General features: G+C 67.9%; 46 protein-coding genes and 4 tRNA genes. 44 read left to right on the forward strand and 6 right to left on the reverse strand.

Annotated features, from left to right (window positions below; all coding sequences use genetic code 11):
* Window positions 1–274 precede the first annotated feature (274 nt).
* On the forward strand, window positions 275–1,456 hold the full coding sequence (locus ACWFRB_RS16610; protein ID WP_452642226.1) for a GDSL-type esterase/lipase family protein: 1,182 nt from the start codon (window positions 275–277) through the stop codon (window positions 1,454–1,456).
* 68 nt (window positions 1,457–1,524) lie between these two features.
* Here ACWFRB_RS16610 and ACWFRB_RS16615 read toward each other — a convergent pair whose 3' ends face one another.
* A complete protein-coding gene (locus ACWFRB_RS16615; RefSeq protein ID WP_452642227.1) occupies window positions 1,525–2,355 on the reverse strand; it encodes a siderophore-interacting protein in 831 nt (276 codons plus the stop codon).
* A gap of 99 nt (window positions 2,356–2,454) precedes the next feature.
* On the opposite strand from ACWFRB_RS16615, the gene menD reads away from it, so the two are divergent.
* From menD to ACWFRB_RS16660, 9 genes are all read left to right on the forward strand, one after another.
* The gene (gene menD / locus ACWFRB_RS16620) at window positions 2,455–4,077 is read left to right on the forward strand and encodes a 2-succinyl-5-enolpyruvyl-6-hydroxy-3-cyclohexene-1-carboxylic-acid synthase (protein WP_452642228.1); all 1,623 of its coding nucleotides are present in this window, start codon (window positions 2,455–2,457) and stop codon (window positions 4,075–4,077) included.
* Window positions 4,074–4,520, forward strand: coding sequence for a DUF3592 domain-containing protein (locus ACWFRB_RS16625; protein WP_452642229.1), 447 nt, complete (start codon window positions 4,074–4,076; stop codon window positions 4,518–4,520). The genes menD and ACWFRB_RS16625 overlap by 4 nt, the downstream gene beginning before the upstream one ends.
* Window positions 4,521–4,606: 86 nt before the next feature.
* The gene (locus ACWFRB_RS16630; protein WP_452642230.1) at window positions 4,607–5,749 is read left to right on the forward strand and encodes a glycosyltransferase family 4 protein; all 1,143 of its coding nucleotides are present in this window, start codon (window positions 4,607–4,609) and stop codon (window positions 5,747–5,749) included.
* A gap of 58 nt (window positions 5,750–5,807) precedes the next feature.
* The gene (locus ACWFRB_RS16635; RefSeq protein WP_452642231.1) at window positions 5,808–6,506 is read left to right on the forward strand and encodes a demethylmenaquinone methyltransferase; all 699 of its coding nucleotides are present in this window, start codon (window positions 5,808–5,810) and stop codon (window positions 6,504–6,506) included.
* 86 nt (window positions 6,507–6,592) lie between these two features.
* Window positions 6,593–8,947 (forward strand): ATP-binding protein, encoded by a 2,355-nt coding sequence (locus tag ACWFRB_RS16640; protein ID WP_452642232.1) that lies wholly within the window; start codon window positions 6,593–6,595, stop codon window positions 8,945–8,947.
* A gap of 103 nt (window positions 8,948–9,050) precedes the next feature.
* Window positions 9,051–9,929, forward strand: a complete 879-nt coding sequence (locus ACWFRB_RS16645; protein ID WP_452642233.1) for an alpha/beta fold hydrolase — start codon at window positions 9,051–9,053, stop codon at window positions 9,927–9,929.
* Window positions 9,930–9,933: 4 nt separating this feature from the next.
* Window positions 9,934–10,335 carry a Zn-ribbon domain-containing OB-fold protein gene (locus ACWFRB_RS16650; protein WP_452642234.1) on the forward strand — a complete coding sequence of 134 codons (402 nt, stop codon included), beginning with the start codon at window positions 9,934–9,936 and terminating at the stop codon, window positions 10,333–10,335.
* A gap of 37 nt (window positions 10,336–10,372) precedes the next feature.
* A complete protein-coding gene (locus ACWFRB_RS16655) occupies window positions 10,373–12,733 on the forward strand; it encodes an ATP-binding protein (RefSeq protein ID WP_452642235.1) in 2,361 nt (786 codons plus the stop codon).
* Window positions 12,734–12,925: 192 nt separating this feature from the next.
* Window positions 12,926–13,276, forward strand: coding sequence for a Zn-ribbon domain-containing OB-fold protein (locus tag ACWFRB_RS16660; RefSeq protein ID WP_452642236.1), 351 nt, complete (start codon window positions 12,926–12,928; stop codon window positions 13,274–13,276).
* Here ACWFRB_RS16660 and ACWFRB_RS16665 read toward each other — a convergent pair.
* Window positions 13,269–14,477: a geranylgeranyl reductase family protein gene (locus ACWFRB_RS16665; protein ID WP_452642262.1), complete on the reverse strand. Its 1,209-nt coding sequence runs from the start codon at window positions 14,475–14,477 to the stop codon at window positions 13,269–13,271. The genes ACWFRB_RS16660 and ACWFRB_RS16665 overlap by 8 nt on opposite strands.
* Window positions 14,478–14,672: 195 nt before the next feature.
* Here ACWFRB_RS16665 and ACWFRB_RS16670 point away from each other — a divergent pair, with 195 nt between their 5' ends.
* The 3 genes from ACWFRB_RS16670 to ACWFRB_RS16680 all read left to right on the forward strand — a co-directional run bounded on the left by ACWFRB_RS16670 (window position 14,673) and on the right by ACWFRB_RS16680 (window position 18,645).
* A complete protein-coding gene (locus ACWFRB_RS16670; RefSeq protein ID WP_452642237.1) occupies window positions 14,673–15,704 on the forward strand; it encodes a polyprenyl synthetase family protein in 1,032 nt (343 codons plus the stop codon).
* Between the two features lie 114 nt (window positions 15,705–15,818).
* Window positions 15,819–16,691 carry a zinc metalloprotease HtpX gene (htpX, locus tag ACWFRB_RS16675; protein ID WP_077040728.1) on the forward strand — a complete coding sequence of 291 codons (873 nt, stop codon included), beginning with the start codon at window positions 15,819–15,821 and terminating at the stop codon, window positions 16,689–16,691.
* A gap of 181 nt (window positions 16,692–16,872) precedes the next feature.
* Window positions 16,873–18,645 (forward strand): CocE/NonD family hydrolase, encoded by a 1,773-nt coding sequence (locus ACWFRB_RS16680; RefSeq protein WP_452642263.1) that lies wholly within the window; start codon window positions 16,873–16,875, stop codon window positions 18,643–18,645.
* A 78-nt stretch (window positions 18,646–18,723) separates the two neighbouring features.
* On the opposite strand, the gene ACWFRB_RS16685 is transcribed toward ACWFRB_RS16680, so the two are convergent.
* Complete coding sequence (locus ACWFRB_RS16685) at window positions 18,724–19,215, reverse strand: YajQ family cyclic di-GMP-binding protein (protein ID WP_452642238.1); 492 nt, start codon at window positions 19,213–19,215, stop codon at window positions 18,724–18,726.
* Between the two features lie 152 nt (window positions 19,216–19,367).
* On the opposite strand from ACWFRB_RS16685, the gene ACWFRB_RS16690 reads away from it, so the two are divergent.
* The 11 genes from ACWFRB_RS16690 to rplA all read left to right on the forward strand — a co-directional run bounded on the left by ACWFRB_RS16690 (window position 19,368) and on the right by rplA (window position 23,794).
* Window positions 19,368–19,450 (forward strand) — tRNA-Tyr (locus ACWFRB_RS16690).
* A gap of 146 nt (window positions 19,451–19,596) precedes the next feature.
* Window positions 19,597–19,669, forward strand: a tRNA-Thr gene (locus ACWFRB_RS16695).
* A gap of 40 nt (window positions 19,670–19,709) precedes the next feature.
* Window positions 19,710–19,782, forward strand: a tRNA-Met gene (locus tag ACWFRB_RS16700).
* A gap of 66 nt (window positions 19,783–19,848) precedes the next feature.
* Window positions 19,849–20,013: a 50S ribosomal protein L33 gene (rpmG, locus tag ACWFRB_RS16705; protein ID WP_027500669.1), complete on the forward strand. Its 165-nt coding sequence runs from the start codon at window positions 19,849–19,851 to the stop codon at window positions 20,011–20,013.
* 85 nt (window positions 20,014–20,098) lie between these two features.
* Window positions 20,099–20,554, forward strand: a complete 456-nt coding sequence (gene hadA / locus ACWFRB_RS16710; RefSeq protein WP_452642239.1) for a (3R)-hydroxyacyl-ACP dehydratase subunit HadA — start codon at window positions 20,099–20,101, stop codon at window positions 20,552–20,554.
* Complete coding sequence (gene hadB / locus ACWFRB_RS16715; RefSeq protein ID WP_452642240.1) at window positions 20,554–20,982, forward strand: (3R)-hydroxyacyl-ACP dehydratase subunit HadB; 429 nt, start codon at window positions 20,554–20,556, stop codon at window positions 20,980–20,982. The genes hadA and hadB overlap by 1 nt, the downstream gene beginning before the upstream one ends.
* A 181-nt stretch (window positions 20,983–21,163) precedes the next feature.
* Window positions 21,164–21,236 (forward strand) — tRNA-Trp (locus tag ACWFRB_RS16720).
* Window positions 21,237–21,267: 31 nt separating this feature from the next.
* Window positions 21,268–21,672: a preprotein translocase subunit SecE gene (secE, locus tag ACWFRB_RS16725; RefSeq protein WP_452642241.1), complete on the forward strand. Its 405-nt coding sequence runs from the start codon at window positions 21,268–21,270 to the stop codon at window positions 21,670–21,672.
* Window positions 21,673–21,712: 40 nt separating this feature from the next.
* Window positions 21,713–22,516, forward strand: coding sequence for a transcription termination/antitermination protein NusG (gene nusG / locus ACWFRB_RS16730; RefSeq protein ID WP_452642242.1), 804 nt, complete (start codon window positions 21,713–21,715; stop codon window positions 22,514–22,516).
* 54 nt (window positions 22,517–22,570) lie between these two features.
* Window positions 22,571–23,005, forward strand: a complete 435-nt coding sequence (gene rplK / locus ACWFRB_RS16735; RefSeq protein WP_027500664.1) for a 50S ribosomal protein L11 — start codon at window positions 22,571–22,573, stop codon at window positions 23,003–23,005.
* Between the two features lie 72 nt (window positions 23,006–23,077).
* Window positions 23,078–23,794 (forward strand): 50S ribosomal protein L1, encoded by a 717-nt coding sequence (gene rplA / locus ACWFRB_RS16740; protein ID WP_077040733.1) that lies wholly within the window; start codon window positions 23,078–23,080, stop codon window positions 23,792–23,794.
* 61 nt (window positions 23,795–23,855) lie between these two features.
* Here the strand turns inward: rplA and ACWFRB_RS16745 are convergent, their stop codons facing one another.
* The gene (locus ACWFRB_RS16745) at window positions 23,856–25,484 is read right to left on the reverse strand and encodes an MFS transporter (RefSeq protein WP_452642243.1); all 1,629 of its coding nucleotides are present in this window, start codon (window positions 25,482–25,484) and stop codon (window positions 23,856–23,858) included.
* 416 nt (window positions 25,485–25,900) lie between these two features.
* On the opposite strand from ACWFRB_RS16745, the gene rplJ reads away from it, so the two are divergent.
* From rplJ to ACWFRB_RS16830, 17 genes are all read left to right on the forward strand, one after another.
* Window positions 25,901–26,437 (forward strand): 50S ribosomal protein L10, encoded by a 537-nt coding sequence (rplJ, locus tag ACWFRB_RS16750; RefSeq protein WP_452642244.1) that lies wholly within the window; start codon window positions 25,901–25,903, stop codon window positions 26,435–26,437.
* 120 nt (window positions 26,438–26,557) lie between these two features.
* Complete coding sequence (gene rplL / locus ACWFRB_RS16755; protein ID WP_077040734.1) at window positions 26,558–26,944, forward strand: 50S ribosomal protein L7/L12; 387 nt, start codon at window positions 26,558–26,560, stop codon at window positions 26,942–26,944.
* A 294-nt stretch (window positions 26,945–27,238) separates the two neighbouring features.
* Complete coding sequence (locus ACWFRB_RS16760; RefSeq protein ID WP_452642245.1) at window positions 27,239–28,285, forward strand: ABC transporter ATP-binding protein; 1,047 nt, start codon at window positions 27,239–27,241, stop codon at window positions 28,283–28,285.
* 9 nt (window positions 28,286–28,294) lie between these two features.
* Window positions 28,295–29,089, forward strand: a complete 795-nt coding sequence (locus tag ACWFRB_RS16765) for an MlaE family ABC transporter permease (protein WP_452642246.1) — start codon at window positions 28,295–28,297, stop codon at window positions 29,087–29,089.
* 3 nt (window positions 29,090–29,092) lie between these two features.
* Window positions 29,093–29,953, forward strand: a complete 861-nt coding sequence (locus tag ACWFRB_RS16770) for an MlaE family ABC transporter permease (protein ID WP_452642247.1) — start codon at window positions 29,093–29,095, stop codon at window positions 29,951–29,953.
* Complete coding sequence (locus ACWFRB_RS16775) at window positions 29,950–31,314, forward strand: MCE family protein (protein ID WP_452642248.1); 1,365 nt, start codon at window positions 29,950–29,952, stop codon at window positions 31,312–31,314. Before ACWFRB_RS16770 ends, ACWFRB_RS16775 begins: the two co-directional genes overlap by 4 nt.
* Window positions 31,311–32,378: an MCE family protein gene (locus ACWFRB_RS16780; protein ID WP_452642249.1), complete on the forward strand. Its 1,068-nt coding sequence runs from the start codon at window positions 31,311–31,313 to the stop codon at window positions 32,376–32,378. The genes ACWFRB_RS16775 and ACWFRB_RS16780 overlap by 4 nt, the downstream gene beginning before the upstream one ends.
* Window positions 32,375–33,370 (forward strand): MCE family protein, encoded by a 996-nt coding sequence (locus tag ACWFRB_RS16785; RefSeq protein WP_452642250.1) that lies wholly within the window; start codon window positions 32,375–32,377, stop codon window positions 33,368–33,370. Before ACWFRB_RS16780 ends, ACWFRB_RS16785 begins: the two co-directional genes overlap by 4 nt.
* The gene (locus tag ACWFRB_RS16790; RefSeq protein WP_452642251.1) at window positions 33,370–34,656 is read left to right on the forward strand and encodes an MCE family protein; all 1,287 of its coding nucleotides are present in this window, start codon (window positions 33,370–33,372) and stop codon (window positions 34,654–34,656) included. The genes ACWFRB_RS16785 and ACWFRB_RS16790 overlap by 1 nt, the downstream gene beginning before the upstream one ends.
* A 14-nt stretch (window positions 34,657–34,670) precedes the next feature.
* The gene (locus ACWFRB_RS16795; RefSeq protein WP_452642252.1) at window positions 34,671–35,951 is read left to right on the forward strand and encodes an MCE family protein; all 1,281 of its coding nucleotides are present in this window, start codon (window positions 34,671–34,673) and stop codon (window positions 35,949–35,951) included.
* Window positions 35,948–37,195 (forward strand): MCE family protein, encoded by a 1,248-nt coding sequence (locus tag ACWFRB_RS16800; protein WP_452642253.1) that lies wholly within the window; start codon window positions 35,948–35,950, stop codon window positions 37,193–37,195. The genes ACWFRB_RS16795 and ACWFRB_RS16800 overlap by 4 nt, the downstream gene beginning before the upstream one ends.
* A gap of 54 nt (window positions 37,196–37,249) precedes the next feature.
* A complete protein-coding gene (locus ACWFRB_RS16805; RefSeq protein WP_452642264.1) occupies window positions 37,250–37,852 on the forward strand; it encodes a hypothetical protein in 603 nt (200 codons plus the stop codon).
* A 61-nt stretch (window positions 37,853–37,913) separates the two neighbouring features.
* Window positions 37,914–38,825, forward strand: coding sequence for a hypothetical protein (locus tag ACWFRB_RS16810; protein WP_452642254.1), 912 nt, complete (start codon window positions 37,914–37,916; stop codon window positions 38,823–38,825).
* A 418-nt stretch (window positions 38,826–39,243) separates the two neighbouring features.
* Window positions 39,244–42,750: a DNA-directed RNA polymerase subunit beta gene (rpoB, locus tag ACWFRB_RS16815; RefSeq protein WP_452642265.1), complete on the forward strand. Its 3,507-nt coding sequence runs from the start codon at window positions 39,244–39,246 to the stop codon at window positions 42,748–42,750.
* A gap of 119 nt (window positions 42,751–42,869) precedes the next feature.
* Entirely contained in the window at window positions 42,870–46,829 is a 3,960-nt protein-coding gene (locus ACWFRB_RS16820) for a DNA-directed RNA polymerase subunit beta' (protein WP_452642255.1), read from the forward strand.
* Between the two features lie 120 nt (window positions 46,830–46,949).
* Window positions 46,950–47,153, forward strand: coding sequence for a hypothetical protein (locus tag ACWFRB_RS16825; protein ID WP_452642256.1), 204 nt, complete (start codon window positions 46,950–46,952; stop codon window positions 47,151–47,153).
* Between the two features lie 217 nt (window positions 47,154–47,370).
* Window positions 47,371–49,041, forward strand: a complete 1,671-nt coding sequence (locus ACWFRB_RS16830) for a 4Fe-4S binding protein (protein ID WP_452642257.1) — start codon at window positions 47,371–47,373, stop codon at window positions 49,039–49,041.
* Window positions 49,042–49,061: 20 nt separating this feature from the next.
* On the opposite strand, the gene ACWFRB_RS16835 is transcribed toward ACWFRB_RS16830, so the two are convergent.
* Complete coding sequence (locus tag ACWFRB_RS16835; RefSeq protein ID WP_452642258.1) at window positions 49,062–49,820, reverse strand: acyl-[acyl-carrier-protein] thioesterase; 759 nt, start codon at window positions 49,818–49,820, stop codon at window positions 49,062–49,064.
* Window positions 49,821–49,956: 136 nt separating this feature from the next.
* Here ACWFRB_RS16835 and ACWFRB_RS16840 point away from each other — a divergent pair, with 136 nt between their 5' ends.
* Window positions 49,957–50,922, forward strand: coding sequence for an NADPH:quinone oxidoreductase family protein (locus ACWFRB_RS16840; RefSeq protein WP_452642259.1), 966 nt, complete (start codon window positions 49,957–49,959; stop codon window positions 50,920–50,922).
* A 9-nt stretch (window positions 50,923–50,931) separates the two neighbouring features.
* On the opposite strand, the gene ACWFRB_RS16845 is transcribed toward ACWFRB_RS16840, so the two are convergent.
* Entirely contained in the window at window positions 50,932–51,420 is a 489-nt protein-coding gene (locus ACWFRB_RS16845) for a SixA phosphatase family protein (RefSeq protein WP_452642260.1), read from the reverse strand.
* Window positions 51,421–51,631: 211 nt separating this feature from the next.
* Between ACWFRB_RS16845 and ACWFRB_RS16850 the strand changes: the two genes are divergently transcribed.
* Together ACWFRB_RS16850 and ACWFRB_RS16855 are read left to right on the forward strand one after the other, a co-directional pair.
* Window positions 51,632–52,048 (forward strand): MarR family winged helix-turn-helix transcriptional regulator, encoded by a 417-nt coding sequence (locus ACWFRB_RS16850; RefSeq protein WP_077043522.1) that lies wholly within the window; start codon window positions 51,632–51,634, stop codon window positions 52,046–52,048.
* A complete protein-coding gene (locus ACWFRB_RS16855; protein WP_452642261.1) occupies window positions 52,045–53,568 on the forward strand; it encodes a DHA2 family efflux MFS transporter permease subunit in 1,524 nt (507 codons plus the stop codon). Before ACWFRB_RS16850 ends, ACWFRB_RS16855 begins: the two co-directional genes overlap by 4 nt.
* The last annotated feature ends 41 nt before the right edge of the window (window positions 53,569–53,609 follow it).

Below are 53,609 nucleotides of genomic sequence, written 5' to 3' on the forward strand. Positions count from 1 at the left end.
CGAGGGGCTGCGGCGACTGGGTGCGCTCGTCGAGTAGCACGCGTGCTGAGAGCGTCGTTGGCGGTGGCCCGGTTCCCTGGGGGTTCCGGCCCACCGTCGTATGTGGGGTCGGTGCCACCGTGCCGGAGCCGAAGTGTTTAACGCAAAAACTGCGATTACCCGGCGGTAGCCAACGGGCCCGTGCCAGACTCCCTGGCGTCACCGGCCGGCGACCAACCCATTCACGAATGCGTGCCTGTCCTCGTACGACAGGTGTGCCCATCCCCAGGAGCCCGTGTTGGTCGAAACCTGCCACAAATCTGCCGCCGGCCGCAGCGCCAGGAGTCTGCTCGCCGCCCTGCTGGCGGTACCCCTGGCCGCCGCCGGTCTGTCGGTGCTCGCCGCGCCGGCCGCGGCCGTTCCCGCCGGGCCGACGGCGAGCGTGTCGATGGGCGACAGCTACATGTCCGGCGAGGCGGGACGGTGGAAGGGCAACAGCCTCACCACCTCCGGCAGCCGCGACGGCACCGATCGGGCCTGGACGGGCAGCGGTTACGACCCCGCCCGCGTGTACGGCAGCACCTTCGCCAACGGCTGCGACCGCTCCGATTCGGCCGAGGTGAACAGTGCCACGTCCGTCGCGCAGACCAGGATCAACCTGGCCTGCTCCGGCGCCGTCACCGCCAACGTCTTCCGCGCAGTCAACGGCGGCCAGGCCTTCAAGGGTGAGGCGCCGCAGGCCGACCAGTTGGCCGCGGTCGCGGCGGCCAACAAGGTCAAGCTGATCACCCTCTCGATCGGCGGGAACGACCTCGGGTTCGCCGACGTCATCTCGACCTGCGTCCAGAACTACCTGGTCTGGTACTCCTACTGCAACGATGACCAGCAGGCGGCGGTGGACGGCAAGATGAACGCCGCGATGGACGGCGTCGCCAAGTCCATCGACGAGATCCGTGCGGTGATGTCCGGCGCAGGCTACGCGGCCGGGGACTACCGCGTGGTGCTGCAGTCCGCGCCCTCGCCGACCCCTCGCGCGGCGGACATCCGGTACCCGGAAAGCGGGTGGACGCGGGCGAACACCGGCGGCTGCCCGCTCTGGGACGGCGACGCCAACTGGGCCCGGGATTCCTTGGTGCCACAGATTTCCGACCGCCTCGCCGGTGTCGCGGCGGCGAAGGGAGTGCAGTTCCTCGACCTCCGCGATGCCTTCGACGGGCATGAGGTCTGTGCCAAGGCGGCCAAGCAGGCGAGCGCCTCGTCGGCGCCGTCAGGGGCGACCAGCGAGTGGATGCGCTGGCTGGACATGGGGTGGACCACGCAGGGCACCCGTCAGGAGTCGATGCACCCGAACTATTTCGGCCAGCTCGCGCTGGGGCGTTGCATCGACCTGCTGAACGCCAAGCCGAGCGGAAACTACGCCTGCCGCAACACGGCGGGGCAGGACCACAACGGGATGTTCCTGACCGCGCGTCCGTAGGCGGCTCCGCCGCCCGTGCGCGGTTGACGAGTCCAGGGACTCCTCAACCGCGCACGGGCGCGCAGCGCCTAGGGTGCGGACTTGCCGTGGCGCCAGAAGCCGGTGAAGGCGATATCGGACTTGGGCACCTTGCGGTCGTTGACCAGATGTCGTCGCAGGCCCGTCGACAGGTCGCTCTCGCCCGCGACGAACGTGTACGACGGCCCCGTCGGCAGCTCCGCCTGCCGCACCGTCTCCAGCGCGAGGACCCCGGGCCTGTCGTGCGGGTCGGAGCGGACCAGCCAGTGCAGGTTCACTCCCTCGGGCGTCGTCACCTGCTGGGCGTCCTCGGCGTGCGGGATCTCCACGAAGACCTCGGCGCGCAGATCGGCAGGGGCCGAACCCAGGATGCCCATGATGGCGGGTAGCGCGCTCTCGTCGCCGACGAGCAGCTGCCACTGCGCTTCCTGGGTCGGGTTGTAGATCAGGCCCTCGTCCAGCAGCGCGACCTCGTCCCCCGGCGTCGCCGAGCCGGCCCACGCCGACGCCGGTCCGGTGTCGCCGTGCGAGACGAAATCGATGTCCAGCTCGGGGATGGCCTCACCGAACACCGCCTCGTCCGCGCCGCGGAATCCGCGGACCGTGTAGTTCCTGACCACCGGCCGGGTGCTCTTCGACATCGCCAGGTACTGGGCGTACCAGAGGTTGCTGGTCGCGCTCGGCACCCGCAGTGTGGTCTGGCCCTGCTGGGGGATGAACATGCGGAACCACTGATCGAACCCCATGGGGGTGAAGCTGCGCAGTTCCTCGCCGCCGATGGTGACGCGGATGAAGTTGGGGCTCACCTGTTTGCTGCCGAGCACCCGGGCCCTGGTGATGTGCCGGTCCTCGGGTTTGACGAACTTGCTGCGCTTGGCCATGGTCTCGTTCCTCGCGGGGTGGTTAGCTCAGGCAATCCTAACTGACGGTGTGCCCGGACCGCCGCCCGTCGGCGGGTGGCCGTCTGACACCCTGGAACCGTGAATCCGTCCACAGCCCAGGCCACCGCCGTCGTCGACGAATTGATCCGCGGCGGGGTGCGCGACGTGGTGCTCTGCCCGGGTTCGCGCAATGCGCCGTTGGCCTTCGCGCTGCAGGCCGCGGACACGGCAGGGCGGCTGCGGCTGCACATGCGGATCGACGAGCGCACCGCCGGATTCCTCGCGGTAGGCCTCGCCATCGGTAGCGGGCACCCGGTGCCGATCGTGATGACCTCCGGCACCGCCGTGGCGAACCTCGGCCCCGCGGTGTTGGAGGCGAACTACGCCCGGGTCCCGCTCGTGGTCCTCAGCGCGAACCGCCCGTACGAACTCCTCGGGACGGGCGCCAATCAGACCATCGAGCAGCTGGGACTGTTCGGCAGCCAGGTGCGGGCCACCATCAGCCTCGGCCTCGCCGAGGACGGCGTCGACCAGAACAGCCAGTGGCGCTCGGCGGTCTGTCGGGTCCTGGCCGCGGCCAGGGGCGCACGGTCCGGCAATGCGGGACCGGTGCATTTCGACGTGCCGCTGCGGGAGCCGCTGGTTCCCGGCGCGCACGTCCAGGGCCCGGTGCCGGAGGGCAGGCCCGACGGCGCCCCGTGGACGACCACCACGCACGCGACCCTCGACGTGCCGCTCGAGCTGGACCTGACGCCCGACACAGTGGTGATCTCCGGCCACGGTTCGGGTCATCGGCCGGAGCTCGCAGGCCTGCCGACGGTCGCCGAGCCGACCGCACCGATGCACGGCCTCCCGCTGCACCCGCTGGCGCTGCCCCAGCTCAAGCCCCGGCAGGCGGTGATCACCGGCAGGCCGACGCTGCACCGTCCGGTGGCCAAGCTGCTCGCCGATCCCCGGGTGTCGGTGTTCGCGCTCACCACCGGCCCTCGCTGGCCCGACGTGTCCGGCAACGTGCTGGCCACCGGCACCCGCGCCGTCGTCTCCGGCGCCCCCGACGCGACCTGGCTCGAGCGTTGTCGGCACCTGACCGAGCATGCGGACAAGGCTGTGCGGCAACAGCTCTCGGCGCACCCGAAGCCGACCGGTCTGCACGTGGCCAAAGTGGTGATGGACTCGCTGTGCGATGGCGACCAGCTGCTGCTCGGTGCGTCCAACCCGGTGCGGGACGCGGCACTGGTCAGCTATCCGCGGGCGGGCGTCCGGGTGCTGTCGAACCGCGGTGTCGCGGGCATCGACGGCACCGTGTCGACGGCGGTCGGCGCGGCGATGGCCGCACCGGGGGAGCACACCCGCACCCTCGCGCTGATGGGCGACCTGACCTTCATGCACGACGCCTCCGGGCTGCTCATCGGCACCGGGGAACCGCGGCCGCGCGACCTCACGATCGTGGTGGCCAACGACGACGGCGGCGGCATCTTCGAACTCCTCGAGCAGGGCGATCCGCAGTACGCGGGTGTCTTCGAGCGGGTGTTCGGCACCCCGCACGGGATGGACCTGTCCGCGCTCTGCGCCGCCTACCGGGTCGAGCACCACGCGGTGAACCCCGAGCAGTTGGCGGTCGCGCTCACCGAGCCGAACACCGCGGGGATCAGGGTCCTCGAGGTCGCGACCGAACGTTCCGGGCTGCGCGAACTGCACGCCGCGGTACGGGCGCAGCTGTGACGCCGACGGTGGCGGGCCGGGTCAGGAAGGGGATCCTCGTCGCCGCGATCGGGATCTCGGTCCTTGCGGTGCTGCTGGTGGTCGCGGCCTGGCGCAACGACCTCACGATCGAGTCCGACAAGGGTGTGGCCACCGCCGAGGTGCTGTCCGCGGGCAGGCTGCGCTCCGCGATCAGCTTCGTCACCCCGGACGGGGTCACCAAGAACCCGCGGCTCGGCGTGCTGTACCCGACCGAGCTGATCGTCGGTCAGCGGATCGACGTCGAGTACGCGAGGTCCGATCCGGACCTGGTCCGGGTGTCCGGTCGCGACGTCCGGGTGGCCCTGGTCCCGGCCGGTTCGGTGATCGCGGTGACGTGGTTGATCGCCGTGCCCGCGCTCTGGCTGGTCCGGCGGCGCACGGCGGCCCAGCCGCCTCACGTCACGGTCGCCCCGCCCGCCTGATCCGATAGCCGAGGTTTCGCCGGAACTTCGCCGCCCGGACACCTCGGACTTCCCGTCCCGGCCCGCGCGGCGCGGACACTGGTCTGGTGCGAGTAGCCATCGTCGCGGAGTCGTTCCTGCCGAACATGAACGGGGTCACCCACTCGGTGATCCGGGTGCTCGAGCACCTCAGGCGCCACGGACACCAGGCGCTGCTCGTGGCCCCCGACAGTGTCGCAGGCCGCCCGGCCGCGCCCACCTCACACGACGGGTTCCCGGTGCACCGCGTGCCCGCCGTGATGATCCCGCGGGTCAGCTCCCTGCCCGTTGGCATCCCGCAGCCGGGGATCATCTCGGCGTTGCGGTCCTTCGACCCGGACGTGGTGCACCTGGCGTCGCCCTTCCTGCTCGGCGCGGGCGGGTTGGCCGCGGCCAATCGGCTCGATGTGCCCGCCGTCGCGGTCTATCAGACCGATGTGGCCGGCTTCGCGCAGAGCTACGGCCTGGGACTGACCAGCAGGGCGGCCTGGCGATGGACCCGCCGCCTGCACCGCGGGGCCGCCCGCACCCTCGCCCCGTCCACTGCCGCCGTCGAGGCGCTCGAATCGCGAGGTGTGCCAAGGGTGTTCCGCTGGGCTCGCGGCGTGGACACCGTGCGGTTCGCGCCGTCGCGGCGCAGCGCGGAGCTGCGGGCGAGCTGGTGCGACGCCGACCGGCTGGTGATCGGGTTCGTCGGACGCCTGGCCCCGGAGAAGCACGTCGAGCGGCTGGCCGTGCTGGCCGCCGACCCCAGCCTGCAGCTGGTGATCGTCGGCGACGGCCCCGAACGGGCGCGGTTGCAGCGGCTGATGCCGTCGGCGGTGTTCACCGGGCAACTCGGGGGAGACGAGCTGGCCAACGCCTACGCGAGCCTCGACCTGTTCGTGCACCCGGGCGAGCACGAGACCTTCTGTCAGGCGGTGCAGGAGGCCCTGGCCAGCGGTGTTCCGGTGATCGGTCCTGACGCAGGCGGACCGCGCGATCTCGTCGCGCACTGCAGCAACGGTTACCTGCTGCCGGTCGAGCGCTTCGAGGAGCTGCTGCCCAGTGCCGTCATCGCGCTGCGGGACCGGGCCACCCGCGCCCGGTTCGGAGCGTCCGCCAGGAGGTCGGTGCTGCACCGCACGTGGTCCTCGGTGTGTGGCGAACTGCTGGGCCACTACGCGGACGTGACGGGCTCGTGCGGTGTCCCGGCGCAGCGCTCGGCCTGAGCCGTCCGCGCGCCAACTGGGCGCGAGGCGTCCGGAGCGCGCCTGTAACGTCAACGATGTGGCAACAACACACGGGTCTCGGGCCTCGCTGGAGAAGGATCCGCACGAGGTCGCGTCGATGTTCGACGGCGTCGCGAAGCGGTACGACCTCACCAACACGGTGCTCTCGTTCGGGCAGGACCGCAGTTGGCGCAAGGCGACGCGCGCGGCGCTCGACCTGAAGCCCGGGGAGCGGGTGCTCGACCTCGCGGCGGGCACCGGTGTGTCCACCGTCGAGCTGGGCCGGTCCGGCGCCTGGGTGGTCGCCGCAGATTTCTCCAAGGGCATGCTCAAGGCAGGCGCCGACCGTCGGGTGCCGATGGTGGCGGGCGACGCGATGGCACTGCCGTTCGCGGACGCGGTGTTCGACGCCGCGACCATCTCCTTCGGGCTGCGCAACGTCTCTGACTTCGAGGCGGGCCTCAGGGAGATCGCCCGGGTGACCAAGCCGGGCGGTCGCCTCGTCGTCAGCGAGTTCTCCACCCCGATCTTCGGCCCGTTCCGCACGGTCTACATGGAGTACCTCATGAAGGCGCTGCCGGTGGTGGCGCGCGCGGTCAGCAGCAACCCCGACGCCTACGTGTACCTCGCGGAGTCGATCCGGGCCTGGCCGACGCAGGAGGAGTTGGCGCTCACGATCGAGGCGGCCGGCTGGAAGAACGTGAAGTGGCGCAACCTCACCGGCGGCGTCGTGGCGTTGCACCGCGCCGAACGGTAGCCCTCGCACGGCAATCCGCCCGTCGGCACGATCGCGGCGGGTAACGTGGAAAGAACAGGGGACCGTGTGATGAGAGTGACGCTTCGATGCCGCCCACCGTGCAAGGCAAGGTCGGGAACCTGCCCCTCGAGCTGACCAGTTTCGTCGGCCGCCGCCACGAGGTGACCGAGGCGCGACGGCTGCTGGCCGAGTCCCGTCTGGTGACGCTCACCGGGATCGGCGGGGTCGGTAAGACCCGGCTGGCGCTGCGAGTTGCCGAGGATTCCCGAGGTGCCTTCGCCGACGGGGTATGGCTCGTCGAACTCGGTGAGGTGTACGACCCGACGCTGGTGCCTGCCACGGTGGCCGCCGCGCTCGGGCTCAGGGACCAGCTCGCCCACCTTCCCGAGGAGGTGCTGGCGGACCACCTCGCCACCCGACGCCTGCTGCTGGTGCTCGACAACTGCGAGCACCTCGTCGAGGCCGTTGCGGGCCTGGCGGAGTCGTTGCTGAAGGCCTGCCCCGAGGTGCGCATTCTCGCCGCGAGCCGGGAGGCCCTCGGTATCAGCGGCGAGGCCGTGCTGCGGGTGCCGCCGTTGACGGCCCCGAGCAGCGACGAGGCGCCCTCGTTGCAGGGGCTTCCCCGATACGACGCGGTGGCGCTGTTCGCCGAGCGTGCCGCGGCCGCGGTACCCGAGTTCACCCTCACCGAGGACAACCGGCATGCGGTCGCCGGGATCTGCCACCGGCTGGACGGCCTGCCGCTGCCGATCGAGTTGGCGGCTGTGCGGCTGCGCGCGATGACGGCCGAACAGGTTCTGCAGCGGTTGACCGATCGTTTCCGGCTGCTGACCCTGGGCAGCCGTGGCGCTCCGACCCGTCAGCAGACGCTGTGGGGCAGCATCGAGTGGAGCCACGAGCTGTGCTCGGCCCGGGAACAGGAGCTGTGGGCCCGGCTGTCGGTGTTCGCGGGCGGATTCGAGTTCGACGCCGCGGAGGGGATCTGCGCCGCGGAGCTGTCCCATGACGACCTGCGCGAGGTCCTGGCGTCGCTGGCCGACAAGTCGATCCTCATCCGCGAGGAGCAGGGTCCCGCGGTGCGGTACCGGCTGCTCGAGACCCTCCGCGCCTACGGAAACGAGAAGCTGCGGGAATCCGGTGACCGCGACGCGCTGCATCGTCGGCATCGGGACTGGTACCTGCGGTTGGCCCACGAGGCCGAGACCGAGTGGATCGGGCCCAATCAGGTGTCCTGGATCGGCCGCCTGGAGCGGGAGACGTCGAACCTGCGCGAGGCGCTGCAGTTCGGCCTGGCGGCGCCGGGTGACGCCGAGGCCGATGCCGGCCTGCGGATGGTCAATTCCCTCTACCTGTACTGGATCTGCCGCGGGCAGATCAGCGAGGGCAGGCGCTGGCTGGATCGCGCGCTGGCGCGATCGGGCGATCGGCGGACGGCGGACCGGGTGCTCGCGCTGTTCGGGGGCAGCGTGATGACGGGCATGCAGCAGGAATTCGCCACCGCCACGGCCCTCGTGGACGAGTGCCGCACGCTCGCCGAGGAGCTGGGCGATCCGATGCTGCTGGCGGCCGCCGGGTACGCGGCCGGTTTTCGGGCACTGTTCAGCGGCGATCTCAAGGGCGCGCGGCATTCGTTCGAAGGCGCACTGCAGACGAGTCGGCCGACCGGCGAGCTACAACGGGCGATCGGGTGCCTGCTCGGATTGGCGGTCGCCAGCGGACTGCTCGGCGACGAGGGCCGGTCGGTCGCCTGCTACGAGCAGGTGTTCGCCATCACCGCACCGAGGGGCGAATCCTACTATCGCGCGTACGCACTGTGGGGGCTCGGCCTCGCGACCCTGCACCAGGGCGACAGGACACGGGCGGCCGCACAGCTGGCGCAGGCCTTGCGCCTGGTCAGGCGGGTCAACGACCCGATCATCGCCACGTGGTGCCTCGAGGCGATGGGGTGGATCGCGGCGGTCGAGGACGCGCCGGAGCGCGCCGCGGTCCTGTTGGGGGCCGCCAACGCGCTGGCGAAAGCGGAGGGAGGCATCACCGTCACACTGCCCAACCTGCTCAGCCACCACGCTGAGTGCAAACAGCGGGCACGCGCGGCACTCGGCGAGCGGGCCTTCGAGGAGGCACGGCGCCGCGGCAGGGGGATGGATTTCCGCGAGGCGATCGGCTACGCGCTCGGCGAACGCCGACCCGCAGGGCCGCCGGTGGCGGCGGAGGCGGAGGCGGTGAGCCTGACCCGGCGTGAGATGCAGGTCGCCGAGCTTGTCGCGCAGGGCCTCACGAACAGGGCGATCGCCGAGGAGCTCGTCATCTCGCCGCGGACCGCGCAGGGGCACGTCGAGCGGGCGCTGGCCAAGCTCGCGTTCACCTCGCGCACCCAGATCGCCGCCTGGTATCTCGAGCGGACGCGGGGGCAGGAGCCGGACGCGCAGCGCGGGGCCTGACCAGAAACAGGTATGTCTCCGGGTAGTTCCGCCCTGACGGACAAGGGGCGTACGCGGCAATGTGTGCTGGGTCATATCCGCGACCGCGAAGCCGAGGCCCTCGATGTTGCAGCACCCGACCAGCCACCCCTACGTTGTCAGCCAGGCGAGGAACACCAGCTGGAAGAACACCCTCGTCGAGGGTCGGGCGGCGACCTACGCGGTCGCGGGTGCGGGTGCTCCTGTCGTGTTCCTGCACGGGTACGGGCTGACACCTCGCGCGTACGACCGCGCACTGCTGCGGATGGCCGCTCAGGGAGTGCGGGTGTTCGCGCCCTCCCTTCCCGGATTCGGCGGCACCGCGGAGCTCCCCTCGCAGGACCGGAACCTGGCCGGGTACGCGCGCTGGCTCGGCGGGTTCCTCGATTCGATCGGTATCGCGGGACCGGTGACGCTCGTCGGTCACTCGTTCGGCGGTGGGGTCGCGATCCAGTCCGCGCACGACCTCGGCCCGAGGGTGTCGCGACTGGTGCTGGTCAACTCCGTGGGCGGGGCGGCATGGGCACCCGGGGGCGGCGGCGTGCGCCCGATCGGCGAGCGGCCGCTCTGGGACTGGGGCGCGGCGGCCACCGGCGATGCCCTCGCCATTCGGCCGTCCTTCTCGGGCTTGCTCGCGATCGCGGCCGATGCGGTGGGCAATACAATTCGCAATCCGCTCGGGATGTGGCAGCTCGCGCACCTGGCCCGAACCGCGGACCTGCGCGGCGAACTCGACGAGTTGGCGGAGCGCGGCCTTCCGGTGACGCTGCTCTGGGGCGGCGACGACACGTTCATCCCGCGCGCCAGCTTCGAATCCCTGTGCATCGCGCTCCGCAATCCCACGGTCGTCACCGTTGCCGGTAACCACGGCTGGCTGATCGACGACCCGCACGGATTCGGTACCGCGATGGCGACCGTATTCGGCGCGGAGCGGACTCAGACCCACACACCTGAGGCGGTGTGACGTCGTGACGGTCACGGGCGGGACCCACCTGTGGGCAGGCATGTCCGCGCGCACGCTGATGATCCGGCGCTGCGAGTGCTGTGAGCTGCTCCTTGCGCCGGTCGCGGTGACCTGTTCCTCGTGCGGGAGTGACCACCTGTCGCGGGTGCCGTCGAGCGGGCTCGGGTCGATGGTGACCTGGAAGCTGGCCGATCGGGCGCGGGTCGGTGCGGACGACGGCGCCCTGCCGTGCATGCTTGCCGTCGTCGCGCTCGACGACGGGCCCTGGATCTGCAGCTGGATCGAGGGTGAGATCGCGGTGCGCCCCGGCCGCCAGATCCGGGTGGAGTTCGATCACCTGGAGTCCGACGAGCGGTACCCGGTGTTTCACGGCTGCCAACACGCGCCTGCCGTGCGAGTCGCCTGACGCGACCCCTGCGACCCCACGCCGGGGGTAGCGTCGATTGGGCAGGGGACCGCGAGTTGAGAGTGACGGTTCGATGGCTACCGCTGTCCGGGGCAAGGTCGGGAATTTGCCGCTCGAGCTGACCAGTTTCGTCGGCCGTCGCCGCGAGGTGACCGAGACGCGGCGGCTGCTGTCTGTCTCGCGCCTGGTGACGTTGACCGGGATCGGCGGAGTCGGCAAGACCCGGCTCGCGCTCCGGGTGGCTGAGGATTCGAGGCGGTCGTTCGAGGACGGTGTGTGGCTGGTCGAGCTCGGCGAACTGCAGGAGGAGGCCCTGCTGCCCGACCTGGTGGCCGCGACGCTCGGGCTGCGGGAGCAGTCGACGAATCGCACGCAGGACTCGCTGGCGGAGTACCTCGCCGATCGACGACTGCTGCTGGTGCTGGACAACTGTGAACACGTACTCGATGCGGCCGCGGCACTCGCCGAGTCGTTGCTGCGGCGCTGCCCGGACCTCCGGATCCTGGCGACCAGCCGCGAGCCGTTCGGCATCGGAGCGGAGGCCTTTCTTCGGGTACCGCCGTTGTCGGTCTCGGATCCGGATCGGCGCTCGTCCGGGCGCGGGTCGGCCCGGTCCGACGCCGTGGCGCTCTTCGCCGAACGGGCGTCCGCCGCGGTTCCGGAGTTCGGGCTCACCGAGGACAACCAGGATGCGGTGGCCCGGATCTGTCAGCGGTTGGACGGGTTGCCGCTGCCCATCGAGTTGGCCGCCGTCCGCATGCGGGCGATGTCCGCGGAACAGATCCTGGACCGGTTGAACGATCGATACAGCCTGCTGACCGGGGGTGTTCGCGGCGCGCCGACGCGGCAACAGACCCTGCGCCTGTGCATCGACTGGAGCCACGAGCTGTGCACCGAGCCGGAGCGGATGCTGTGGCGGCGGATGTCGGTGTTCACCGGTGGTTTCGAGCTCGATGCGGCCGAGGGCATCTGCGCAGGGGATCTGAGCCCGGACGACCTGCTGGACGTGGTGGCGGCGCTGGTCGACAGGTCGATCCTGATCCGAGAGGAAGCGGGTGCCGTGGTGCGGTACCGGCTCCTCGAGACCCTCCGCGAGTACGGCCGTGAGAAGTTGGAGGAATCCGGTGAGTACGCCTCGATGCGGCGACGGCACCGGGACTGGTACCAGCAGCTCGTGATCCGCGTCGAGGCCGAGTGGATCGGTCCGCGGCAGGTGGAGTGGATGGAACGGCTGGGGCGGGAGCAGCCGAACCTGCGCGAGGCGATGGAGTTCTGCCTGACCGAGCCGGGAGAGCAGGAGGCCGGCCTGCGCTTCGCCGCTGCCATGGCCCCTTTCTGGTTGTCCCGGGGCCTGCTCGGGGAGGGCAGGCACTGGCTCGATCAGGTCCTCGACCGCCAGGATGGGCCGCCGACCGTGGAGTGGATCTGGGGCCTGTACGCGGACAGCGTGCTGGCAGGCAACCAGGGCGACATCGAGGCGGGGGCGGCGCTGGTCGAGCGGGCGCGGGAGGCCGCGGAGGTCCTCGACGACGCCCAGGCCCGCGCGCTCGTCACCCTCGCCGTCGGGCAGCTCGCCGTGTGCAGCGGGGACCTGCGGCTGGCCGTCTCCTCCCTCGAGGAGATCGTCGACGCCTTCCACACCGGCCGGGAGCTGGTGCTGCGGCTCGCGACGCTGCTCGGCCTCGCGCTGGCCTGCGGGCTGCTCGGGGACACGCCGCGCTCGATCGCCTGCCAGGAGGCTGCTCTCGAGATCACCGAATCCCGCGGCGAGTCCGTGTACCGGGCCTACTCGCTGTCGACCCTCGGGCTCGCGTTGTGGCAGAGCGATCCCCGGCGGGCGGCCGGGCTGCTCGAGCAAGGTCTCCGGCTCAGCCGCGTCGTGGACGATCCGCTCGGATCCGCGATCTGTGTCGAGGCGCTGGCCTGGGTCGCGGCGGGTGATCGGCTCGCCCGGCGCGCGGCCGTGCTGTTCGGCATCGCCAACTCGCTGTGGCGGGTCGTCGGCAGCGTCGGGATCGTCATTCCGCCCCTGCTCGCGTACCGCGAGGAGTCGGAGCGGCAGGTCCGCGGCGCGCTCGCCAAGCGCGCCTACGAGTCGGCCTTCGAGGAGGGCGCGAACCTGAGCTTCGATGACGGCATCGCGTACGCGCTGGACGAGCAGCTCCAGGGGTCCCCGACCGCCGGTGCCTCCTCGGCCCTGACCCGACGCGAGCTGCAGGTCGCCGACCTGGTCGCGCAGGGCCTCACGAACAGGGCGATCGCCGAGCAACTGGTGATCGCCCCGCGCACCGTCGAGGGCCACGTCGAGCACGTCCTGGCCAAGCTGGGCTTCACCTCCCGCGCGCAGATCGCCGCGTGGGTCGTCGAGCAGGCGCAGGTCGACGCCCGACCCCTCTGACGATCGCGTCGGGGTCGGTGAGCGGAGAAACAGGTACCCACCCGGGTGGTTCCACCGTCGCCGGGGACTCGGGCAAAAGGGACACTTTGACTCGTCATCAGCTCCAGGAAGCCGAGGTCCCCGATGTTCGAGCAGCAGGTGCAGTGCACATCCACAGGTGCGAGAAGTGTCCGGATCCGGCGGCGGGCGCTGATGATCTTGCGCTGCGAGGGGTGTGCGACGCTGCTGGCCCCCGAGGAGACGGCGTGCACCTCGTGCGGCCGGGACGAACTCGAGCGGGTGCGGGCCGCGGGTACGGGGACGGTGGTGTCGTGGACGGTGGTGGATTGCTCGTCGGTCGACCTCCCGCTGGACCTGGTGCCGTGCACGCTCGCGATCGTCGAGCTCGACGAGGGTCCGTGGATCTACACCTGGATCGAGGGGGAGCTGCCGGTGCATCCGGATCGGTCGGTGCGGGTGGAGTTCCGAGTGGCGGAATCGGGGGAGCGGTTCCCCGTGTTCGCCGTTCGGCAGACTCTCGCGGATCGAGCTGAGATCAGCTGAACGGCGGTCGGGAGTCGAGTCGCAGCGACGACGAACCCGACGCCCGCCACGCCCGCGCAGTCAGGTCGCGGTCTGCATCGGTCACGAGATTGCCCATCACCCGGACCGCGATCGTCATCAGGGCACGCGAACGCATCGCCAGCGGCCCGGAGGCAGGCAACACCCGGGGGACGGTGAGCAGGCCTGCGAGCCGACGGGCGATCGAGAAGGCCTGCCCGTACCGTTCCCGCAGCAGGGTCGGCCACAGCTCGGTGAGGTCATGGGCCCCGAGTACCTCGGCCACCATCGAGCCGGTCTCCAGGCCGTAGTCGATTCCCTCCCCGTTGAGCGGGTTCACACAGGCCGCGGCGTCGCCGATGATCGCCCAGTTGGTTCCTGCCACGCCGGACACCGCCCCGCCCATCGGGAGCAGTGCGGATGCAACCGCGCGTACGGGTCCGTCGAGCCGCCACTCGTCGCGGCGCTGCTCCGCGTACAGCTCGATCAACGGCCGGAGAGCACCCGGCGCGGGCCGCTTCGCGGTGGCCAGGGTGCCGACGCCGAGGTTGACCTCGCCGGTCCCGAGCGGGAACACCCAGCCGTAGCCCGCCTGCAGGGTCCCCTCGCGGTCGCGCAGTTCGAGGTGTGAGGTGATCCACGGGTCGGCGCTGCGGGCGGAGCGGACATAGGCGCGGGCCGCCACCCCGTACGCGGTGTCGCGATGCCACTCGCGGCCGAGACGTTTGCCCAGGGTGGAGCGCACGCCGTCGGCGACGATGAGGTGCTCGCACCGGACCGTGCGCGGCCCGTCGGCCGTCTGGAGGGTCACCGACCGCACCCGGTTTCCGTCCCGGTCGGCGTCAACGGCCTTGGCGCCCTGCACCATCCGGGCGCCGGCGTCGAGCGCGACCTGTCGGATCCGGTCGTCGAGTTCGGTTCTCGGGACGGCGCTGCCGGTGCTCGGCAGTGAGCCGCCGGGCCACGGCAGCTCCAGTTCCTGCCCGAACCCGTTCAGTCGCAGGCCCCGGTTGGTGGCGCGGGTGGCGAGCCAGTCGCCGAGGCCGAGATGGACGAGTTCCGCCACGGCGCGCGGGGTGAGTCCGTCGCCACATGTCTTGTCCCTCGGGAAGGTGGCGGAGTCGGCGAGCAGCACCTCGCGGCCCGCGCGCGCCGCCCATGCCGCCGCTGCGGAACCGGCGGGACCTGCGCCGATCACCACCACTTCGGCGTGCGCGGGGACGTCATCGGGCGCCTCGGAACGGGCGGCGGAGGGATCGGGGTCGACAGGCGAGGGCACCACCCCAGTATCTTCTCAGGCCGGGGTCGACCGCTGTGGTCAGCCCGACGGGCCGCGAACCCGATAGGTTCACTACCGTGACAGTTATGGCATCGGTTGCTGGGCATCACGCGAGACGGGATGGGAACTGAGATCGTGAGCACGAGCGAAGCGATGGGCACGGTCGTTGCCGGCGTGGATCTGGGGGATCCGGCGCTGGCCGAGGTGGTGCGTGGGGGTCTCGCCGAGGTCGAGAGCCTGCTGGTGAGTGAGCTCTCGGATGGCGAGGACTTTCTCACCGAGGCGGCACTGCACCTGGCGAAGGCGGGTGGCAAGCGGTTCCGGCCGCTGTTCACCCTGCTGACGGCGCAACTGGGCCCCAATCCGACGGACCCGGCGACCATCACCGCGGCCACCGTCGTCGAGCTGGTCCACCTGGCCACGCTCTACCACGACGACGTGATGGACGAGGCGACGATGCGCCGCGGCGCCCCGAGCGCGAACTCGCGCTGGGGCAACTCCATCGCCATCCTGGCGGGGGACTACCTGTTCGCACACGCCTCCCGGCTGGTGTCCACGCTCGGACCCGAGGCGGTGCGGATCATCGCCGAGACCTTCGCCGAGCTCGTCACCGGGCAGATGCGGGAGACCATCGGCGTCAAGGAGCAGCAGGATCCCGTCGAGCACTACCTGAAGGTGGTGTGGGAGAAGACGGGATCGCTGATCGCGGCCTGCGGTCGGTTCGGCGGCACCTTCTCCGGAGCGAGCGCCGACGACGTGGTCCGCCTCGAGCGGCTCGGCGACGCGGTGGGCACCGCCTTCCAGATCTCCGACGACATCATCGACATCTCCTCGGTCGCCGCACAGTCCGGCAAGACCCCGGGCACCGACCTGCGCGAGGGGGTGCACACCCTGCCGGTGCTCTACGCGCTGCGCGAGGAGGGCCCCGACGCCGATCGTCTGCGGGTGCTGCTCGACGGCCCGGTCACCGACGACGACGCGGTCGAGGAGGCGCTGGCGTTGCTGGAGCGTTCCCCCGGCATGGCGGCCGCCAAGGCCAAGCTGGCGGAGTACGCCGCCTCGGCGCATGCACAGCTCGCGGAGCTGCCGCACGGGCCTGCGAACGACGCGCTCGGTCGGCTGGTGGATTACACGATCGCGCGGGTCGGCTGACGGTAACGTCTCGGCTCGGGTCCACGTGGCTCGCCGACGCGCTGCGTGCGGGGGAACGTCCCTCCGGGCTCTTTCGTTGATCAATTGAGTGTCCGGCGAGAGAAGGGGCCCAACGTGCACCGTTATTCCAACGGGTTGAAGACCTTTGCGTTGCTGGTGGGGATGTCCGCCCTGATCGTGTTCATCGGGGCGCTGTTCAACAACAGGAGCATCCTCATCTTCTCGATCGTCCTCGCGGTCGGGATGAACGGCTACGCGTACTTCAACAGCGACAAGCTGGCGCTCAAGGCCATGCACGCGCAGCCGGTCACCGAGGTCGAGGCGCCGGTCATCTACAAGATCGTGCGCGAGCTGGCGACCACGGCGCATCAGCCGATGCCCCGGCTCTACATCAGCCCGACGGCCGCGCCGAATGCCTTCGCCACGGGCCGCAACCCGCGCAACGCGGCGGTGTGCTGCACCAGCGGCATCCTGCAGATCCTCGACGAGCGGGAGCTGCGTGCCGTGCTCGGTCACGAGCTCTCGCACGTGTACAACCGCGACATCCTGATCTCCTCTGTCGCGGGTGCGATGGCCGCGGTCATCTCGGGCCTGGCCAACATGGCGATGTTCGCCTCGATGTTCGGTGGCCGAGGGGAGGGCAGGCCGAACCCGCTGGCGCTGCTGCTCGTCTCGTTGCTCGGTCCGATCGCGGCCTCGGTGGTGAAGATGGCGGTCTCGCGCTCGAGGGAGTACCAGGCCGACCAGTCCGGCGCGGAACTCAGCGGTGATCCGCTGGCGCTCGCGTCGGCGTTGCGCAAGCTGGAGCGCGGCGTCGAGGCCGCTCCGCTGCCGCCGGAGCCGAAGATCGCCGCGCAGTCGCACATGATGATCGCGAACCCGTTCCGGGCGGGCGACAAGATGAGCAGGCTGTTCTCCACCCACCCGCCCATGGCGGAGCGGATCGACCGCTTGGAGAAGATGGCGGGCCGCCGACTCCCCGAGTGACGGACGCCATCCGGGTCGGCCGTACCGCCCAGTGCCCCCAGCACCGCGCGCCCGCCGAAAATGGCATACATTTCCTGCGTCGAATCGGGGTCGACGTCGTTGATCCTGGTCGGCGACTCATACCCGAATCGACGACAGGTTATCGGTGAGACGACAAGCGAGTTCGTTGGCCGCAGCGGTGATGCTCACCGCGGCTGCCTGGGTTGTTCCGACGGGCACGGCTGCGGCCGATCCCGCCGGATTCTCCAAGCAGACCTTGCATTTCGACGTGCGAGTCGGCCCCGACGGGTCGCAGCGGTGCGACGTCATCGGCGATCTCTACACGCCCACGTCTGCCTCTGCCGACCATCGGGTCCCCGCGGCCCTGACGACCAACGGCTTCGGCGGTTCCAAGGACCAGCAGGCGGGCATGGCGGGAATGCTCGCCTCACGCGGGTACGCGGTGCTCTCGTACTCCGGGCTGGGCTTCGGCGGTTCGGGTTGCAAGGTCAGCCTGGACAGCCCGGACTACGACGGCAAGGCCGCTGCCGCCCTCGTGAGCTTCCTCGGCGGGGCCGACGGCATCGCCTACGCGGACGCCGCGTACACGACCCCGGTTGCCGGCCTGGACTACGTCCTCGCGGACGTGGTGGCCAATGACGGAAAGCCCGCTGAGCACGATCCGCGGGTGGGCATGTTCGGCGGCTCCTATGGCGGTGCGGTCCAGTTCGCGGCGGCCGCGACTGACCCGCGCATCGACACGATCATCCCGATGATCACGTGGAACGACATCAGCTACTCGCTCGCTCCCAACAGCACCGACTTCGCGTCGGGTGTGAGCTCGCGGACGCCGGGCGCGGCCAAGACATCGTGGGCGATGCTCTTCTCGGCGGCAGGGGCCACCGGTCCGGGAGCGGCCGGCTATCAGGCCGATCCCGCCCGTGCCCTGCCCTGCCCCAATTTCCTCGACGTGGTGTGTCCGGCCCTCGTACAGGCGATGACCGCGGGCTTTGCGGAACCCGCGTTGGTGGACTCCCTGCGAGGGTCCTCGGTGGCGTCCTACGTGGACCGGATCAAGATCCCGGTGCTGCTGACGCAGGGCCAGAGGGACACGCTGTTCAATCTGAACGAGGCCGAGGCGACCTTCGATGCGCTCAAGGCGCAGGGCAACGACGTGAAGATGATCTGGCACACGTGGGGGCACTCAGGGCTCACCGCGGCTCCCGGCGAGTACGACCCCAAGAACCCGGATCCGGAGGCGCAGTATCAGACCGGCCGGATCCTCGACTGGCTCGACCATCACCTCAAGGGGTCCGATGTCGACACCGGGCCGGTGTTCAGCTACTTCCGCGACTGGGTCGACTATGACGGAAACGCGGCGCCCGCATATGCGTCGGCATCGGATCCGGCTGTGGGACAGGGACGTTCGTTCTTTCTCTCAAACGCTTCGCAGCTGACCCCGGATCGCGGCGGCATCGCTCCAGGAGCGCAGAGCCTGTTCACTCCTGCCGGTGGCCTGGCAACGAGCACGGGCGTGACCAGCCTGATGAAGATCTCGGATGGGCCCGAAACGGAGGTCGCGGGCACCGTCGCATCGTGGACGTCGGGTCCGATGGGCGACCCGATGGACGTGGTGGGCGCGCCGAAGCTGTCTGTTCGCGTGTCGACCGCCCCGGGGCTCTCCGGCGGGGTGGCGGACTCCGCGGTGGTCTTCGTCAAGCTCTATGACGTCGCGCCGGACGGCGCGGCGACGCTGATCAACGCGAATGTGGCGCCGGTCCGCATCCTGGATCAGAGCAAGCCGGTCGACGTCACCCTGCCCGCGATCGTGCACCGGTTTGCGCCCGGCCACAGTGTCCGTCTGGCGATCGCAGGCGGGGACGGGTCCTTCCGCGGTGGGCTGGTCCCGCATCAGATCACGGTCTCGACGGGCGATCCCGGCCAGCAGCTGGTGCTGCCCGTGGTGGGGGATTGACCTCGGGCCCCATCGCAACCGAAGAGGGGACCGCGCGGCCATCACGGCCGTGCGGTCCCCCTCTTTGTTCTCCGGTGTCTATCGGTAGTTGACGAACTGCAGGGCGATGCCGAAGTCCTCGCCCTTGAGCAGCGAGATGATGGCCTGCAGGTCGTCGCGCTTCTTGCTGCTGACGCGGAGCTCGTCGCCCTGGATCTGCGCCTTGACGCCCTTGGGGCCCTCGTCGCGGATCTTCTTCGAGATCTTCTTCGCGTTCTCGGTGGTGATGCCCTGGACCAGGGTTCCGGACAGCTTGTAGATCTTGCCCGACTGCGCGGGCTCGCCTGCGTCGAACGCCTTGAGTGAGATGTCCCGGCGGATCAACTTCTCCTTGAACACCTCGAGCGCCGCCTGCAGCCGCTCCTCGGTGTCGGCGGTCAGGGTGATCGCCTCCTCGCCGGACCAGTCGATGCTCGCGCCGGTGTTACGGAAGTCGAAGCGCGTCGACAGCTCCTTGGCCGCCTGGTGCAGCGCGTTGTCCACTTCCTGCCGGTCGACCTTGCTCACCACATCGAAGGATGAATCCGCCACGGCAACTCCCTTGTTCATCGTGCGTGAGCATGCGCCCACGCGTGAGAACCCACGATAACCACACGGTTTGCATTTACCCGCCTGGGTCGAGGTATTCTCTCTCCGCACCAGCGAAGACCCGGATCGTCTCGGATCTACACTGGATGTCACCCGGCAGATTGCCCGAGCGGCCAATGGGAGCGGACTGTAAATCCGTCGGCTTATGCCTACGTAGGTTCGAATCCTACATCTGCCACAACCGGGTCCCGGTGAGCGCAAGCTCGCCGGGGCTCGTTGATTACACGGAAGGAAAGAGCGCCTGACCTGCGGGTTTGGCACTCAGCCCCGCCGCTGTGTAATCTCTTGAAGGCTTCAACGCATGAACGAAGTGCGCGGAAGCATGCCCCCTTAGCTCAGTCGGCAGAGCGTTTCCATGGTAAGGAAAAGGTCAACGGTTCGATTCCGTTAGGGGGCTCGCTGGATTGGGTGTCCATAGACTGGCACCGATGCACCGAGGCGGTGTAGCTCAGTTGGTAGAGCAAACGACTCATAATCGTTGTGTCGCCGGTTCAAGTCCGGCCATCGCTACACAAGTGGACACATAGAACACTCCCTGATTGACCCCGATCAGATTTATCCGAAAGAAGGCATCCCGTGGCCTCGACTGACGTTCGGCCCAAGATCACCTTGGCCTGCGAGGTATGCAAGCACCGCAACTACATCACCAAGAAGAACCGTCGCAACGATCCCGATCGTCTCGAGATCAAGAAGTTCTGCCCGAATTGCGGAACGCATCAGGCGCACCGCGAGTCGCGCTAGTACTCTTCGAGTCGACGCGGAGATCGTAGGGGTCGGTTCCCGGCTTCTGGCCTAGCTGCGTCCCAAGCAGATAGGTTTCGTTCCGGTGAAGTTGAGTTCTGATCTCGTTGGCCTGCATCACAGGTTCAGCGACTACTACGAGGTCGGTCGTGAGAAGGTGCGCGAGTATGCGCGCGCCGTCAAGAGCGACGACCCGGTCTACCGCGACGAAGCGGCCGCCAGGAAGATCGGCTACGACACCCTCGTGGCCCCGCTGACCTTCATTGCTGTCTTCGGCTTCCTCGCGCAGGAAGAGTTCTTCAAGGCCCTGGACGTCGAGCTGGATCTCAGCCGGGTTCTGCACACCGATCAGCGCATCGTCTACCACCGTCCGGTCAAGGTCGGCGACCGTCTGTACTGCGACGTGTACGTCGACTCGATCCGAACGATGGGCGGTAGCGACATCATTGTTACCCGCAACGAGATCACCGATCAGGATGGCCAGGTCGTCCAGACCCTGTACACCACGCTGGTCGGTCGGCACGCCGAGGAGGGCGAGTGATGTCCGTTCGCGATTTCACGGAGATCTCCGTCGGCCAGGAACTGCCCGAGGAGACCGTGCCCCTGACCCGGTCCGACCTGGTGCAGTACGCAGGCGTTTCCGGCGACCCGAACCCCATCCACTGGGATGACGCGACGGCGCAGAAGCTCGGCCTCCCCTGTGCGGTTGCGCACGGGATGCTCACCATGGGCATCGGCGCCGGCTATGTGACCTCCTGGCTCGGCGATCCGGGTGCCGTCACCGAATACAGCGTTCGTTTCACCAGCCCCGTCGTCGTGCCCAACGATGGCAAGGGTGCCGTGATCGTCCTCAACGGCAAGGTGAAGTCCGTCGACGAGGAGACCCGCTCCGCCGTGGTCGCCATCGTCGCCAAAGTGGACGACAAGAAGATCTTCGGTCGCGCCACCGCGACCGTGCGCTTCGGCTGAGTAACCAGCCGATTCGGTTTGTTCGACTACCGTGCAGTACACTGAGATTTCTGGGATCAACCAGCGCTGCGCGCTGCCCTACGTGCCCATTTCGGGCCGCTGAGGGTAGCGCGCGTGTTGTGTGGTCACGGAGAGGTTGATCGGTCCGGATCATGATGATCGGGACGCGTCGGTCAACCAGAGGGGCGTAGCTCAACTGGCAGAGCAGCGGTCTCCAAAACCGCAGGTTGCAGGTTCAAGTCCTGTCGCCCCTGCCCCGGATGTCAGCGACTGAGAGGAACGACGGTGAGCGAGGATCGCGGAAAGGCCGATAACGCGGCGGGGTCTCCGGACGTCGACGCCACCGCGGCTGGCACGAGTGATTCAGCTCCCGCCGCCTCTCGTCCGACTGGAAAGCGTCCGGGTCGTCGTACCCATGCCGCCGCGACCGAGTCGCAGGCCGCGAAGGTCGCAGGCACCCCCTTGGCCACGAAGGCCAAGCCGGAGAAGCCGCGCAAGGAGAATCTCTTCAAGCGCCTGAGGAAGTTCCTCCGTGAGGTGATGACGGAACTCCGGAAGGTGATCTGGCCTAACCGCAAGCAGATGATCACCTACACCACCGTTGTACTGACGTTCGTGGCCTTCATGGTCGCGTTCATCAGTGGATTGGACCTGGCGTTCCGTGAGGGCGTCAGTTGGCTGTTCGGCTGACGCCGGACACCGAACGTGATGAGAGGAAGCGAGTGCGCCAGTGAGCACCCCCGAGAACGACGCAATTGAGGCTGCAGCCGCAGAGCATGTTGCCGATGACGCGGTCGCCGCGGAGTCCGCTGACGCGGCAGTCCTCGGCGAGGGTGGTGCTCCCGAGGCCGACGCCCCCGTCGAGGAGGCAGCAGCTCCCGCAGACGACGCCACCGCCGCCGACTCCGAGGAGCCGGTCGATCCCGTTGCCGAGATGAAGGCCGCGCTGCGCCGCGCCCCCGGCGACTGGTACGTGATCCATTCGTACGCCGGGTACGAGAACAAGGTGAAGACCAACCTCGAGACCCGCGTGCAGAACCTGGACGTCGGCGACTACATCTTCCAGGTCGAGGTCCCGACCGAAGAGGTCACCGAGATCAAGAACGGCCAGCGCAAGCAGGTCAATCGCAAGGTGCTGCCCGGCTACATCCTGGTCCGGATGGAACTCAACGACGAGTCGTGGGGCGCGGTCCGCAACACCCCCGGTGTCACCGGCTTCGTCGGCGCCACCTCGCGGCCGTCGCCGCTGACCATCAACGAGGTCGTCAAGTTCCTGATGCCGCAGGAGGGCGCGAAGAAGCCCGTCGCCGCTGCCGCCGGAACCGGCGAAGCCGCAGCCTCCGTCGCGAAGCCCCTCATCGAGGTGGACTTCGAGGTCGGTGAGTCGGTCACCGTCATGGACGGCCCGTTCGCGACGCTGCCCGCCAGCATCAGCGAGGTCAACGCCGAGCAGCAGAAGCTCAAGGTCCTCGTGTCGATCTTCGGTCGCGAGACGCCGGTCGAGCTGTCCTTCACGCAGGTCGCGAAGATCTAGACCCAAAACTTGCACTGCAGTAGCAAGACACACACAAGAAATTAGGAACGAAAGATGCCCCCCAAGAAGAAGAAGCTCGCCGGGCTCATCAAGCTTCAGATCCAGGCCGGTCAGGCTAACCCTGCACCGCCCGTGGGTCCCGCGCTTGGTCAGCACGGCGTGAACATCATGGAGTTCTGCAAGGCCTACAACGCGGCCACCGAGTCGCAGCGCGGCAACGTGATCCCCGTGGAGATCTCCGTCTACGAGGACCGGACCTTCGACTTCAAGTTGAAGACCCCGCCCGCCTCGCGACTGCTGCTCAAGGCCGCAGGTGTGCAGAAGGGCTCCGGCGAGCCGCACAAGACCAAGGTCGCCACGGTGACCATGGACCAGGTGCGCGAGATCGCGAAGACCAAGCAGGAAGACCTCAACGCGAACGACATCGAGCAGGCCGCGAAGATCATCGCCGGCACCGCACGCTCGATGGGTATCACCGTCGAGGGCTAAGCAGCCCCAGATCGCGTGGGAGGGCCGGCCAGGCCCGAAACCACAACTGAACCATTAGTAAGGACAGAACACATGGCAAAGCGCAGCAAGGCGTACCTCGCCGCCGCCGAGAAGGTCGACCAGGCCAAGCTCTACAGCCCACTGCAGGCTGCGAAGCTGGCCAAGGAGACCTCCTCCACGAAGATGGACGCGACCGTTGAGGTCGCCGTTCGACTCGGCGTCGACCCCCGCAAGGCGGACCAGATGGTTCGCGGCACCGTCAACCTCCCGCACGGCACCGGTAAGACCGCCCGTGTGATCGTGTTCGCCGTCGGCGAGAAGGCCGCCGAGGCCGAGGCCGCCGGTGCGGACGCGGTGGGTGCCGAGGACCTGATCGAGCGCATCCAGGGCGGTTGGCTGGACTTCGACGCCGCGATCGCGACCCCTGATCAGATGGCCAAGGTCGGCCGCATCGCCCGCGTCCTCGGACCGCGTGGCCTGATGCCGAACCCGAAGACGGGCACCGTCACCGCCGATGTGACCAAGGCCGTCAACGAGATCAAGGGCGGAAAGATCAACTTCCGCGTCGACAAGCAGGCCAACCTGCACTTCGTGATCGGCAAGGCGTCGTTCGACGACGCCAAGCTGGTGGAGAACTACGGCGCCGCGCTGGACGAGATCCTGCGTGCGAAGCCGTCCTCCGCGAAGGGCCGTTACGTCAAGAAGGTCACGGTTTCGACCACCACCGGACCGGGCATCCCGGTGGACCCGAACCGCACCCGCAACCTCCTCGAGGATGCTGCAGAGTAAGACAGTTCGACAAGAAGGCCGGTACGGATCTCCGTACCGGCCTTCTTCGTGTCTGCGGTCCCTACGCCTCGTGGTCCGCCTCGTCCTTCCGCCAGGCGAGGAGGACGGCGTTCTCCTTCGAGGGCGCCCAGGGCAGGAAGATTGCGACGATGATCGCGCAGACCACGACCGCGCCGGTCGCGACGAGGGATGCCGTCTGCGAACCCTGCAGTACCGCCGACTTCATTGCCGTGATGAGGTTCTCGCGCTGCGGTTCGAGCATCGTCGGGATCTCCCGCTTGCGGATCTCGAGAACGCTGAGGACCGTGGCCCGTGCGAATCCCTTCTCGTCGTCGTTCATCAGCATCGCGGGCACCCGGTCGATGATCGGCGATATCTTCGTCGAGTAGTACGAGGCGACGATGGACCCGAGCACCGCCACGCCGAGGGTGCCGCCGATCTCGCGGGTGGTGTCGTTTACGGCCGAGCCGGCCCCGGCCTCGTCGAGGGGGAGCGAGGACATGATCGATTCGGTGGCGGGGCCCTGGACGATCGCCAGGCCGAGCGCCATCGAGACCATCGACGGCAACACGTCGGCGAGGTAGGTGCTGTCGACGTCGACGAGTCCGCCGAGGTAGAGCCCGAGCCCGGTCAGGAGCAGGCCGAAGACGATGACCGCGGTGGTACCGATGCGTTGCGCGAGCAGGGTGGCGATGGGCGCGCCGACAGCCACGCTCACCGCGAAGGGGAGCGAGGCGATCCCGAACTCGAGCGGGGTGTACTCGCGCACTCCCTGGAAGTACTGGGTGATCAGGAACAGGAAGCCGAACATCGAGAAGTACGCGATCGCGATCGCCAGCGCGGGCAGCGAGAACCTGCGGATCCGGAACAGCCGCATGTCGAGAATCGGTGTGGTCGTACGCAACTGCCACCAGACGAACGCGCCGAGAAGCACCGCCGCGGCCGCGACGCCACCGAGGGTGGCGATGCTGAGCCAGCCGTAGCGCGGGGCCTCGATGATCGACCAGACCAGCAGCGTGATGCCCGCGATGGACAGCACGATCCCGGGGAGGTCGAGTCGGCCGACGACGGCCGCCTTGGACTCCGGGACCAGGATCAGCGTCGCGACGATCGCGACCGCGGCGACGGGGACGTTGATCCAGAACACCGAGTGCCAGGAGAAGTGCTCGAGCAGCCAGCCGCCGGACATCGGTCCGATGGCGATGGCGAAGCCGGCCATGGCGGTCCAGGCCGCGATGGCCAGCGCGCGCTCGCGGACGTCGGTGAAGATGTTGATGATCAGGGCGAGGGTGGCGGGGAAGACGGCGGCGGCGAACACACCCATGGCGGCCCGCGCGGCGATGACCTGCCCGAGGGTCTCGGCGTTCGCGCCCGCGACCGACATCACCCCGACGCCGATCAGGCCGATGATCATGATGCGGCGGCGGCCGTACCGATCGCCGAGATTGCCGCAGGCCAGCAGCAGGCCTGCGAAGGTGAGGGTGTAGGCATCGACCACCCACTGCAGTCCGCTCACCCCGGTGTGGAGTTCGACGCCGATCGACGGCAGGGCGACGTTGACGATGGTGTTGTCGAGCACCACCAGCAGTTCCGCCAGGCAGATCACGGCCAGTGCCGCGAATCGGCCTGCGCGCGAGGAGATCAGCTCGACCCTGGTGTCGGGTGGGTTGGTGCGTTCCAGCGTGGTCATGGGTTGTGACGGTACCCTCTATGTGTAACTCCATATAACAGTCAATTTGCGACTTGTCCGTCACTTCAGAGGGTCTGTTGTGATGCCCGTCACGATCACTGCTCCGATGGGCGGCTCGTTTTGGATGGTCGCGCCCGCTCGGGTACTCTCTCGGGAAGAGTTCGATCTATTTCGAGTTCACCCCAAGAAGTTCTACCCAAGACCGTTGGTCACCGATGTCGCAAGGCATTGGTTGAAGGTTCGGGACACAGCCCGACGGCCCACGCAGGAGGACGAGGTAGGGGAGTGGTGGGCCTTCGCGCGAGCTGGGTCCGGATCTCTTCGTGACGCCCCGTGTGCCTGCACCGGGGCGTTTTGCATTGTCACGGCCGCATCCCGAGGGTGCACCAACACGATGTCACGAGAGGAGGCGAAGTATGGCAAAGCCCGAAAAGGTCTCCGCAGTCACGGAGATCACTGAGCAGTTCAAGGGTTCGACTGCCGCCGTGATCACCGAATACCGTGGTCTGTCGGTGACCAGTCTGACGCAGCTGCGACGCGCGCTCGGAGCAGGCGCAACCTACTCCGTCGCCAAGAACACCCTGGTCAAGCGCGCCGCCGCAGAGGCGGGCGTCGAGGGCCTTGACGACCTGTTCGTCGGACCGACCGCCATTGCGTTCATCAAGGGCGAGCCGGTTGACGCAGCGAAGGCCATCAAGGCCTTCGCGAAGGACAACAAGGCGCTTGTCATCAAGGGCGGCTACATGGACGGCAACGCGCTGTCCGTGGACGAGGTCAACAGGATCGCGGACCTCGAGTCCCGCGAGATCCTGCTGGCCAAGCTTGCCGGCGCGATGAAGGGCAACTTGGCAAAGGCCGCTGGCCTGTTCAATGCCCCCGCCTCGCAGATGGCCCGTCTGGCCGCTGCGCTGCAGGACAAGAAGGCCGCGGAAGGCTCCGCAGCCGAAAGCTGATCCGCACGAGACCGGACGGGCGCCCTCACGGGTGCGAACAAGGTCTTGCGTATCACGTACCAAACCACTCCCACCTCGTCGCGGATCAGCGACATGGGACTTACAGGAAGGACCGCCATCATGGCGAAGCTCACCACCGAAGAGTTGCTGGACCAGTTCAAGGAGCTCACCCTCCTCGAGCTCTCGGAGTTCGTGAAGGCGTTCGAGGAGACCTTCGAGGTCACCGCTGCTGCGCCGGTCGCCGTTGCCGCCGCCGGTGCCCCGGCCGCCGCCGCGGACGCCGCTGAGGAGCAGGACGAGTTCGACGTCGTCCTCGAGTCGGCCGGCGACAAGAAGATCCAGGTCATCAAGGTCGTCCGTGAGGTCGTCGCCGGCCTGGGCCTGAAGGAGGCCAAGGACCTCGTCGAGGGTGCGCCGAAGGCGATCCTCGAGAAGGTTGCGAAGGATGCGGCCGAGGCCGCCAAGGAGAAGCTGGTCGCCGCAGGCGCCACCATCTCCATCAAGTAAGACCGCCGCGTAACAACGCAGCGCTCGCGCTCGACAAAGGGCCGTTCCCCGCAAGGGGAGCGGCCCTTTTTGGTGCCCGGATTCCTAACCTCGAGGGGCGTCAGAAGTGGACGGTTGTTCAGCGCTGAGGCGACGCATCGATGCAGTTCAGGATGGATAAATCGGACATGGGGGGGTCGGATTGCACCCGAACCCTACTCATGAGTAGCATTCAGCGTCACAGGTACCACTTCGATGCGATAGAGTGACCCAACCCACATTGGGTCAGTGTGTCGAAAAGCGTGGAGGTTTTCGGTGGGAGTAGAGGTAGTAGTCGAGGGACTCACCAAGTCGTTCGGCTCGCAGAAGATCTGGCAGGACGTCACCCTGACGCTCCCCCCGGGGGAGGTCACGGCGCTGCTCGGCCCGTCCGGTACGGGCAAGTCGGTGTTCCTGAAGTCGCTGATCGGCCTGCTCCGTCCGGAGCGCGGCTCGATCGTCATCGACGGCACCGACATCCTGGAGTGCTCCAGCCGAGAGCTCTACGAGATCCGGAAGATGTTCGGCGTGCTGTTCCAGGACGGCGCACTGTTCGGGTCGATGAACCTCTTCGACAACGTCGCCTTCCCGTTGCGTGAGCACACCAAGAAGTCCGAGTCCGAGATCCGCAACATCGTGATGGGCAAGATGGAGCTCGTCGGACTCATCGGTGCCGAGAACAAGCTCCCCGGAGAGATCTCCGGCGGTATGCGCAAGCGCGCCGGACTGGCGCGGGCGCTCGTGCTGGACCCGGAGATCATCCTGGTCGACGAGCCCGACTCGGGTCTCGACCCGGTCCGCACGACCTACATCAGCCAGCTGCTGATCGACATCAACTCGCAGATCGACGCGACGATCCTGATCGTGTCGCACAACATCAACCTCGCGCGCACCGTCCCGGACAACATCGGCATGCTGTTCCGCAAGGAGCTCGTCATGTTCGGCCCCCGCGAGGTGCTGCTCACCAGCGACGAGCCGGTGGTCAAGCAGTTCCTCAACGGCAGCATGCTCGGCCCGATCGGCATGTCCGAGGAGAAGGACGAGGCGCAGATGGCGCAGGAGCAGGCGATGGTCGATGCAGGCCACCACCACGGCGGCGTCGACGACGTCGAGGGCATCGTCCCGCAGATGCGGGCCACCCCCGGTATGCCGTTCCGTCAGGCTGTCGCCCGCCGTCAGGAGCGCGTCCGCCAGATCATGCACACGCTGCCGCACAATGCCCAGATCGCGATTCAGGAGAGCCTTGACACCGAGGACAGCACTCAGGTGATTCCCGCATATGACGACTCCGGCATGGAGACGTCTTCCTGGGGACGCGGGTAGCACGCGCCGATGGGGGGTACCAAGAACACGCTGCTCAGTCCGCTGATGGCCGCGTTGACACAGGCCGGGTTGATATTTCAGCTCTTCGTCGATGTCGTGCGGAACACGTTCAGGAAGCCGTTCCAGTTCCGGGAGTTCATCGAACAGGCCTGGTTCATCGCGAGCGTGACGATCCTGCCGACGGCGCTGGTCGCGATCCCGTTCGGTGCGGTGGTGTCACTGCAGACCGGATCGCTGATCAAGCAGCTCGGCGCCGAATCCTTCACGGGCGCAGCCAGCGTGCTGGCGGTGATCCAGCAGGGCAGTCCGATTGTGACCGCGCTGCTGATCGCCGGTGCGGCCGGCTCGGCGGTGACGGCCGATCTCGGCTCGCGCACCATCCGTGAGGAGATCGACGCCATGGAGGTGCTCGGTATCAATCCGGTCCAGCGCCTCGTGGTCCCCCGCGTGCTGGCGATGATCCTGGTCGCGGTGTTGCTCAACGGGCTGGTCTCGGTGGTCGGCATCGCGGGCGGGTACTTCTTCAACGTGATCCTCCAGGGCGGTACCCCCGGCGCCTATCTGTCCTCGTTCTCCGCGCTCGCCCAGCTGCCGGACCTCTACATCGCGGAGGCGAAGGCCGCCGTGTTCGGCGTCATCGCGGGCGTGGTCGCGTCCTACAAGGGCCTGCACCCCAATCCAGGGCCGAAGGGCGTTGGCGAGGCCGTGAACCAGACGGTCGTCATCACCTTCTTGCTGCTGTTCTTCGCCAATCTGATCCTGACGATGGTGTACCTGCAAGTCGTTCCTGCCAAGGGGGCTTAACCCATGACGATCGCCAAGGGTCGCGGCGACCGGACACTGATGCGTGCGCGCAAGGTGACAAACGCGCCGCTGCACGTTCTCGATCGCGCCGGCGACCAGATGTCCTTCTATGCAAGGGCAATCGGCTGGATTCCGCGGACGCTCACGCACTACGGCCGAGAGGTCCTCCGGCTGCTCGCCGAGGTCACCTTCGGTAGCGGTGCGCTGGCCGTCATCGGCGGAACCATCGGCGTCATCGTGATGATGTCCGGCTTCACCGGCGTCGTCGTGGGCCTGCAGGGGTACGCGGCGCTCGAGCAGCTCGGCAGTTCCGTGCTGACCGGCTTCCTGTCCGCGTACGTCAACACCCGCGAGATCGCCCCGCTCGTCGCGGCCCTCGCGTTGTCGGCAACGGTCGGCTGTGGCTTCACCGCCCAGCTCGGTGCCATGCGCATCTCGGAGGAGATCGACGCGCTCGAGGTCATGGCGGTGCCGAGTGTGCCGTTCCTGGTCACCACCCGGATGATCGCCGGGTTTATCGCGGTCGTGCCGCTCTACATCGTCGGTCTGATGGCCGCGTATCTGGCGTCGAGGCTGATCAACACAGTCTTCAACGGGCAGTCGAGCGGGTCATACGACCACTACTTCAACCTGTTCCTACCGCCTGCGGACGTGCTCTGGTCCTTCGGCAAGGTGCTGGTCTTCGCGTTCGTGCTGATCATGGTCCACTGCTACTACGGCTACCACGCCTCCGGTGGACCGGCGGGCGTCGGCGTCGCCGTCGGCCGGGCCGTGCGGACCGCGATCGTGACGATCGCGGTGCTGGACTTCTTCCTCAGCCTCGCCATCTGGGGCACCACGACCACAGTGAGGGTGGCCGGATGATCGACGGTGGCTCGGTGTTGCGCCGACGCATTCTTGGCCTTGCATTCTTTCTCGTTCTCGCGTTGTTCCTTGCGTTCACGATCGGGATGTACAACAAGTCGTTCAAGGAGGTCGTGAAGGTCAGCCTCGTGACCGACTCGGTCGGCAACTCCCTGCCCAGCCACGCGGACGTGAAGGTGCGCGGGTTGATCGTGGGCGAGGTGCGTTCCGCCTCGACCGAGGACGGCAAGGTCACGTCGGTCCTGGCGATCGACCCCGACAAGGCCGAACTTATCCCGTCCAACGCGACGGCGCGGCTGCTGCCGAAGACCCTGTTCGGCGAGCGGTACGTCTCGCTGATCGTGCCGACGGGCGACACCGCCGCCCCAATCTCGCAGGGCGACACGCTGCTCCAGGACAAGAGCGGCAACGCTATCGAGGTCGGCGAACTGCTCGACGGGCTGCTGCCGCTGCTGCAGGCTGTTCCGCCGCAGGACCTGGCGAACACCCTCGGCGCGCTGTCGCAGGCTTTGGCCGGGCGCGGCAACGACATCGGGGTGAGCATCGAGCGACTCGAGACCATCTTCGCCGGGGTCAACACCGAGCTGCCGAACCTGCGGGAGGGCCTGCGCGGTCTCGCGGACTTCTCGCAGACCTACTCGGACGCCGCTCCCGATCTGATCAACGCGTTCGACAACCTGCGGACCACCGGCGCGACCGTGGTCCAGCAGCAGAACCAGATCCGGGCACTGATGTCCTCGGTCACCGCCACCGCGGGCAGCACCGCGGACTTCCTGACGGCCAACAAGGATTCGCTGATCTCCATCGCGGCGGACTCGCGGGAGGCTCTCGAGGTCCTGGCCGCCGCGTCGCCGACCTTCGGATGCACCTTCGCGCAGTTCGTGCCAATCGTGGAGAGCGCGAGCGCCATCCTCGGGCTCAACCCGGACGGCAGCCTCAAGGACCACCCGGGTGCACGGGCGGCCACCGTGTTCGTCAACCCGAAGGGGCGCTACCTACCAAACCAGGACGAGCCCCGGCTCTTCGACGAGCGCGGCGCCAAGTGCTACACGCCGGCGGAACCCGGCTACAAGTTCGGTCAGTACCCGGGCGGCTCGTACAACGACGGTTCCTACCAGGTGCCCTCGCGTAACCCCGGCCCCGCGTTCGTGCCGTCGCCGGCCGCGCCGCAGTACTCGGTGGTCCCGAGCCCGGCGGCCGGGCAGAACACGCCGGCCACATACACCGGATCGACACTCGAGCAGGACACATTGGCAGTCATCTACGGCAAGGGCACCGGCACGCTGCCGGAGGCGGTGCCGGGCTGGGCGACCCTGCTCGGCGCGCCTGCACTGAGGGGAACGGAGGTGAGTGTCCGATGAGAGGTCTCGCGGCTCCCCTGATCAAGCTCATCATCTTCGCCGTCGTCACCGTCTTGGCGACCGCGACGCTGGCCTTGACCATCGCGAACACCAGCGGTGGCGGTGGCACCAAGTTCAACGCGATCTTCACGGATGTCGCCTCGCTCAACAAGGGCGACGAGGTCCGGATCGCGGGCGTGCGGGTCGGACAGGTCGACAAGATCGCGATCGTCAACGAGCGGGAGGCACAGGTCCAGTTCTCGCTGACCGACCGCGACTGGCTCCCGGCCAGCTCGACAGCCACGATCCGCTACCGGAACCTGGTCGGCCAGCGCTACATCGCGCTGGAGCAGGGCGAGGGCGCGCAGGGCATGAAGATGTCCGGCGGCTCGACCATCCCGATCGAGCGCACCAAGCCCGCGGTCAACCTGACGACCCTGTTCAACGGCTTCCGGCCGCTGTTCCAGACGCTCAGCGCCGACGACGTGAACAAGCTGTCCTTCCAGATCATCCAGGTGTTCCAGGGCGAGGGCGGCACGATCTCGGAGCTGGTGCGCAACACGGCCAGCCTGACCAACACCATCGCGGACAAGGACCGAGTGATCGGCGACGTGATCAACAACCTCAACGGGGTTCTCGAGACCGTCAACAGGCACGACGATGAACTGAGCTCGCTGATCGTCAACACCGAGCAGCTCGTCACGGGGCTGGCCAACGATCGCGGTGTGGTGGGTAGCGCGGTGACCTCGCTCGCTGGGCTGGCCGATGCCACCGCGGACGTGCTCGAACCGACGAGGCCGTCGATCCAGGGCTCGGTGTCTGCACTCAACACGCTGGCGGGAACGCTGAACGCGCAGAGCGACAAGGTGAACAAGATCCTGACCACCCTGCCGGTGAAGCTGGACAAGCTGACCCGTATCGCGAGCTTCGGGTCGTGGTTCCAGTTCTACCTGTGCGGCCTCGACGTGGTCGCGGGGCCCGGCGAGTCGCCGTACCTCAACCTGCCGACGGGGCTCCCGACGGTCAATCAGCCGATCTACACCAACTCCGCACCCCGGTGCTCGGCGAACGGGGCCGGACAGTGAAGCAACGTCGTAGCCCCGCCACCATCGGTGCGCTCGGCATCGTCGTGGTGCTCCTCGCCACCGTGTCGGCCTTCTTCCTCGACGACCTGCCGTTGATCGGGGCAGGCGCCACCTACCGGGCCCAGTTCACCGAGGCGGCCGGGCTCAAGCCGAGCAACGAGGTCCGCATCGCGGGCGTCAAGGTGGGCAAGGTGACCGCCGTCGAGCTCGACGGCGACAAGGTCGAGGTCGCGTTCAAGGTCAAGGACGCCTGGGTCGGCGACCAGACCACCGCGTCGATTCAGATCAAGACGGTCCTCGGCCAGAAGTACCTGGCGCTCGACCCTCGCGGATCCGACACCCTGGACCCGAGGGACACGATCCCCTTGGAGCGCACCACCTCCCCGTACGACGTGCTCGACGCGTTCGGCGACGCGACCACCACACTGGACGCGATCGACACGCCGCAGCTCGCGCAGGCCATGGAGACGCTGTCCGACGCGTTCTCGGGCACCCCCGCGGACATCCGGGCCTCGCTCGACGGCGTGACGCGGCTGTCGAAGACCATCGGCAGCCGTGACGACGAGCTGCGCAAGCTCTTCGCCGCGACCGCCGACACCTCCAAGGTGCTCGCCGACCGCAACGCCGAGTTCACCAAGCTGATCGGCAGCGCCGGGCTGTTGCTCGGCGAGCTGAACAGCCGTCAGCAGGCGATCTCCCAGCTGCTCACCGGCACCCAGCGGCTCTCGCAGCAGCTGACCGGCCTGGTCAAGGACAACGAGGAGCAGATCGGTCCCGCGCTCGAACAGCTCCGCGGCGTCGTGCAGATCCTGCAGGACAACAACGACAACCTGGACAAGGCGATCAAGCTGTATGCACCGTTCACCCGGCTGTACGCGAACATCGTCGGCAACGGTCGCTGGTTCGACCAGGTGGTCGTGAACCTGACGCCGCCCGCGCTCCCGCTCATCCCGGGTTACCGCGATCCCGTTCGAACCATTGGGGGCAACTGATGACCGGCGTGACCTCGGGGAGGATGCAGAAGTTCAGCAGGCGTCAGGTCGTTGCCACCGCCCTGCTGCTGGTGGGGCTGCTGGTGGTGGGTTTCGGCGGTTGGTGGCTGATCACCCGGGCGGGCACCACCAAGATCACCGCGTACTTCGACAAGTCGGTCGGCATCTACGACGGCTCGGATGTCCGGGTGCTCGGCGTGAAGGTCGGCTCCGTGAACGAGGTCGAGCCGCTCGGTGACCAGGTCAGGGTCACCATGCGTGTCGACCGCGGGGTGAAGATCCCGGAAGATGCGAAGGCCGCGCAGATCACGCCGTCGGTGGTGTCCGACCGGTACATCCAGCTCGCCCCCGCCTACACGGGCGGCGAGGTGATGGAGTCCGGCGACACCATTCCCCGCGAGCGGACCGCGACCCCGGTCGAGGTCGACCAGCTCTACTCGAGCATCGACGAACTGGCCAGGGCGCTCGGGCCGGAGGGCGCGAACAAGGAGGGCGCGCTGTCCGAGTTCGTCGACACCGCGGCCAAGAACCTCGATGGCAACGGTGAGGCGCTCGGCGCGACCATCACCGAGCTGTCCAAGGCGGCGGAGACCCTCAACCTCAACCGGGGTGATCTGTTCGAGACGATCAGGAACCTGCAGACCTTCGTCAGCGCGCTCGCGGCCAACGACCAGCAGGTGCGCCAGTTCAACTCCCAGCTCTCCGATCTCAGTGGCTTCCTGGCCGGGGAACGGAAGAACCTGGGGGACGCGCTGAACCAGCTCTCCTTCGCGCTCGGTGACGTGGCGGTGTTCGTCCGCGACAACCAGGAGGCCGTCACGAGCAACGCGGAGGGGCTGGTCCAGGTGACCCAGACCCTCGCCGACAACCGGCAGGACCTGGTCGACGCGTTGACCACCCTGCCGCTCGCCATCAGCAACGTCGTGAACTCGTACGACGCGGAGTCAGGAACGCTGGCCTCACGGGTGAACCTCCCGGAGACGCAGGACCCGTTCGGGACCCTGTGCAAGCTGATGGACCTCGGCAAGCTGATGCCGGGCGACCCGAAGTTCGACGCGCTGGGTCGTCAGATGCGCCCGCTCATCGACAACTGCAAGGTGATCATGGACCAGGTGGCCGCGGGCGTGAAGACGCCGACGTTGAACCTGCCGTTCGGCATCCTCGGCGGCGACAAAATCCAGCGGCCCTCGCAGCCGGGCACGGTCCCAGGAAACATCTCGCCCCGACTCGGAAATTCGCAGGCCCCCGGCCTCAGCGACCAGAACATCCCGCGGGGTGGCCAGTGATGCAGGAGCGGTCAGTGAAGCGCTCGGTCGCGATCGGTGTCGGCGCATGCGTCGTCGCGTTGACGGTCGCAGGTTGTGGTTCCAAGGGCATCTACAGCATTCCGCTGCCCGGTGGCGCCGACCTCGGCAGCGACCCGATGCACCTGACGGTCGAGTTCGATGACGTGCTCGATCTGGTGCCCCAGTCCACGGTGAAGGTCGACGGCGTCCCCGTCGGCCGGGTGCAGAGTATCGACGTCCCGGACGACGGATGGACGGCGGCAGTCGGCGTCGTCGTCGATTCCGCGGTCGATCTGCCCGCGAACGCGCTCGCGTCCGTGCAGCAGACCAGCCTGCTCGGCGAGAAGTTCATCGAGCTCAAGGCCCCGCCCGTCAACGCGGACGCGGACCGGCTCACGGACGGGTCCACGATCCCCGTGGACCGGACGCGCCATGCCACCGATATCGAGCAGGTGCTCGGCGCGCTGTCACTGCTGCTGAACGGCGGCGGGGTCGCCCAGTTGCAGCCGATCATCCACGAGCTCACCACGGCTCTGGACGGTCGCGAGTCCAAGGCGCGAGGGCTGCTGGACCAGGCGAACACGCTGATCGACGGGCTGAACAAGCAGCGCGACGACATCACCCGGGCGCTCGACGGGCTCGACACCCTCACCGGTCGGGTCAACGAGCAGACCGATCAGATCGACAAGATCCTCACGGAGATCCCGACCGCGGTGAAAGTCCTGAACGAGCAGGAACCGCAGTTCATCCAGATGCTCACCCAGCTCGACCGACTCGGTCAGGTCGGCACCGACGTGCTGGTGGAGTCCAAGGACAACCTGATCGCGGACCTGCGCGCGCTGCGGCCGACCCTGCAGGCGCTCGCCGACTCGAGCGAGGACCTGGTCACCGTGCTGCCCCTGATCCCGACGTTCCCGTTCCCGGACGGCGCGGAGAAGGTCATCCACGGCAACTCGATGAACCTCTTCCTCTCTCTCGACATGCGGCTCGGCCAGCAGTTCGAGGCACTGGGAGTGGGAATGCCGGACCCGGTCTACGTGCCGCCGCCGCCCGGATACGGCGGATACGTGCCCAAGGTGGACCCGTCGAATCCGTACTACAACGGGAACGGCCCGCGGCCCGGTTGGCCGACGGTCTCGATCCTGCCGTTGCCGCCGATCGTCCCGATGCCCGCGCCCGCTCCGGGCGCCCCGGTGCCGCCCGGCACCGAGCCGGTCAATGAGAAGAAGAAGGACCAGGCGCCGCAGAATCCGCTGAGCGGTCTGCTCGACAAGCTGGGGGTGGGTGGACGATGAGATCTGCTCTTGTGCGCTATCAGTTGGTGGCGTTCGCGCTGGTCGCGATCCTCGGCCTGCTCTACGTCGGCGCGAAGTACGTGCGGCTCGACAACCTGCTCGGATTCGGCCAGTACACGGTGCAGGCGGACTTCGCCGACTCCGGCGGCATCTTCACCAACGCCGAGGTCAGCTACCGAGGCGTGCCGGTCGGCACGGTGGGGGACCTGCACCTGACCGACGACGGCGTGCTGGTCGACCTGAAGATCAACACCAGCGCCCCGGAGATCCCGTCGTCGGCCAAGGCCGTCGTCGCGAACCGGTCGGCGATCGGTGAGCAGTACGTGGACCTGCAGCCGACCAGCGACGAGGGCCCGTACCTGGAGGACGGATCGGTGATCCCCCGTCAGGACACCGCCACCCCTGTCCCGGTCGAGGAGGTCCTCTCGAGCACGAACGCGCTGGTGCGTTCGGTGCCGTTGAAGGCGCTGAACACCACGGTCACCGAGCTGGGCAAGGCGTTCAACGGCAAGGGTGACGACCTGCAGGTGCTGGTGGACTCTCTCAACACCCTCGCGAAGGACGGGATCGACAACCTGCCGCAGACGCTGACCTTGATCCGGGACACTCGCACCGTGCTGGACACCCAGTCGGAGCAGTCCTCGGCGATCCGCCAGTTCAGCAAGGATCTTGACCTGGTGGCGGCCCAGCTCAGGGCCAGCGATCCGGATCTGCGGCGCCTCATCGAGACCGGCACCGCCGCGAGCAACGAGGTCGGTGCGCTGATCGACTCGGCGGGCCCGGCCCTGACCACAGACCTGGACAACCTGGCACTGGTGACGGCCGCACTCGGTCCGCGGACGCTCGCGCTGAACATCCTGCTGACGTTCCTGCCGGGACTGTCGGCGGCGTCGAGCACCTCGGCGCCCGGCGACGGCACCCTGCACCAGGGCCTGTTGCTGGAGACGAACAACCCGCCGCCGTGCACCCAGGGTTACGAAGGGACATACGAGATCCTCGCGCAGATGAAGCGGGAGAACCCCGACTTCGACCCGACCCGCGACGAGTTCCCGCTGAACACGAAGGCCAACTGCACGACGCCGTTGGGAAGCGTCACCGGCGTGCGTAGCGCCAACCGGATCGCGTACGCGGACCCGGCCACGCCGCAGCCGTGGGACAACAAGCCGAAGGTCGATCCGGACAAGCTCAACCTCAACCCGATCGCGACGCAGCTCGCGCCGCTGCTCGGCATCACCCCGAAGTGATGCCGTTCCTGCGGGGCCGAGCAGAAGTTACCAAGTAGTAGGGTAGAAAACGTGATGCGTAGCACGAAACTGCTGAAGCCTGTTCTCGCTGCGGTGAGTGTGCTCGCCATCGGGGCCCTCGTGGCCGCCGTCTGGTTCGGTTTCGGTTGGGGTCATGCCCTGTTCTCGGACAAGCCGGCGGCCGCCGCCCGCGACGATGCGCTGACAGGCGCGCGTCAGGCGGCGATCAACCTGAACACCGTCGACTCGGGGAACCTGGACCAGACGTTCGCGAACATGGAGTCGTCGATCACCGGCGACGAGATGCTGAACGCGCTGGCCGAGACCAAGGACCAGATGACCGAGCAGGTCAAGCAGACTGGCGCGAAGAGCGAGGCACACGTGCTCGACGCCGCGCTCACCGCGATGAGCCGTGACGAGGGCACCGCGAACTCGCTCGTCGTGCTCACCACGACCACGACCTGGCCGAACAAACCGACGAGCAAGGTCAAGGTGACCATGCGGATCGGCCTGACCGATGTCGACGGCGTCTGGAAGGCCTCGAAGGTCGAGAACGTCGGCCAGCCCCTCGCCATGGACCCCGGCACGCCGGCCCCCGCACCCGCCCCGGCGCCCGCAGAGGCCCCTGTACCCGCTCCCGAGTCCGGCGGACAGTAGGGCCTGCGGGTCCGCCGCCCAGCGGCAATCCGGCAGCGGAACAGCTAAGGAGTATCGAACAGTGCCCCCACTTCGTCGCACCACCAGCACGCCCCAGCCCAAGGGGCGTCGTCCCCGCGTGGCCGGTACCGGGTCCAGCGCGGCCCGCGGACCGGTGAGCGAACCCGAGGCCACCGCGCCCGCGAGTTCGGCCGGGACCGAGACCGAGGTGGCAGGATCCGGTGCCGTCAGCCCGCCCGCGGAGGCGCCCGTGGCCGCGGCGACAGCCGACACCGAGGCCGCGGGCGGCACGGAGGTCATCGCGGACGCCGGGGCAACGGAGACCGCCGCGGCAGCACGCGACGCGAGCAGGGAGAGCGCAGCGCCGGAGCAGGAACAGGCGCCCAAGACGATCAACCGGACCAGCTCGCTGCGCCCGCGGACGACCGGCGAGACGGACGCCGACGTGCCCGTCGTCGAGCCCGTGGTCGACCAGGAGGCGGTCGACGCGGGCTGGAAACGGGTCGTGACGATCGGCCTGGTGGCGCTGGGGCTCGGCATCTTCGCGCTCGTCGCCGCGTTCCGGCCCGGCGCCGACGTGCCGAACCAGGCCTGGGTCGACACCTCGGAGACCTCGAAGGTCACCGCCGACGCGAAGAACGCGATCCAGACGCTCTACACGTACAAGTTCGACACTGTCGAGCAGGACTTCGACAACGCGCGGGCGGTCCTCGACGACGCCATGCGTGAGGAGTTCGACCGGACCGCCGCGGTCACCAAGGATGCGGTCATCCAGACGAAGACGGCGACGGTCGCTGAGGTCACCGACATCGGCCTGAAGCTGCTCTCTGACGACCGCGCCGAGCTCGTGGCCAGCATGAACGTGAGTGCGACCAACGACGGTGCGGCGCAGGGGAGCGCGCAGGGGCCGCTGTCGGTGACCATGGCGAAGTCCGGCGACCACTGGGTGATCACGGACATCAGGGACCGCTGACCGGGGCCCGGATCGGGTGTCCCGGCGGTGTTCGCGGGACAAATCGCCGGGACGTGTCTTGACGCGGCGGGGTTCAGGCGTCACTCTAATGGCGAGACATGCGAGATCGCTCCTTCTGTAGGGGCGGGTCCGTGCAAGATCGCGCCGGCGCAAATGGAGGCACCGGGCGCGAGGGATTGCACGGACGCCAGGCTTGGGCACCGTTTGGGCTGCCCTGTCCAGTTGTATTCTGCGTCGACTTCGGGTACCTTTGGACGTTGCGCTGGCTGCCTCCTGTCCACCTCTCCACCTCACCGCCTGTGAAGCGTTCGCTTCCTGCGTCTGTTGGCGAGTTTCGTTCGGGTTGTGACCAGCGAATTCGCCCCACATGAAGAAGCAGATACAGCGGCGGTCGCGCAGCACGAGCGGCCCGCGTGAGGTGCTGGAAGGACGCATCTTGGCAGTCTCTAGCCAGACCAAGGCAAATGCCGGAATCCCCGGAGCCCCGAAGAGGGTCTCGTTCGCGAAGATTCGCGAACCTCTCGAAGTTCCAGGGCTACTTGATCTACAGACGGATTCTTTTGAATGGTTGATCGGATCGCCTGCATGGCGTGAGCGGGCCGCGGCCCGCGGCGACGGCAGTGTCACCGGCGGTCTGGAGGACATCCTCACCGAGCTGTCCCCGATCGAGGACTTCTCGGGATCGATGTCGCTGTCCTTCTCGGACCCGCGCTTCGACGAGGTCAAGGCCTCGACCGATGAGTGCAAAGACAAGGACATGACCTACGCGGCGCCCTTGTTCGTCACCGCGGAGTTCATCAACAACAACACCGGCGAGATCAAGAGCCAGACGGTCTTCATGGGTGACTTCCCGATGATGACCGACAAGGGCACCTTCATCATCAACGGCACCGAGCGCGTCGTCGTCTCGCAGCTCGTTCGCTCCCCGGGTGTGTACTTCGACCACTCCGTGGACAAGGGCACCGAGAAGGACCTGCACAGCGTCAAGGTGATCCCCGGCCGCGGTGCGTGGCTGGAGTTCGATGTCGACAAGCGTGACACCGTCGGCGTCCGCATCGACCGCAAGCGTCGTCAGCCGGTCACCGTGCTGCTCAAGGCCCTCGGCTGGACCACCGAGCAGATCACGGAGCGCTTCGGCTTCTCCGAGATCCTCATGGCCACCCTGGAGAAGGACAACACGGCAGGCACCGACGAGGCGCTGCTCGACATCTACCGCAAGCTGCGTCCGGGCGAGCCGCCCACGAAGGAGAGCGCGCAGACCCTGCTGGAGAACCTGTTCTTCAAGGAGAAGCGCTACGACCTCGCCCGCGTGGGTCGCTACAAGATCAACAAGAAGCTGGGCCTGAACCACGGCCAGCCGATCACCGCGTCGACCCTCACCGAGGAAGACATCGTCGCGACGATCGAGTACCTGGTGCGCCTGCACGCCGGTGATAACGCGATGACGGCGCCCGACGGCGTCGAGGTCCCGGTCGAGGTCGACGACATCGACCACTTCGGCAACCGTCGTCTCCGCACCGTTGGCGAGCTGATCCAGAACCAGATCCGGGTGGGCCTGTCCCGCATGGAGCGCGTGGTGCGCGAGCGGATGACGACCCAGGACGTCGAGGCGATCACGCCGCAGACCCTGATCAACATCCGTCCCGTCGTGGCCGCGATCAAGGAGTTCTTCGGAACCTCCCAGCTCTCGCAGTTCATGGACCAGAACAACCCGCTGTCGGGCCTGACCCACAAGCGTCGCCTGTCGGCGCTCGGTCCCGGTGGTCTGTCCCGTGAGCGTGCCGGCCTCGAGGTGCGAGACGTGCACCCGTCGCACTACGGCCGCATGTGCCCGATCGAGACCCCTGAGGGCCCGAACATCGGCCTGATCGGTTCGTTGTCGGTGTACGCGCGGGTCAACCCGTTCGGCTTCATCGAGACCCCGTACCGCAAGGTCGTCGACGGACAGGTCACCGACCAGGTGGACTACCTGACCGCCGACGAGGAGGACCGCCACGTCAAGGCCCAGGCCAACGCCACGGTCGACAAGGACGGTCGCCTGACCGAGGACCGCGTCCTCGTCCGCACCAAGGGCGGCGAGGTCGAGCTGATCCCGGCCGAGGACGTCGACTACATGGACGTCTCGCCGCGACAGATGGTCTCCGTCGCGACCGCGATGATCCCGTTCCTCGAGCACGACGACGCCAACCGCGCCCTGATGGGTGCGAACATGCAGCGTCAGGCAGTGCCGCTGGTCCGTTCCGAGGCGCCTCTGGTCGGCACCGGCATGGAGCTGCGCGCTGCGGTCGACGCGGGCGACGTCGTCGTCAGCGAGAAGACCGGCGTCATCGAGGAGGTCTCGGCCGACTACGTCACCGTGATGGCGGACGACGGCAGCCGCAAGACCTACCGGATGCGCAAGTTCGCCCGCTCGAACCAGGGCACCTGTGCGAACCAGCGTCCGATCGTGGACGAGGGCGACCGGGTCGAGGCCGGCCAGGTCATCGCCGACGGTCCCTGCACCGAAGCCGGTGAGATGGCGCTGGGCAAGAACCTGCTCGTCGCGATCATGCCGTGGGAGGGCCACAACTACGAGGACGCGATCATCCTGTCGCAGCGCCTCGTGGAAGAGGACGTCCTGACCTCGATCCACATCGAGGAGCACGAGATCGATGCCCGCGACACCAAGCTCGGTGCCGAGGAGATCACTCGCGACATCCCGAACGTCTCGGATGAGGTCCTCGCCGACCTCGACGAGCGCGGCATCATCCGCATCGGTGCGGAGGTCCGTGACGGCGACGTGCTGGTCGGAAAGGTCACGCCGAAGGGCGAGACCGAGCTGACCCCGGAGGAGCGCCTGCTGCGCGCCATCTTCGGTGAGAAGGCCCGCGAGGTTCGCGACACGTCCCTCAAGGTTCCGCACGGTGAGAACGGCAAGGTCATCGGCATCCGCGTGTTCTCGCGCGATGACGACGACGATCTGCCCCCCGGTGTCAACGAGCTGGTCCGCGTGTACGTGGCCCAGAAGCGCAAGATCCAGGACGGCGACAAGCTCGCCGGCCGACACGGCAACAAGGGTGTCATCGGCAAGATCCTCCCGCAGGAGGACATGCCGTTCCTGTCCGACGGCACCCCCGTCGACATCATCCTGAACACCCACGGCGTGCCGCGTCGTATGAACATCGGTCAGATCCTGGAAACCCATCTGGGGTGGATCGGCAAGACCGGCTGGAACGTGCAGATCGCCAGCGACGGCACCCGCCCGGACTGGGCTTCGACCCTGCCCGAGGAGATGCTCTCGGCCCCGGCCGACAGCAACATCGCCACCCCGGTGTTCGACGGTGCCAAGGAAGACGAGCTGACCGGTCTGCTTGGCGCGACCCTGCCGAACCGCGACGGCGAGCAGATGGTGGGCCCGGACGGAAAGGCCACCCTGTTCGACGGCCGCTCCGGCGAGCCGTTCCCGTACCCGGTCTCGGTCGGCTACATGTACATCATCAAGCTGCACCACCTCGTCGACGACAAGATCCACGCTCGTTCGACCGGTCCGTACTCGATGATCACCCAGCAGCCGCTCGGCGGTAAGGCCCAGTTCGGTGGCCAGCGCTTCGGTGAGATGGAGTGTTGGGCGATGCAGGCCTACGGCGCGGCGTACACGCTGCAGGAGCTGCTCACCATCAAGTCGGATGACGTGGTCGGCCGCGTGAAGGTGTACGAGGCCATCGTCAAGGGCGAGAACATCCCCGAGCCGGGCATCCCCGAGTCGTTCAAGGTGCTCCTCAAGGAGCTCCAGTCGCTCTGCCTCAACGTGGAGGTGCTGTCCTCGGACGGCGCGGCCATCGAGATGCGCGACGGCGACGACGAGGACCTCGAGCGTGCGGCAGCGAACCTGGGCATCAACCTGTCCAGGAACGAGGCGGCGACCGTGGACGATCTCGCGAACTAGGTGTTTGGTCCCCGGGCCGTGGGATTCCGCGGCCCGGGGGCGTAGCCCACATTTGAATTTGGCAGACAGGTAGGCGCTGAGAAGCGCACACCATAATCCCTCTGGGGAAAGGAAGTTACGTGCTCGACGTCAACTTCTTCGATGAACTCCGCATCGGCCTTGCCACCGCTGAGGACATCCGTCAGTGGTCGTTCGGCGAGGTCAAGAAGCCGGAGACCATCAACTACCGCACGCTCAAGCCCGAGAAGGACGGCCTCTTCTGCGAGAAGATCTTCGGCCCCACCCGGGACTGGGAGTGCTACTGCGGTAAGTACAAGCGCGTCCGCTTCAAGGGCATCATCTGTGAGCGCTGCGGCGTCGAGGTGACCCGCGCGAAGGTGCGCCGTGAGCGCATGGGCCACATCGAGCTCGCCGCTCCTGTGACCCACATCTGGTACTTCAAGGGCGTGCCGAGCCGTCTCGGTTACCTGCTGGACCTGGCGCCGAAGGATCTCGAGAAGATCATCTACTTCGCCGCCTACGTGATCGTCGCGGTCGACGACGAGCTCCGTCACAACGAGCTCTCCACCCTGCAGGCCGAGATGGAGGTCGAGAAGAAGTCCGTCGCCGACCAGCGCGACGCCGACCTCGAGGCCCGCGCCCAGAAGCTCGAGGCGGACGTCGCCGAGCTCGAGGCCGAGGGCGCCAAGTCCGACGTGCGTCGCAAGGTCAAGGACGGCGGCGAGCGCGAGATGCGTCAGCTCCGTGACCGGGCCCAGCGCGAGCTGGACCGGCTCGAGGAGATCTGGACGACCTTCACCAAGCTCGCCCCGAAGCAGCTCATCGTCGACGAGGGCCTCTACCGCGAGATGGTGGACCGCTACGGCGAGTACTTCACCGGCGCGATGGGCGCGGAGTCCATCCAGAAGCTGATGGAGAACTTCGACATCGACGCCGAGGCGGAGATCCTCCGGGAGACCATCCGCAGCGGCAAGGGTCAGAAGAAGCTGCGCGCGCTCAAGCGCCTCAAGGTCGTCGCGGCCTTCCAGTCCACCGGCAACTCGCCGATGGGCATGGTCCTCAACGCCGTGCCGGTGATCCCGCCGGAGCTGCGTCCGATGGTTCAGCTCGACGGTGGCCGGTTCGCCACCTCCGACCTGAACGACCTGTACCGCCGCGTGATCAACCGCAACAACCGCCTCAAGCGACTGATCGACCTCGGCGCGCCCGAGATCATCGTCAACAACGAGAAGCGGATGCTGCAGGAGTCCGTCGACGCGCTGTTCGACAACGGCCGTCGTGGACGTCCGGTCACCGGTCCGGGCAACCGCCCGCTGAAGTCCCTGAGCGACCTGCTCAAGGGCAAGCAGGGTCGTTTCCGTCAGAACCTGCTCGGCAAGCGTGTCGACTACTCGGGCCGTTCGGTCATCGTCGTCGGCCCGCAGCTCAAGCTGCACCAGTGCGGTCTGCCGAAGCTGATGGCTCTCGAGCTGTTCAAGCCGTTCGTGATGAAGCGCCTGGTCGACCTGAACCACGCGCAGAACATCAAGTCGGCCAAGCGCATGGTCGAGCGTCAGCGCGCCCAGGTGTGGGACGTCCTCGAAGAGGTCATCGCGGAGCACCCGGTGCTGCTGAACCGTGCACCCACGCTGCACCGCCTCGGCATCCAGGCCTTCGAGCCGCAGCTCGTCGAGGGCAAGGCCATCCAGCTGCACCCGCTGGTGTGTGAGGCCTTCAACGCCGACTTCGACGGTGACCAGATGGCCGTGCACCTCCCGCTGTCCGCGGAGGCGCAGGCCGAGGCCCGCATCCTGATGCTGTCCTCGAACAACATCCTGTCGCCCGCGTCGGGTCGCCCGCTCGCCATGCCGCGTCTGGACATGGTGACCGGTCTCTACCACCTGACCCGTCTGGACGACGGTGTCGTCGGCGAGCTCGTCGCGGCAGGCAAGGATCGTCCCGAGGTCGGCGCCTACTCGTCGCCCGCCGAGGCGATCATGGCCGTCGATCGTGGCGCGCTGAAGGTGCAGGCCCTGATCAAGGTCCGCCTGACCACGCAGCGTCCGCCGCGTGAGCTCGAGGACGAGCTGTTCCCCGACGGTGGCTGGAACTACGGCGACGGCTGGATCGCCGAGACCACCCTTGGCCGCGTGCTCTTCAACGAGCTGCTCCCCGCGGACTACCCGTTCGTGAACGAGCAGATGCCGAAGAAGCGTCAGGCGACGATCATCAACGATCTGGCCGAGCGCTACCCGATGATCGTGGTCGCGCAGACCGTCGACAAGCTCAAGGACGCCGGCTTCTACTGGGCGACCCGTTCGGGCGTCACGGTCTCGATCTCCGACGTCCTGGTGCCGCCGAGCAAGTCCGAGATCATGGACAAGTTCGAGGGCCAGGCCGAGCAGATCGAGAAGAAGTACCAGCGCGGTGCCCTCAACCACACCGAGCGCAACAGCGCCCTGGTGAAGATCTGGTCCGAGGCCACCGACGAGGTCGGTAAGGCCATGGAGGCCTTCTTCCCCGACGACAACCCGATCCCGATGATCGTGAAGTCCGGCGCCGCCGGCAACATGACGCAGGTTCGGTCGCTCGCCGGCATGAAGGGCCTGGTGACGAACCCGAAGGGTGAGTTCATCCCGCGGCCGATCAAGTCTTCCTTCAAGGAAGGCCTGACCGTTCTCGAGTACTTCATCAACACGCACGGCGCCCGTAAGGGTCTGGCAGATACCGCGCTGCGTACCGCCGACTCGGGTTATCTGACCCGTCGTCTGGTGGACGTCTCGCAGGACGTCATCGTTCGCGAGACGGACTGTGGCACCGAGCGCGGCATCGTCACCACGATCGCGGAGAAGCAGGCCGACGGCACGCTGATCCGGGATGCACACGTGGAGACCAGCACCTACGCCCGCACGCTGGCCGCGGACGCGGTCGACGCCAACGGCACGGTCATCGTCGAGCGCGGCGCCGACCTGGGCGATCCGGCGATCGACGCGCTGCTCGAGGCGGGCATCACCGACGTGAAGGTGCGCTCCGTGCTCACCTGCACCACCGGCACCGGCGTCTGCGCCACCTGCTACGGCCGCTCGATGGCGACCGGCAAGTTGGTGGACATCGGTGAGGCTGTCGGCATCGTCGCCGCCCAGTCCATCGGTGAGCCGGGTACCCAGCTGACCATGCGTACCTTCCACCAGGGTGGTGTCGCAGGCGAGGACATCACCGGTGGTCTGCCGCGTGTCCAGGAGCTGTTCGAGGCCCGCGTCCCCAAGGGCAAGGCCCCGATCGCCGACGTCACCGGACGGGTGCAGCTCGAGGACGGCGACCGCTTCTACAAGATCACCATCGTCCCGGACGATGGCGGCGAAGAGGTCGTCTACGACAAGCTGTCCAAGCGTCAGCGTCTGCGCGTCTTCAAGCACGACGACGGTTCCGAGCGCCTGCTGGCGGACGGTGACCACGTCGAGGTCGGCCAGCAGCTCATGGAGGGCGCTGCCGATCCGCACGAGGTGCTGCGCGTCATGGGACCGCGTCAGGTGCAGATCCACCTGGTCAACGAGGTTCAGGAGGTGTACCGGAGCCAGGGTGTGTCGATCCACGACAAGCACATCGAGACGATCGTTCGTCAGATGCTGCGTCGCGTGACGATCATCGACTCCGGCGCCACCGAGTTCCTGCCCGGTTCGCTCACCGAGCGTTCCGAGTTCGAGGCGGCCAACCGTCGCGTCGTCGCCGAGGGTGGTGAGCCCGCAGCCGGTCGTCCGGTGCTCATGGGTATCACCAAGGCCTCGCTGGCGACCGATTCGTGGCTGTCGGCGGCGTCCTTCCAGGAGACCACTCGCGTGCTGACCGATGCGGCCATCAACTGCCGCTCGGACAAGCTGATCGGTCTCAAGGAGAACGTCATCATCGGCAAGCTGATCCCGGCCGGTACCGGCATCAACCGTTACCGGAACATCCAGGTTCAGCCGACCGAAGAGGCGCGCGCCGCGGCCTACGCCGTGCCGTCGTACGACGATCAGTACTACAGCCCCGAAGGCTTCGGCACCGGGACCGGAGCTGCTGTTCCGCTCGACGACTACGGCTTCAGCACCGATTACCGGTAAGCGCTTCCAGCGCCTGTGACACGGCCCCCGCCCCCAGCAATGGGTGCGGGGGCCGTTTCGCGTCTACTGTTGGAGGGACATTCCCCGGCATCGGTTCGGGCGATCACCACGGAGGATTCGATGGCAGGCAAGGGTATCGACCGCTCGAAGGCGCAGTCGGCGCTCGAGGTGGTCCGCGAGAATCCGGCGATCTCGTTGGTGGCCGCTGCGCCGGCGATCGTGATCTTCGGGGTGGCCTGGTGGCTGCTCGGCTTCGGCGGCGCGCTGATCCTGGCGATCGTGCTCGGCGTGGCCGTGGTGGCGGGCAAGAAGTTCCTCGGCTGACACGCTGACCGGTCCCTTCGCGTCGACCGTTCAGTTGTCGTCGCGGCACTCGGGCGACGCCCCGGATGGTGCGCACTGGGCGGGTTGGGACGTCCGCGACCTGCCCGAATTCGGTCGGGAGCGGGGCAGCGCGACTATCCTCTGATCCTCTGTGACTTTGCTCGCACCAGCCGGGTATTGTCGCAGGAACAGGTTCTAGTTTTGGAGGAGGCCGACAGTGGCGTTCGTGATCACCCAGCCTTGTTGCAACGACGCTAGCTGCACTGAGGTGTGCCCGGTGGACTGCATCCATCCGACGCCGGACGAGCGCGGATTCAGGTCGACCGAGATGCTCTACATCGATCCGGAGACCTGCATCGACTGCGGGCTCTGCGTGGATGCGTGCCCGGTGGACGCGATCTTCCGCGACGACGACCTGCCCGAGGCGATGGCGCGGTACTCGAAGATCAACGCCGACTACTTCGCGGGCACCGAGATCGAGTATGCGGATCCCGCCCCCTCGCTGAAGTTTCCCAAGACCGACCAGGATCCCTTCCGCGTCGCGATCGTCGGCGCCGGTCCGTCCGGTTTCTACGCCGCCCGCGAGCTGCTCTCCTTCAAGCGCTCGGGCATCGAGGTCGACATGTTCGACCGCCTGCCGACGCCGTGGGGCCTGGTGCGCGCGGGCGTGGCCCCCGACCACCCGGAGACCAAGGCGGTCACCGACGTGTTCGCGGAGGTCTCGCGGCGCGCCGGCTTCCGGCTGCACCTGAACGTGGAGGTCGGCAAGCACCTCACGCACGAGGACCTGATGGAGCACCATCACGCGGTGCTCTACACCGTCGGTGCGCCGAGCGACCGGCATCTCGGCATCCCCGGCGAGGAACTCCCCGGCAGCCTCGCCGCCACCGAGTTCGTCGCCTGGTACAACGGCCACCCCGAGTACGCGGACCACACCTTCGACCTGTCCGGCACGCGCGCGGTCATCGTCGGCAACGGCAACGTCGCGCTCGATGTGGCCCGTCTCCTGGTCACCGAGCCGGACAAGCTGGCCCGCACCGACATGGCCGAGCACGCGGTGGAGGCGCTGCGCGGCAGCGCAATCCGCGAGGTCGTAGTGCTGGGCAGGCGCGGACCCGTCCAGGCGGCGTTCACCAGCCCGGAGCTGCTGGCGCTCGGACAGATGCCCGACGTGGACGTGATCGTCGACCCGGCCGAGCTCGAGCTCGACAGCCACAGCGAGGCCGAGGTCGCGCAGAACCCGGCCAAGCGGCTGAAGATGGAGATCCTGCGCGAGTACGCGGAGCGCCCCCTGTCCGGCCACGAGAAGCGGATCGTGCTGCGGTTCCTGGCCTCGCCGGTCGAGATCCAGGGCGACGACCACGTCAGTGGGGTCGTCGTGGCGCGCAACGAGATGGTCGAGGGTCCGGACGGCACGCTGCGGGCGAGCAGCACTGATCAGACCGAATTGCTCGAGACCCGCATGGTGCTGCGCTCGGTCGGCTACCGGGGCGTGCCCGTCGCGGACCTGCCGTTCGACGACGCGCGCGGCACGATCGCGAACGTCGCGGGCCGGGTCACCTACCCGGAGTCGGGCGAGCCGATGCCGGGCACCTACACCGCCGGCTGGATCAAGCGCGGGCCCTCCGGCGTGATCGGCACCAACCGGCAGTGCGCGCACGACACCATCGCGCTGGTCATCGAGGACCTCGCCGCGGACCGGCTGCCCGCGCCGAAGGGCGACCGCGAGGCGCTCGAGGCGTTGCTGGCGGACCGTCAGCCCGAGGCGCTGGACTGGGCGGGCTGGAAGGCGATCGACGCCCGCGAACGCGAGCTCGGCAAGGCGTCCGGTCGGCCGCGGGTCAAGCTGCTCGACCTCGCCGAGATGGTGGCGATCGCCAAGAAGTAGGTTCGCCGGTCGGCGGCGGCTCAGTAGTGGTCGATGCCCGAGACCCGGGCTACGGCCCGCACGTCGCCGCCGACCAGGAACCACAGGCTGATCGACTCGGCATCCTGTCTGCTGCGGACGTGGACGTCCTCGCCCCTGGTGATGGGCGCGTTGTACTCGAGAACGGCGCGGTGCGGGCCCGCCAGCAGATCGGGCCTGGCGACGAGGTGGTCCTCGACGGCGTGCCAGTACGCCGCGTTGTTCACGTGGTCCATCGGGTCCAGGTCGGTCGAGCGCAGGTGGAATCGGGCGTCGGTGCCGTCGTCCTCCGGCGGCGGCCCGGCGAGCCACGGGCGCCATTTGAGTCGGTGCTCGTCGGTGGTCCGTGACAGCAGGGCGATGCCCTTGTCGCTGATCCGGGTCGGCATCCCGGTGTCGGGGCTGATGTTGATCCAGAAGCCCTCGGTCTCGATCAGCGCGCCCTTCTCGCTGGTGAGCTGCACTCGCATCGCCGACCAGCGGGTCGACAGGCCGGAACACCAGCGGCGCAGATGGATCCGGTCCGGCCACAGAGCGGGGCGGACGACGTCGATCACGGTTCGCCGCACGATCCACAGCGGGTCGAGATCGGCGAGTTCGGAGGCGTCCAGGTTGTCGGACCCGATGTCCTGCAGGTATCGGGTGATGCCGTCGAACCGTAGCCGGTTGTCGGGAGCGACGTCGCCCGTCCGGACCGGCCACGAGGTGGCGAACCCCAGCCCGTCGGCAGGGGGGACGGCGAGCGGCTGATCGAAGTCCAAGACTGCGCTCCTCTGCGGTGATCACCGGCGTGACGCGAACAGTATCTTTCCCGCGCAGGCGCGGTGAGACAAGGACTAGCGTCAGGGCTTCGGATCGCAGGAGAGATGCGATGGCGCGCGAACACGGAGGTCTGTGGTGAAAGCAGTTGTGGTCTCGGAGTTGACCGGACCCGCCGGGATGGCCCTGCAGGAGGTGCCCGAGCCGGACGCGGCGGGCAAGGTGCTGATCGACGTCCGCGCGACAGGGGTGTGCTTCCCGGACCTGCTCATCAGCTACGGCAAGTACCAGCTGCGGCCGGAGCCGCCCTTCATCCCTGGCGCCGAGGTGGCCGGGGTCGTGGTGTCCGCCCCGGATGACAGCGGCTTCGCCGTCGGGGACCGCGTGCTGGCGATGTCCGACCTCGGTGGTTACGCGGAGCGCGTCGCGATCGCGGCCTCGCGGGTGATGCCGATACCGGCCGATCTGAGCTTCGAGGAGGCCGCCTCGCTCATCATCAACTATCAGACGATGGAGTTCGCGCTGTCTCGGCGAGCGAGCCTGGTGGCGGGCGAGACGGTGGTCGTACTCGGTGCCGCGGGCGGTGTCGGCACCGCGGCCATCCAGTTGGCGAAGGCGCACGGCGCGAAGGTGATCGCGGTGGTCCGGCGGGCGGGGGCCGAGGATTTCCTCCGTGAACTCGGTGCGGACGAGGTGGTGGCGCTCGACGAGGGCTGGGCGGCCCGGGTGGGCGAGCTGACCGAGAATCGAGGCGCGAACGTTGTGGTCGATCCGGTCGGCGGCGACGCCTTCGACGACGCCGTTCGGGTGTTGGCGCCGGAGGGCAGGCTGCTGGTGATCGGGTTCGCGGGCGGCGGTATCCCGTCCGTGAAGGTGAATCGGGTGCTGTTCCGCAACATCAGCATCGTCGGTGCCGCCTGGGGTGAGTTCCTGCGCACCGACCCCGGGGCGCTGGCGCGCACCCACGCGGATCTCACCGAACTGGTCGGGAAGGGTCTGCGGCCGCTGGTCAAGGCCCGGTATCCGCTCGCCGACGCGCCCCGCGCGCTGGCGGACCTCGAGGCCGGTCAGGTGCTCGGCAAGGCGGTGCTCGTCCGCGATTAGCGGGCTCGCTCAGCGCGGGATGTGGAAGTCGGTCAGGCGCGCGCGTGAGTCGAGGAGGTCGGCCCAGGACCCCGGCACCGCCAGGGTCGCCATGGCCGAGGTCGGGAAGCGGTCCGCGATACTATCGGCGAGCGGGCCGCCGGGATCGAGCGCGAGTGCCGTGTCCGGGATGCCGGGCTCGTGCCCCACGACGAGCAGGGTCCGCACGGCCGAGTCGGTGCTCGCTATCTCGCGCAGCACCTCGGTGGCACTCGCCCCGTAGAGCGTGTCGGCGTAGCGGGCGGGAGCGTCGATGCCGCTGGCCGCGAGGGTGAGCCTCGTCCTGGTGGCGGTGGAGCAGAGCACGGCGTCGACCGGGGGCTGGGTCAGGCGGATCCAGTCGCCCGCCAGCCCGGCCTCGCGTTGCCCGCGCGGCGCGAGCGGCCGCTCGTGGTCGGCCACGCCGTCGGGGTAGGCGGACTTGCCGTGCCGGAGCAGGATCAGGACCTTCGAGCGCATGTCCCGACAGTAGCGACCCGAATGGCAGGCGGAAATTCGATTGCCCGGCGACCTGCGGCCGTGGTCGGATCCTCTGCGGGCGCTCGAGCATCGGCGGCGGACGTGATGCCCTTCACATTAATATCGTTTGGGCAATAGTTGCGTGATCGCTACTATTGCACGAGTGGCCGCTTCCCCCGAAGACCTGTATCAGGCGCTCGACGAGTTCATCATGCGGCTGCTGGGGGTGGGGGAGTCGGAGTCCATGGACAAGCTGATCGCCGTGGACCTGTCGTTCTCGCAGGTGCGAACTCTGTTCATGCTGGCGCAGCACGGCAAGCCGGTCGCGATCAACGAGGTGGCCGAGCGGCTGCGCCTGTCCGTCGCGGCCGCGGGTCGCAACATCGACCAGCTGGTCAACCAGGGTCTCGTGGAGCGCCGCGAGGATCCGAAGGACCGCCGCATCAAGAGGATCTCGTTGTCGGAGGCCGGTCGAGCCATCGCCTCCGGCCACATCGACAGCAAGAAGGGCGAGTTGCGAGCGTTCGCGGCCCGTCTGTCGGACTCGGACCGTGACCGGCTGTACGAGTCGCTGAAACCCATTCTCGCGGGAGATGTTCTGCGAGCCAATTGTCAGGAGAACCCATGACGACGCCGACACCTCCGGGCGCCCCCGCGGCCTCGGACAAGATCGACGGCGCAGTTCTGAAGATCGCCAGCGTGGTGGTGATCGGTGCCATCATGTCGATCCTCGACGTGACGGTCGTGAGCGTGGCGCTGCCGACGTTCATGACCGAGTTCGACGCGACTTACGCAACCGTCGCCTGGACCATGACCGCCTACACCCTGGCCCTGGCGACTGTCATCCCCGTGACGGGGTGGGCGGCTGACCGGTTCGGCACCAAGCGCCTTTACATGACGGCGCTGGTGCTGTTCGTCGGTGCCTCGGTGCTGTGCTCGATGGCATGGAACATCGAGTCGCTGATCGGCTTCCGTGTCCTGCAGGGCCTCGGCGGCGGCATGCTGATGCCACTGGGCATGACGATCATGACCAAGGCCGCGGGTCCGCACCGCGTCGGCCGCGTCATGGCCGTGCTGGGCATCCCGATGATGCTCGGACCCATCTGCGGACCGATCCTGGGTGGCTGGCTGATCGAGAGCGCCAGCTGGCACTGGATCTTCCTGATCAACCTGCCGATCGGCATCATCGCCCTGACCGCCGCGTTCGTGCTGCTGCCCAAGGATGACCCGAGCCCGGCCGAGTCCTTCGACTTCGTCGGCATGCTGCTGCTCTCGCCCGGCCTCGCGCTGTTCCTGTTCGGTGTCTCCTCGATCCCGGAGACCGGTACGGTGGCGGCCACTCGGGTGCTGGTCCCGGCCGTGATCGGCCTTGCCCTGGTGATCGGCTTCGTGTTCCACGCGCTCCGGGCCAACCATCCGCTGATCGACCTGCGCCTGTTCCAGAACCGCAAGCTCACCATCGCGGTCGTCACCTCGACGATGTTCGTGATCGCGTTCATGGGTGCCGGGCTCTTGTTCCCGAGCTACTTCCTGCAGGTTCGCGGTGAGACCACGCTGGCGGCCGGTCTGCTGCTTGCCCCGCAGGGCATCGGCGCGATGCTCACCATGCCGTTGGCGGGCACGCTCGTCGACAAGATCGGGCCAGGAAAGATCGTGTTGTGCGGCCTCTCTCTGATCGCCGTTGGCATGGCGGTGTTCACTCAGGTCGGCGCCGAGACCTCGTATGTCGTGCTCCTCGGTGCCCTGTTCGTGATGGGCCTCGGCATGGGCGGCACCATGATGCCGATCATGACGGCGGCGATGCAGACGCTGACCAACGAGACCGTTGCCCGTGGTTCGACGCTGATGAACATCGTCCAGCAGGTCGCCGGCTCGATCGGCACCGCGACCATGTCGGTGGTGCTCACCAACCAGATGCTGTCGCGCCCGCTGGCCGGACCGGCCATCGCGGCAGGGCAGGATCCGTCGATCGCGGAGCAGATGCCGCCCGGAGCGGTGGAGCAGGGTCTGGACGCCGCTGCGGACGCGTTCGGCAACACCTTCACGGTGGCGCTGGTGCTGCTACTGCTGACACTGATCCCGGCGTTCTTCCTGCCGAGGAGCAAGCCCGCGGCCCCGGTCGACGCGACCCAGGTGATGGCTCACTGAGTCGACTCGGTCGACGATGGCCCGCACTCCCCGAGGGGGCG

The organism is Rhodococcus sp. NPDC055112 (genome assembly GCF_053607505.1).

What these genes read in the sequence shown, in the direction of transcription:
- ACWFRB_RS16615 (WP_452642227.1), bottom strand. Translation starts at nt 2,355, where the DNA reads ATGGCCAAGCGCAGCAAGTTCGTCAAACCCGAGGACCGGCACATCACC.
- ACWFRB_RS16640 (WP_452642232.1), top strand. Translation starts at nt 6,593, where the DNA reads ATGCCGCCCACCGTGCAAGGCAAGGTCGGGAACCTGCCCCTCGAGCTG.
- ACWFRB_RS16645 (WP_452642233.1), top strand. Translation starts at nt 9,051, where the DNA reads ATGTTGCAGCACCCGACCAGCCACCCCTACGTTGTCAGCCAGGCGAGG.
- ACWFRB_RS16660 (WP_452642236.1), top strand. Translation starts at nt 12,926, where the DNA reads ATGATCTTGCGCTGCGAGGGGTGTGCGACGCTGCTGGCCCCCGAGGAG.
- ACWFRB_RS16670 (WP_452642237.1), top strand. Translation starts at nt 14,673, where the DNA reads ATGGGAACTGAGATCGTGAGCACGAGCGAAGCGATGGGCACGGTCGTT.
- ACWFRB_RS16680 (WP_452642263.1), top strand. Translation starts at nt 16,873, where the DNA reads ATGCTCACCGCGGCTGCCTGGGTTGTTCCGACGGGCACGGCTGCGGCC.
- hadB (WP_452642240.1), top strand. Translation starts at nt 20,554, where the DNA reads ATGTCCGTTCGCGATTTCACGGAGATCTCCGTCGGCCAGGAACTGCCC.
- rplK (WP_027500664.1), top strand. Translation starts at nt 22,571, where the DNA reads ATGCCCCCCAAGAAGAAGAAGCTCGCCGGGCTCATCAAGCTTCAGATC.
- rplA (WP_077040733.1), top strand. Translation starts at nt 23,078, where the DNA reads ATGGCAAAGCGCAGCAAGGCGTACCTCGCCGCCGCCGAGAAGGTCGAC.
- ACWFRB_RS16745 (WP_452642243.1), bottom strand. Translation starts at nt 25,484, where the DNA reads ATGACCACGCTGGAACGCACCAACCCACCCGACACCAGGGTCGAGCTG.
- rplJ (WP_452642244.1), top strand. Translation starts at nt 25,901, where the DNA reads ATGGCAAAGCCCGAAAAGGTCTCCGCAGTCACGGAGATCACTGAGCAG.
- rplL (WP_077040734.1), top strand. Translation starts at nt 26,558, where the DNA reads ATGGCGAAGCTCACCACCGAAGAGTTGCTGGACCAGTTCAAGGAGCTC.
- ACWFRB_RS16765 (WP_452642246.1), top strand. Translation starts at nt 28,295, where the DNA reads ATGGGGGGTACCAAGAACACGCTGCTCAGTCCGCTGATGGCCGCGTTG.
- ACWFRB_RS16770 (WP_452642247.1), top strand. Translation starts at nt 29,093, where the DNA reads ATGACGATCGCCAAGGGTCGCGGCGACCGGACACTGATGCGTGCGCGC.
- ACWFRB_RS16775 (WP_452642248.1), top strand. Translation starts at nt 29,950, where the DNA reads ATGATCGACGGTGGCTCGGTGTTGCGCCGACGCATTCTTGGCCTTGCA.
- ACWFRB_RS16780 (WP_452642249.1), top strand. Translation starts at nt 31,311, where the DNA reads ATGAGAGGTCTCGCGGCTCCCCTGATCAAGCTCATCATCTTCGCCGTC.
- ACWFRB_RS16790 (WP_452642251.1), top strand. Translation starts at nt 33,370, where the DNA reads ATGACCGGCGTGACCTCGGGGAGGATGCAGAAGTTCAGCAGGCGTCAG.
- ACWFRB_RS16800 (WP_452642253.1), top strand. Translation starts at nt 35,948, where the DNA reads ATGAGATCTGCTCTTGTGCGCTATCAGTTGGTGGCGTTCGCGCTGGTC.
- ACWFRB_RS16805 (WP_452642264.1), top strand. Translation starts at nt 37,250, where the DNA reads ATGCGTAGCACGAAACTGCTGAAGCCTGTTCTCGCTGCGGTGAGTGTG.
- ACWFRB_RS16825 (WP_452642256.1), top strand. Translation starts at nt 46,950, where the DNA reads ATGGCAGGCAAGGGTATCGACCGCTCGAAGGCGCAGTCGGCGCTCGAG.
- ACWFRB_RS16845 (WP_452642260.1), bottom strand. Translation starts at nt 51,420, where the DNA reads ATGCGCTCGAAGGTCCTGATCCTGCTCCGGCACGGCAAGTCCGCCTAC.
- ACWFRB_RS16850 (WP_077043522.1), top strand. Translation starts at nt 51,632, where the DNA reads ATGCGGCTGCTGGGGGTGGGGGAGTCGGAGTCCATGGACAAGCTGATC.
- ACWFRB_RS16855 (WP_452642261.1), top strand. Translation starts at nt 52,045, where the DNA reads ATGACGACGCCGACACCTCCGGGCGCCCCCGCGGCCTCGGACAAGATC.